The following is a 41,215-nucleotide window of genomic DNA, read 5'->3' on the forward strand; positions in this document are numbered from 1 at the left end:
TTGGCGATGAGCTTGTCGACGGCCGTCTCGACGGTCACGGGGTCGACGCCGCCGACGAGCTTCTCGCACGCGAGCCCGACGCAGTCCGAGGCTTGCTGGCGCAGCGTCGCCAGCTCGCTCTCGCGCGCCTTGGCGATCTCGGCCCGGCCCCGCTCGAGCATCTCCGAGACCTCCGCCATCGAGTCCTCGAGGATCGTCTTGCGCTCGCGTTCGGCTTGCTCCTTGCCCGCCCGGACGACCGAGTCGGCCTCGGTCTGCGCCTCCGCGACGATCTCGGCGGCCGAAGCCTCCGCCTCGCCCCACATCCGGTCGGCCTCGGAGTGCTGCGCGCGGGCCGCCTCGAACCGCGCTTCCCGCGCCTCCATCACCCGGATGTACGGCAGGAAGTAGACCTTCCGCGCGACCGCGTAGGTCGCCGAGAAGATCGCCATCACCGATACGATCACAGGCGGGTTGATCTGGTTGAGAGGATTGAGGTCCATCTCAGCCTCCCCCTCCCGTCGCTTCTCTCGATCAGCCGACCTTGCCGGACATGATCAGCGTCACGACCAGGGTGTAGATGCACAGCGCCTCGATGAGCGCCATGCCGATGAGCATCGCCGTGAAGAGCTGCGCCGCTATCTCCGGCTGCCTGGTCATGCCTTCGATGGCCGAGACGGAGATGCCGCGCATGGAGATGGCCGCCGCCAGAGCGCCCACGATGATGGGCACCGTCGCGATGAGAGCCACCAGCACCGTGTTCATTTCCACCGTTCTCTCCTCCCCTTCTCCGGGGCTCGGCGCCCCGGACGGTCTCCGACGTCCTTGCCGGACTCAGACCCCCGCGGGGGCCGTCTCGACCGATTCCTCAGCTTTGCGCTTCTTGAACCTGGACCGCCTCGACGCCTTGGCCTTCTTCTCCTCGTGATGGATCGCCCCCGCTATGAACGACGACGTCAGCAAGGTGAACACGAGAGCCTGGACGAACGCCGGTATCAGGCCGAGAGTGTGCAGGATGAGCGGGATGCCGACGGGCACCATCCCCATGACCAGCACGAGGGTCATGTGCTCTCCTCCGATGTTGCCGAAGAGTCGGAGCGAGAGCGAGAAGACGTCCGTCACCTTGGCGATCCACTCCATCGGGTTCGGCCAGAACAGGTGTTTCACCGCCCCACCGATGCCCTGGAAGATGCCGCTGAACACGAGCGTCCCGAGGACGGCGGACAGCGCCAGCGCGAGCGTGACGCTGAAGTACGACGTCGGAGGGTTGTTCAGCACCGGCAGCGGCAGCACGCCCATCAGGTTCGCGCCGAAGATGAACAGGAAACACGTCGCGAGAAAGGGCGCGACCTGCCTGACGATCCTCGCGCGCTCCTCCCCGTGCCCCATGTCTCGTGCCTTGCCCACGAAGAAGTCCAGGATGAACTCCCCCACGTTCTGGCGCCCCTCGGGCACGTCCTCCGACAGTTCGCGCGAGCCCAGCACCTTGGCCAGCGCGACGAGCCCTACACCGACCAACGCGGCGTTACCCACGACGATGTACGGCATGAAGTGCTCGATGGCGGTCTTCTCCGCCTCCATGGGCGATCCCCTCCTCCCATCAGTGCCAGACGTCCCTGCCCGCCTTGAGCATGCGTGCGGCGACGATGATGCTGCCCACGATGAAGATGGTCGCGTCGACGACGAGCACTCCGGCGACCATGCCCCAGAAGTCGAACACGAAGGGCAGCGTGACGGCGGCCAGGAGCAGCACGGCCTTGGCGCCGAAACGTATGCCCATGTAATGGACGACGTCGCCGAGGCCTACCGTCCCGTGCTCCCCGGAATCCTCGACGGCCCGCTCCCCCCCTTTCACGATCTCCCTGAGCGTCCAGATGTCCACGACGGCTCCGACCAGGACCGCGAACGAGAAGCGCCAGTCGCGGGTGATGATCCCGCCGGTGAGAGCGACACCGGCGGTGGCCCATCGCGCCCAGCCGATCAGCTCGCGTATGAAGCTCCAGGAGTACTCGAGCCGGGATGAGGCCGCCATCCGCCACCACCTCACATGAACTCGCGCAGGCGCAGCATGTCCCGCACGGCGACGAACAAGGCGAACAGCAGTCCGGCGCCGGTGAGGTAGGGGAACCAGCCGAGCCAGTTGTCGGCGAGGTAGCCGAAGAAGCCTCCGGCCACGAGGTAGCTCGGGATGAGCGACCAGACGGCGATCGAGCGCAGGAACTCGCGCGGGATGAGATCCCGGGACAGCAAGCGCGACCGGCCGTCGCCGCTTCGAGCGGTACCACCCATGGCGCACCTTCCTCGGTCGCGCCCGACGGCGCATCCGGCGCTTCGTCCCGTAGAGAACGGGCGATCGTCATGGGTGGTGCGGGCAGGGCAGTCTGAACGGCTTGCGGGTCTGACGGCTCAGGCCACTCGTCCGGTGTTCCATCCGGTCGCTCGACGCTGCGGGACTCGTCGCTTCGGGACCTTCGGACTTGTCCGGTCTTCCTGGTCTGCCATCTTGAATGTACCACTACTTGTGAGGGTTGTCACAATCGTTCTGGATAAAACGGCAGGTCAAGCGCACGCTAAGGTCCGTTCAGATGTTTTCAGGCTCGTTTTTGCTGGCTGAACGAAGATGCACCAGGCTTAGCGCCGAGATGACCAGCCGTTCTCACGGCGGCGAGTGTGGGCGACGGCGGCCGGCAAGGGCAGGCAGGAACGACTTCGTTCGTTCACCGACTGGATCTCGAAGAAGGATCAACGCCATCTGCAAGCAGGGGGCAGGCACGAAGACCCTGGAGCTGGCCGTCCTCAGCACGTCCGCGACTCCGCGCCCAGCCGTTCCGCGAACTCGTCCAGTGGCCGTGACCCGACCTCCCCCTCCGAGCGCTCGCGAACCGAGACGGCACCGGCCTCCGCCTCCTTGTCGCCCACCACGAGCATGTACGGCACCTTGCGCTGCTGCCCCTTGGCGATCTTGACCCGCATCGGCTCGTTCTCGGCGTAGACCTCCACGCGCCCTCCAGCGGCCTCCAGACGCTCCCGAACCTCTTCGGCGTAGGGCAGATGACGGTCGGCTATCGGGATGACCACCGCCTGCACAGGAGCCAGCCAGACCGGGAAGGCGCCGGCGTAGTGCTCGATGAGGATCCCGAGGAAGCGCTCCATGGAGCCGAGCAGCGTGCGGTGGAGCATGAACGGCCGCGCCTCGGTGTTCTCAGGCGTGCGGTAGGTCAGGTCGAACCTCTCGGGGTTGTTGAAGTCCACCTGGATCGTCGCGCACTGCCACTCGCGGCCGATGGCGTCACGCAGCTTGACGTCGATCTTGGGGCCGTAGAACGCGCCGTCGCCCTCGTTGATCGCGTATCGCTTCCCGCGCCTCTCGAGCGCGGCCATCAGCGAGCGCGTCGCGTGGTCCCACTGCTCGTCGGTGCCGATCGCCTTCTCCGGACGGGTCGACACCTCGTGCGCGTAGCCGAAGCCGAAGGTCGCCATCGCCCAGTCGACGAGGTCGAGCATCGCTTCGACCTCTTCGACCACCTGGTCGTTGGTGCAGAAGATGTGGGCGTCGTCCTGCGTGAAGCCGCGCGCCCTCATGAGGCCGTGCACCACTCCGGACATCTCGTGCCGGTACACCGTGCCGAACTCGAACCAGCGCAAGGGCAGGTCGCGGTAGCTGCGGATGTCGGCCCCGTACACGTAGATGTGACCCGGGCAGTTCATCGGCTTGACGGCGTACTCCGAAGTCCTGCCCTCCCCCTCTTCGGTGGTGAAGAAGTACATGTTGTCGCGGTAGTAGTCGTAGTGGCCGGAGATGCGCCACGTGTCGGCCTTGTAGATGTGCGGCGTGATGAGCTCCGCGTAGCCGCGTCGGTACAGCTCGGCGCGCTCCCAGTCCTGCAGCAGGCGCAGGACGCGGGCGCCCTTCGGGTGGTAGAGCGGCAGGCCGGCGCCGGCGGACTCGTTGAACGAGAAGAGGTCCAGCTCGCGTCCGAGCTTGCGGTGGTCGCGCTTCTCGGCCTCCTCGAGGCGGGTCAGGTACGCCTGCAGCTCCCTCGCGGTCGGCCAGACGGTGCCGTATATCCGCTGCAGCATCGGGCGGCTCGAGTCGCCGCGCCAGTAGGCGCCCGCCACCTTCATGAGCTTGAAGTGGGTCAGTCTGCCGGTGTCGGGGACGTGCGGACCCCGGCACAGGTCCGTGAAGCCGCCCTGCGTGTAGAGGCAGACCTGCTCGTCGTCGGGCAGTTCCCCGAGCAGCTCCTGCTTGTAGGGCTGGCCCTCCATCCTGTCTTGCGCCTCGGCGCGGTCGACCTCGGCACGCCGGAACGGCAGCTCCTCGGCGACGATCTCGCGCATCCGCGCCTCGATCCGTTCGAGGTCCTCCGGGGTGAACGGGCGTTCCACCTCGAAGTCGTAGTAGAAGCCGTCCTCGATCGCCGGGCCGATGCCGAGCCTGGCGCCCGGGAAGAGCGACCGGACCGCCTCGGCCATCACGTGAGCGGCCGAGTGGCGCAGGACCTCCAGCGACTCCGGGTCGCGGTCCGTGAGTATCCGCGCCTCGTCCCCCTCGCGAAGGCGCCTGCCGAGGTCGACCACCTCGCCGTCGATCCGCGCCGCTATCGCCGCGGCGGCCAGCCGAGGACCGATCGACGCGGCGAGGTCCCCAACGGTCGATCCCTCGGGGAGGCGCCTCGCGCTCCCGTCGGGGAGCCTGACGGTGATCTCGGGCACGGCTGCCACCACTCCTTCGCGCGATCCCGCGTCCGGGACGGGTCAGGGTACCGGAACGCCCCGTGGCGGCCTCGGCCGCCACGGGGCGCGTCGCGGACGCTACAGCCCCTTATTCTACTGCTTGGTCTTGCAGAAGGGGCACACGTTCCACGCGAGCTTGAGGGGCTTGCCGCACTCGACGCAGCTCTTGCGGAGCTTCTTCATGCAGTACGGGCAGATGAGGAAGTCCTTCTCGACGGGCTTGTGACACCCGGGACAGGTCTCCATGTCCCGGGCGAGCGATATCTCCTTGTGCCGTATCTCGAGGTCGCGCTCGCGCGTGTCGTCGGCATACTCGGGAGGCCGCACGATCATGTAGATGATCCAAGCCGGGATGCCGAGGAAGACGAGGCTGAACACCGCGACGGTCAGTGCCCAGAACCAGCCCATCGCGCCGCGCCGGGAAGCGTCGCGGTAGGTCCAGAAGACGAGCGCGACGCTGAACACGATGTAGAACAGCAGCAGGAGCTGCGAGATGAGCCGGAACGTGTCAGAGTTGGTGATAGGCGCGAACAGATCCGTCAGCTCGCCCATGGACTCCCTTTCCTCCCGCCCGGGCTCCGCCGGGAACGTCGTCCGCTCCTGCCGCAGGGCGACAGGTGATTCTACCATTCCGACGCCACCACCCGCCCCCTGAAGAAGGGCTTGGCGCTGCTGGGGTAGAATGACTCATCACCCCCGCCACCGGGCCTCGTCACGGCGACACGGCGAGTACCCGGGCCCGGTGTAGGTACCCAGGTGTTGGGAGCTTCCCACGCGATGAGACGCAAGATGATGTACGGAAAGATCCACCGTGCGACGGTCACGGGGGCCGACGTCTCCTACGAGGGGAGCGTCACGATCGACGCCGCCCTCATGGAGGCGGCCGACATACTCCCCAACGAGGCCGTATGGATCTGGGACGTGGACAACGGCGCTCGGCTCGAGACCTACGCGATCCCCGGCGCCCGCGGCTCGGGGGTGGTGTGCGTGAACGGCGCGGCGGCGCGCAGCGTGAGTGAGGGCGACAAGGTGATCATCGCCACGTTCGTCGAGATGGCCGACGCCGAGGCCCGCTCCCACCGCCCGACGGTGGTCTTCGTGGACGACCGCAACCGCATCAGCGCAGGGCGCTCCGAGCACGGCGGCCAGACCGGCGTCGCCCGGATCAGGTAGGGAGCACGCCGCTTCCCTGCCCGTCCTCCGGCTCGACCACCTCGACCCGCGCCTCGGCCAGCTCCTCGGGCGTCCGCAGGACGTGGACCGACGTGAACCCCTCCTCGGGCAGGCCCGGCAGCGAGTGGCGCAGGTGGCGCAGCTGCCCCCGTACTGCCGCCACCGGGACCTTGCGCCCGGCCCGGGCCTCGTTGCGCTCGAGGCACAGCTCCTCGGGGAGGTCCAGCACGATGGCGACGGCCGGCCGGCGGTGATGCCGCGATATGGCGAGCAGCTCCGCCCGCTTGTCGGCGGTCACGTTGGTCGCGTCCACCACCGTCAGCCGCCGGTGCTTCAGACGCATCCCCACGATCTGGTACATGAGCTTGAACGCGTCGGCGGAGGCCTTGGTGGGGTCGTCGGAGACGCGCTCCCGCAACTCGTCCGAGGACACCGTCGCCGACGGCCGGAAGTTGCGCGCCGCGAACGACGTCTTCCCGCAGCCCGCGGCGCCTACCAGGACCACCAGCGCCTCGCCGGGCAGCCGGATGACGCCTCGGGAGCGCGCTTGCGACATCGCTATCCCCGCGGTCCCCGCCTCGCCGCCGCCGGGCTCCCAGTCCGCGACCCCCTCCGAGAGCGCGCGGAGCCGGGCGCTCTCCCGGGCGAGAGCCGCCGTCGTAGCGAGGCGAGCCGCCAGCGGGGCGACCGCGACGACGAAGGCCGCGAGCGTGCCCGCGAGGACGTTCCCGGCGAGCATGCGGAACGAGAAGAACGCCGCGCCCACGGCGTTCGCCCCCCCGAGAGCGACGAGCGCCATGCGAACGGAGTCCCGCGCGGCGACGGGACGCGCGTCGGCGAAGGCGTGCAGTGCGGCGCTGGCTGCGAGGAACGACAGTGCCACGGCGTACCCCACGACGTCCGTCACCCTCACGGCTCCGCCTCCTTCCCGTCCTCACCTGCTCGCCCCGCCCCGTCGAAGTGTAGCCGAACGCGGACGACGGACGGCGGCCCGAGGAGGCCGGGGCGGACACGGAGACGCCGCCGGGCGTGCGGGCGGCGCTACGCGGTCGCTCTTCGCACCCTCACGGGCACGCGCTTGAGCGCGGGGATCTTGGACACGGGGTCCAGACGCACGCCGATGACCCGGTTCACCGGGGACCTCGCGTCGTGGATGGACAGGAACACGACACCTGCCGGGGAGCGGCCCGACACACGGACGGGTACCTCCAGCACGCCGCCTTCGCCGGCCACCTCGACGAGGTCGCCGTCGGTCACGCCGAGGCGCTCGGCATCGTCGGGGTGCATCTCCGCCGCCGCGCCGCCCAGCACGGGGCCGAGCGCCGAACGCCGCGTCATCGTGCCCCCGTGGTAGTCGAGCGAGGTGCGTCCGGTCGTGAGCGTCATCTCCATGCCGTCCTGTCCGTCGGGCGACGTGCGCGCCCGCTGGACGTACTCGACCGCGGCGAACTCGCCCTTGCCCCTGGTGAACGCTTCGACGTGCAGGATCGGGGTACCGGGATGGCCGGAGTCCGGACACGGCCACTGTATTCCGCCCTGGTCGAGACGGCGGTAGGAGATGCCGGCGTAGATGGGGGTGACGGCGGCGATCTCCCGCATGATCTCGCGTGGGGAGCGGTAGTGCTCCGGCGCGCCGAGGAGCGTGGAGAGCTCGCTCAGTATCCTCCGGTCCGGCCGCGCGTGACCCGGCGGCGACACCGCCCGACGCAGCCGCTGCACCCGTCGCTCGGTGTTGGTGAACGTGCCGTTCTTCTCCGCGAAGCACGCCGCCGGCAGGACGACGTCCGCCAGCTCCGCGGTCTCGGTCAAGAAGACGTCCTGCACCACCAGGAACTCCAGAGAGGACAGCGCCTCGATGACGTGCGACTGATCCGGGTCGGAGAGCACGGGGTTCTCCCCCATCACGTACATCGCCTTGAGGTCCCCTTCGCGGGCCGAGGCGAACATCTCGACGAGCGTGAGACCGGGCTCGCGGGGCAGGGAGCGGCCCCACATGCTCTCGAACCGCTGCACGGCGCGGGTGTCGGTGACGCGAGCGTAGCCGGGCAGCATGTCCGGCAGGCATCCCATGTCGCAGGCTCCCTGGACGTTGTTCTGGCCGCGCAGCGGGTTCACGCCCGTTCCCGGCCTGCCGACGTTGCCGGTGAGCATGGCGAGGTCGGCCAGAGCCCGCACCTGAGCGGTCCCCGACTCGTGCTGGGTGACCCCCATGCAGTACACGATCGATGCGGCCTCGGCGGACCCGTACGCCTCGGCGGCGCACCGGATGTCCCGTTCGGCCACGCCGGTGATCAGCGAGACGCGCTCTACAGGGTAGTCGGCGAGCCGCTCGCGAAGCCGCTCGAACCCCTCCGTGCGCGAGGCGATGAACGCCTCGTCCTGCATGCCGGCGTCGAGGATCGCCCGCATGATCCCGTTGACGAGCGCCGTGTCGGTACCGGGACGCGGAGCCAGCCACACCTCGGCGTGATCGACGAGGCGGACGCGGCGAGGATCGACCACGACGAGCCGCGCTCCCTCACGCGCGGCACGCTTCAGCTCCAGCGCCACCACCGGGTGGGTCTCGGTGGTGTTGGAGCCCACGACCAGGATCGTCCGCGCGTTGCGCAGGTCCGCTATCGGGTTGGTCATCGCCGCGCTGCCGAACGAGGCGGCCAGACCGGCCACCGTCGAGCTGTGTCAAAGGCGGGCGCAATGGTCGATGTTGTTCGTGCCGATCGCGGTGCGCATGAGCTTCTGGAACAGGAAGTTCTCCTCGTTCGTGCACTTGGCCGACGCCAATCCTCCGATCGCGTCGGGACCGCGGGCTTCGCGGAGGGCTCGCAGCCGGTCCGCCACCAGAGGCAGGGCCTCGTCCCAGCCGACGGGCACCAACTCACCGTCCCGCCGCACGAGAGGGTCGGTGAGCCGCTCGGGGTGTCCGATGAAGCCGAAGCCGAAGCGTCCCTTGCCGCAGAGGTTGCCGCCGCTCACGCCCCTGTCCAGCGGCGAGGAGACGCCGACGACCTCCTGCCCGCGCGTCTCGAGCAGCAGGGTGCACCCGACGCCGCAGTACCCGCAGACCGTCTCCGTGGTCTTCGTCTCCCACATCCTGCCGGCGAAGCGGCGCGAACGGGCGGTCAGCGCACCGACCGGGCACGTGGAGACGCACTGCCCGCAGGACTCGCAGCCCACGTCCGTGAGTTCGCGCTCGAACGCCGTTCCCACGCGCGTCTCGAAGCCGCGACCCACCCAGGCGAGCACCCCCACCGCCTGGACCTCCTCGCATATCCTGATGCACCTGCCGCAGCGCACGCACTTCGCCGGGTCCCGCAGTATCAGCGCGTCGCGCTCGTCCACGGGGGCCTCGTTGCGTTCCCCGACGTACGGCGTCTCCGTCACCTGCAGCTCATAGGCGGCGTCCTGCAACGCGCAGGCACCGTTCCTCTCGCAAGTCATGCACTCCATCGCGTGGTCGGACAGGAGCAGCTCGACTATAGTGCGGCGCAGCTCCAGCACCCTCTCGCTGTCCGTCCTGACGACCATGCCCTCGGCGGCCGGCGTCGAGCAGGAGGCCACGGGACCCCGCGCGCCCTCGACCTCCACCATGCACAGCCTGCACCCCCCCCACGCCTCCAGCCGGGGGTCGTGGCACAGCGTCGGGACCGGGATGCCCGCCTCGCGGCACACCTCGAGGAGCGAGCTGCCCGCGGCGGCGGTGAGGGTGCGTCCGTCGACCTCCAGGGTGACGGTCTCGACCGCCGCCGCCGTACCGGACGGTCCTCGGCCGCTCGCCTTCTGCTCGCCGTCGCTCACTCCTCGTCACCTCCTCGCATCAGGCTCTGACGATGGCCGCCAGCTTGCACTGCGACTCGCAGGCGCCGCAACGGGTGCAGCGCTCCGCGTCTATGACGTAGGGCTCCTTGCGCTCGCCGGAGATGGCGCCGACGGGACAGACCCGGACGCACGCGCCACAGCCGCGGCAGAGCTCGGCGTCCACCACGTACGTCGCCAGCGCCTTGCAGTAGCCTGCCCGGCAGCGCCCCTCCTCGATGTGCTCCCAGTACTCCTGGCGGAAGTACCTCAGTGACGTCAGCACGGGGTTGGGCGCGGTCTGACCGAGGCCGCACAGCGAACCCGCCTTCACCGCGCCCGCGAGACCCTCGAGCAGCTCCAGGTCGCCGTGTGCTCCGCGGCCTTCCACGATACGGGTCACGATCTCGAGCATGCGCTTCGTGCCGATCCGGCAGGGCACGCACTTGCCGCACGACTCCCGCTGCGTGAACTCGAGGAAGAAGCGGGCGAGGTCGACCATGCAGGTCCCCTGGTCCAGGACGACCACCCCGCCGGAACCGACGATCGCTCCGGCTTCGGTGAGCGTCTCGAACGCGATCGGGGTGTCGAGCAGCTCGGCTGGGATGCATCCGCCGGACGGCCCCCCGATCTGCACCGCCTTGCACTCGCCGTCAGGCACCCCGCCGCCGATCTCCTCGACGAGCTCCCGTAGGGTGGTGGTCCCCATGGGCACCTCGACCAGCCCGGCGGTCGTGACTGCCCCGGTCAGGGCGAACACCTTGGTCCCCCGGCTCTGCTCGGTGCCTATCCTGGCGTAGGACTCGGAGCCGTTCAGCACGATCCAGGGGACAGTGGCCAGCGTCTCGACGTTGTTCACGCAGGTCGGCTTGCCCCACAGCCCGCTCTGGGCCGGATACGGCGGCCGGATCCTGGGCATGCCGCGCCGTCCTTCGATCGAAGCGAGGAGCGCGGTCTCCTCGCCGCATACGAACGCTCCCGCCCCCTCCTTCACCCGGACCTGGAACGAGAACCCCGAGCCCATCACGTCCTCGCCGAGCAGCCCGCGCTCCTCGGCCTGCTCGATCGCGTGTCTCACCCTCGTCACGGCCAGCGGGTATTCCTCGCGGACGTAGACGTACCCCCGCGAGCAGCCCACGGCGTACGCCGCGAGCGCCATGCCCTCCAGGACGGCGTGAGGGTCGCTCTCGAGCACCGCGCGGTCCATGAACGCGCCCGGGTCACCCTCGTCGCCGTTGCAGATGAAGTACTTGGGCGAGCCGGCCGCGGCCCGTGCCAGGCGCCACTTCGTGCCCGTCGGGAAGCCCGCCCCGCCGCGGCCGCGCAAGCCCGCGTCGGACACCGTCTGGATCACCTGCTCGGGAGACATGTAGAAGAGACCCAGCCGGAGTGCCGCGTACCCCCCGTGGACGAGCGCGTCGTCGAGGTCCTCGGGATCGACCATGCCGCAGTTGCGCAGGACGATGCGCGTCTGCCTCCGATTGAACGGCAGTTCGTCGTAGGGCAGCGCCGGTGGGCCGGCGGGGGCATCGTCCAGGGGCGTCCCGTCGGGCGAGGACGCGAGCCGGCGGACGACGTCGGCGGCGTCGGTGGGCGCGACGCGCGGGAACAGGACGCGCGCGGGGTCGGCGCGCACGACGGGTCCCTGCTGGCATATCCCGTGACAGCCCGTGCGGACGACGCGGACGCGCCCCTCCCCGTGGACGAGCGCCGCCTCCTCCAGCGCGGAGGCGACCTCCAGCGAGCCGTTCATCGCGCAGCCGGAGCTCGTGCAGACGTACACGGTGACGACCCGCGTGCTCGGGACCCTCTCCACTGCGACGTGCGCGACCGCCCTCACCTCACTCACCCCTCGTCCCGCAGGTCGGTCACGAGTCCGCGGGCCACGCCGGGCGTGGCGGGACCGTACGTCTTCTCGCCGACGATCATCACCGGAGCCAGGCCGCAACAGCCCAGGCAGGCGACGGATTCGAGAGAGACGTCACCCTCCTCGGTGGTCTCGCCGAGTTCCACCCCGAGGACCTCCTGCACCGCCCTGGTGACCTCGGGAGCGCCACGCACGTGGCACGCGGTCCCGTGGCAGATCTTGACGACGACACCGCCGTGCGGCTCGAAGCGGAAGCGCGAGTAGAACGTGGCGACGCCATAGACGGCCGCCGGAGTGACTCCTCGGGCCTCCGCGATGCGGTCGAGGACCTCCTCGGGCAGGAAGCCGAAGATGTGCTGCGCCTCCTGGAGCACGGCGATGAGACCGCCCCGGTCTTCCCCATGCCGGAGCAGCACCTCCTCGAGGAGTCTCGTCCGCTCGTCCATCGCGTGCCTCCTACGCGTCGCCGGCTCGATCCGCCGGCTCATTGCAGATACGAGTGACAATACAGGGTCTCGTTGCTCAGGATGCGCATCGACTTCAGGGCCGCCGTCAGCCCCTCGTCGAGAGGATCCGCGATCATCGCGTCGAGGCCGGCCTGCGCGAGCATCACGGCGTACGCCGCGGCCAGAGGGGTGCGCACCTCCGGCGGGCAACCGTTGTAGATGTTGGAGAGGCCGACGACGGTCTTCATCTGCGGCTCGCTGAGCTGCTTGAACAGCCGGATGGCCTCCAGGGCCTCCGTGGCCTGCTGCTGTGCGACGCAGACGGGCAGCAGCAGCGGGTCCAGGTACACGCGATCCAGCGGCACGCCGAACTCCTGGGCCGCGGCCATGATCTCGGCCGCGGCAGCGACGCGCTCTCCGCAGTCGCGGCTGACGCCCGCCTCGGTCATGGCCAGCCCGATGATGTCCGCCTCGTACTGTGCGGCCAGGGGCATCAGGCGCTCCAGCCGCGCGCGCTCAGCGGAGGTCGAGTTGATCATCGGGCGCTTGCGGCACGCCCGCAGGCCCGCCTCTATCGCCTCGACGTTGGTGGTGTCCAGGCAGAGCCGCACGTCCACGGCGTCCTGGACCGTGTTCACCAGCCACTCCATCATCTCAGGTCCGCCCCTGGTCGCCGGCCCGAGGTTCAGGTCCAGCATCTCCGCGCCCGCTTCCGCCTGCTCGGTCGCGGCCTCCCGGATCGGGACGGGGTCACGTTCCTTGATCGCCGGGCCGATCGTCTTGCTCATCACGTTGATCTTCTCGCCGATGACCAGCATGTCCGCCTCCGCTCACGTCCGCTCGATGTGATCGATGATCCCGCCCGCCAGCGTCCTGACCTTCTCCGCGAACGTCGCGTCGGCGTCCAGCGGTGTCCGCCGTCCGCGGTCCGCCATGCGGATCGCGTCGCTGTCGGGTAGCCACGCGAAAGGCTCGTCGCCGAGCGCCGCGCGGAGATACTCCTCGTCCTCGGCCGAGCGCACCTTGTTGCACACGACCACGACCCGGGGCACGCCGAGGTCGCTCGCGAGCCTGCGGACCGCCCCGGCCGTCGCGACGCTGCGCGACCCAGGCTCGACGACTACGACGAACGCGTCCACGGCGTCCGCCGTCCCGCGCCCGAGGTGTTCCAGGCCCGCCTCCATGTCCATGACGACGACCGATTCCTCGTCGGCCAGCAGCCGGCTGACCACGGCGCGGAGGAAGACGCTCTCGGCGCACATGCAGCCGCTCCCGCCGCGCTCGACCGTGCCCATCCGCAGGATGCGGACGCCGTCGACCTCCACGGAGTAGGCGTCGGGGATGTCGTCCACCTCCGGGTCCAGCCGGAACATCCCGCCCGCGCCCGGCCGTGCCCCGGTACGCTCCTCGATGACGTCGGCCAGATGCGACAGGGGAAGGCAGCGTTCGGCCTCCTCGGGCGTCGCACCCAGGGCTTCGGCGAGGTTCGCGTCCGGGTCCGCGTCCACGGCGTAGACGCGGCGGCCGTCCCGCGCCCAGGTCAGAGCGAGCGCCGCGGCGAGCGTGGTCTTGCCCACGCCTCCCTTGCCTGAGACCGCGATCCTCACCGCTTACGCTCGCCTCCTCTCACAGGCCCGCCGCGTCGAGCACGTCCACGACCCGATGCTCCGCACCCACCGCCATCACGTGAACCCCGTCGCAGCAGGGCTGCAGCGCACGGATGATCTCCCCCGCGATGCGGATGCCGGTCTCGGCCGGCTTGTCCGACTCCTCCAGCCGACGGACGAACGCCTCCGGCACGCGGACGCCCGGGACCTTCTCGTTCAGGAAGACCGCCATCCTTGCGGAGCGGAGCAGCAGGATCCCGGCCAGGACGGGCACGCCGTGTCCCCGCGCGCGCTCCATGAACGCCTCGAACCGGTCCACGTCGTAGACGGCCTGCGTCTGGAAGAAGCGGGCACCCGCGCGGACCTTCTTCTCGAACTTGCGCATCTGGGGCTCCAGCGGCTCGGCCTCCGGGGTCACGACGGCCCCGGCGAACAGCTCCGGCGCCTGGGAGAGCTCGCCGCCTGCCATGTCCCGTCCCTCGTTGAGCGACGAGATCGCCGAGAGCAGCTGCACGGACTCCAGGTCGTAGACGGGGCACGCGCCTGCATGGTCGCCGGCGCGCGGGTGGTCGCCCGTGAGGGCGAGCACGTTGCGCACTCCCAGCGCCCATACGCCGAGGAGATCCGATTGCAGCGCCAGCCTGTTGCGGTCGCGGCACGTCACCTGGAAGACCGTCTCGTGCCCGCGCTCCTGGAGGAGCCCGCACGCGGCCAGCGTGCTCATCCGCATGACGGCTGACTGGTTGTCGGTCACGTTGATCGCCGTCACTCGGCCGCGGAGGCGCTCGGCGACCTCGAGCATCCTCTCGACGTCGACACCCTTGGGCGGACCGACCTCGGCCGTGACCGCGAACCGCCCGCTCTCCAGCGTCTCGCGCAGGCTCACGACGCCTCCTCCTCCTCCTCGCTCCACAGGTCGAGCGTCCCGCACGAGGAGCGCCGAGAGTGGTCCTTTGGCGGCAGGATGGTGTCGATCGAGGAGATGCGCCCGAGGGACTCCAGACGGGCGTGTATGTCCACCCAGGCGCACGGCCTGCGGGGGTCGACCTCGCACATGCCCGCCTCCATGCCGCCGCAGGGGCCGTTGAGGATCCCTTTCGCGCAGCGAGCCACGGGGCATATGCCGGCTGTCTCGCCGAGGACGCAGTCGCCGCAGGCGGCGCATTCCTCGCGCCAGCTCGCCACACCTCGTGCCGCTCCGATGAACAGCGTGTCGAGCACCGGATACACGGGACGGCCGAGCATCTCCGCCATGAGCGCCACGCCGGCTCCGCAGGCCAGCGATCCCACGGCGTCGAGATCCTCGACGTCGAGTTGGGACACGTACTCGGGCTCGCACTGGCGCTGCAGCACCTCGGTGCGGAACCGCCTCTCGCGGCCGTTACCCCCGTCCGCGATGTGCAGGGCGGTCGCCAGCGACTCCACCTCCTTGGCCCCGCCGGCGAGCGAGACGGCCGCGCACGTGTTGCACCCCACGAGCGCCACCCGCTCATGGCCCTCGATCATCCTGCGTATGTCCCCGAGCGGCTTCCTGCGGACGACGATCACGGCGCGTCACCTCCCGCGTGGGCCAGGGTGCCGGGGGCGGCGACGGGATAGCCGAAAGCGGCCGACTCCTCCGGCCGCACCACCAGGCGGCCCTCGAACCCGTACTCCCTCGCGGCGCGAGCGATGCGGCCGAGGTGCGCAACGACCAGGTCCGAAGCCTCGCCGTGAGCGCACTGCCGGCCCAGGCACGGGGCGAAGGTCACCCTGCCGGCGCCCATGTCGAGCGCGGCGAACGCCGCGTTCTCGCTGACCTGCAGCAGGCAGGGCACCACGACGGCGTCCCCGGTCAGCGTGAGCGCCGAGACGGAGCAGGCGAACACGACCTCCTCGCGACCCCGTCCGGCACCCTCCTCGGGAGCAGGCGCGGATCCGCCGGGGAGTCGGGACGGGAGCTCCAGTTGCAGGTACGGCGAGAGCGAGATGGCCTGCGACGGGCACGCCGAGGCGCACGCGCCACACGCCCGGCACTCCTCGGGAGGCATGTACGGGTAGCCGTCCGCACCGACCCGGGGCACCTGGTACGGGCAGACCCTCACACACGTGAGGCAGACCGCGCACTTGGCGGTACTCACGCGCGCGCCGCCGGCACAGGAGAGACAGCGGTGCGCCTCGAGACGCGTCTGGTTCTGGTCGAACCCGCCCTCCACTTCCTCGAAGCAGGCCACGCGCGCCTCGGGGCACAGACGAGAGACCTTCACGCGTCCAGCCAGACGAAGGTGCTCCGCCACCCGAGCCGGCACCTCGCCGAGCGCCGGCGGATCGGCGTCGAGCGCGCGCAGCGGCTCCGTGTCACCGGAGAGCGACGCGTGGACCGCCGCCGCGGCCCGGTGCCCCGAGCCGATCGCGTCCACGACGCGCGCCGGCCCCGACAGCGCGTCACCCGCGGCGTAGATGCCGGGGAGGGTCTCCTGCGTTCGCTCCTCGGTGGAGATGAGCCCGCGCGGGCCGACCTCCGCCTCCAGCCCCTCCAGCTCGGCGGCCTGCCCGACCGCCAGCACCACCGTGTCGGCCTGCAGGAACGCCGTGTCGCTCTCGTCGAACCGGGGGGCGAAGCGCCCGCTCTCGTCGAAGACCGCCACGCACCTCTTCACCTCGACGCCCTCGGCGCCCTGCGTCCCGCGCACGGCCACGGGACCGAAGCCGGCGTGGATCTCCACCCCCTCCTCCTCGGCCTCGCTCACCTCCTGGGCGGAGGCCGGCATCTCGTCGCGCTGCTCGAGGCAGACCATCCGCACGGAGCCGGCCCCGAGGCGCACCGCCGTCCTCGCCGCGTCGACGGCCACGTTGCCTCCGCCGATCACCACCACGGAGCCTTCCAGCTCCGGGGGGCGCCGGTCGTTGACCGAGCCGAGGAACTGCATGGCCCCGACGACGCCGGGCAGGTCCGCGCCGTCCACGGGCAGCAGGCGGCTGGCCTGCAGCCCCGGTGCGAGCACGACCGCCTGGAACGTCTCGACGAGCCACTCCATGTCGATGTCCCGTCCGATCCGGGCGTTCGTCACGGCCCTCACGCCGCTGTCCAGGACGTGCTGGATGTCCCGCATGAGCTGTTCCTTGGGCAGCCGGTACGGGGGGATGCCGTAGCGCAGCATGCCACCGAGCTCGGGACGCGCCTCGAACAGGAACACGCGGTAGCCCAGGCGCACCAGGTCGTACGCGGCGGTGAGCCCTGCGGGTCCGGAGCCCACGACGGCGACCTGCGTGGCCTGTTCCAGCTTCTGCTTCGGTCGAGGATACCGGCCGTGGTCGGCGACCGCGCGCTTCACGGCCGCGATCGCCAGGGACTCGTCCAGCGCGCGTCGCCGGCACGCGTCCTCGCACGGGTGCTCGCACACGCGGCCGCACACGGCCGGCAGCGGGTTGTTCTCCAGGACCACCGCCAGTGCCTCGTCGAAACGGCCTTCGGAGGCGAGCGCGAGGTACCGCGGCACGTCCACGCGGGCCGGACATGCCGCCCGGCACGGGGACCAGACCTCCGTAGGCGGTGACGGCACCATGATCCCATCGAGTCCGAGCATCCCAACCACCCCTAGGCCGTCGTCTGGAGCTGTCTCAGGAACGCGGGTATGTCAGCGGCTTCCGCGGGGCCCACGGTCACTTCCCAGCTGTCGCCGAGGCACTCCGCGAGCTCGCCGCTGATCTGTGCGACGAGCCCGGGGATGATCACCCGCCGGTGCGACAGCCGGTCCGTGACGTCGCTCCCCTTGAGGAAGGCGGCGATGGAATCGGGGACGAACTTGCCCGCCGCCCACGCGGTGAGCACGGAGAGCCCCTCGGCGTCCACCACGCCGAGGTGCGCGGGGATCCCGCTGGCCTCCACCTCGGAGGAGACGATGAAGTACGAGAGCGAGAAGTTCGTAGTGACGAGCAGGGGCGCATCGGCATCCGGCGAGCCGATGTCGTAGACGCGCTGCTCGACCTGCATCGGGCGCTGGGGATCCGTGTACAGGTTCTGCCTGAGCACCAGCAGCGGCAGCATCCGCCAGGGCTCGGCCCCGGAGAGCACGACGATCCCCGCGTACTTGGCGACGTGCGTCGCGGCGTACATCGCCTCGAGCATGGGGTCGCCGCCGGAGTGAAGCGCCGGGAAGGTGATGACGGGGTAGCCCAGCGCCCGGAACTTCCGCTCCAGGGCCGAGCGACGGATGAAGACGAGGTCGCGCAACCCGTCCGCGGCCGTCGCCGAGCCGGGGTCGAGCACGAGGTCCTTGCATCCGGCCTCCGCGGCCCGTTCCGCCGTCGCGGCAAGGGAGGCAAGGTCGCCGGTGCCGCGCAGCGCGAGAGGGCACTCGTGGCGCTTGGCGAGCTCCGCCATCGCGTCCAGGCTCTCCGCGGTGGCCCCGTGCAGCAGCGGCCGGGACGCGGCGGCCTCGGACAGCGCCGCCTCCATCTCCGCCGCGGCCTCCGCGGAGAGCACGAGCGGCAGGTCGGTGAGCGACGAGACGCGCGAGACGACCTCCCGGAAGCGCGCCGCCTCCCCCGAGGACCGCACGACGAGGCAGCTCACCGACAGGTGCTGCTGCACGCGCTCGAAGCCCAGCGAGTCCGCCTCGCGCACCCGGGCCTCGATCTCCTCGTCCGGCGACGCCGCGTCGACGAGCACGCCGAAGGCGGTCGGGTTGACGAAGGTGCGGTCGTGACGGTACAACACCGTCTCCTCGCCCACCTTGAAGGCGCGCTCCCCGACGCCGACGGTGACGCCTCGGATGGGCGGCGCGCTGGCGTCGGAGAGCTCCGCGGCAGCCTCCTCCGACACGTGGGGACAGGCCGTGAGCTCCGCCTGACTGGCGGCGAGCTTCATGGCGAACGCCAGGCAGGTCGGCACGCCGCAGTCCCCGCAGTTGGTCTTCGGGAGCTTCTTGAAGATGTCCAGTCCGCTCAGTGCCATCTCTTCCGTCCTCTCGTCGCGCCCGCCGCAGCCGCGCCGAACCGGTCCTCCCGCCGCTTCAGAACAGCGGGTCCATCGTCAGTGCAGGGTGGCCCACCTCGGTCATGAACTCGAGGACCGCCTCCTCGGTCTCGCCGACGCTCTCGTCGGCGATCATGTCGAGGAACTCCGGCGTGCCCAGCTCCTCGCAGCGACGCTGGAGCTGGGGCCGCAGGGCCTCCTTCAACTCGCTCGTCATCCATGCCACGCGGTGCAGACCGCCTTCGGCCTGGATGAACTTCTTCGAGCTGACGTAGCCTCGCCCGATGCCCATGAACCCCGGCATCTGCACGCCGCCGCCGACCGTGCCCGCCAGGGTGGAGAACTTCATGCCGCACGGCGTCATGCCGGAGTGCTCGCGGTTGACGATCATCACGCCGTTGCACGAGGGCAGGACGGCGACGATGCACATGAAGCAGCCGCAGGACGTCATCGGGTGCTCCATGAGCGAGTAGGCGTTGAAGCGCTCGACGGTGCGGTTGGAACGCTCGTGCACGAACTCGTTGATGCCGGCCCACTGTCCGGTCCGGAGGTCGATGGTCTCGCCCTTGGGCACCGGCTGGTTCGGACCGGAGGGGTTGAGCTCGTAGGAGGCCTTCCCGTCGAGCCAGTTGTACGCCCCGCACAGCCCCAGCCGCTCCGGAGTGATCATGCAGATGTGGTTGGGTGCGAAGCTCTGGCACAGGCTGCAGGAGTAGAAGTCCTCCACCGACTCGTCGGTGAGACCGGCCATCCGCGCGTCGCGGGCCTCGTAGGACTCGCGCGCCTCAGCCATCACGCGCTCGACGTCCTCGGCGCGCGTGAACACCGTCACCTCGACCTTGTCGATGATCGCCGAGAACTCCTCGAGCAGCTTCGCCCGCAGGATCTCGCCGAGGTGCGCCAGCCTGAAGCCCTTCTGGAACGCGGCGTTGGACACGCGCATCCACACCATGTCGCGCTGCCCGATGTGCAACACGCCCTCGGCGTAGTTGATCAGGTGGTGGAACTGGCGCTCGACGACCGGCTCGAAATCGGACTGCATCTTGCGCCCCGCGACCGTGACCAAGAGGCCCAGCGGCAACTTCGACCCGGCCTCGACGCCGTCGAGGTCGGGCCCCTCGACGTGGATGCGGCCGTCGGTCACCTCGCTGGAATCGCGCACGCTCAGCCACTCGAAGGCCGGGGAGCGACCGCCTCCCATCTCGGCGTACGTGTCCTCCTTGCGGATGCGCTCGCCCTCGAAGGCCGGGCTGTAGGCCACCGGGATCGGTATCTCGGTCACCTTGATCTTGAGCCCGCGCACCTCGATGGCCCGCTGCACGATCTCGTCGAGAGGGATGTTCGACACGACGTGCTCGTACGTGCACACGCCCGTCGGAAGGATCTCGGGTATGTCGCTGTCGGCGATCGTCGGGAATCCGTAGGAGATGGCGCCGGCGGCGGTGGCGTACCACTCGTCGGTCACCTCGCCCAGCGCCATGACGAACGCGAAGACGCGGTTCTTGTTGTAGCGCAGGATGCGCTCGTAGTCGCCCGGCGCGATACCGCCGAAGGCCATCGCCGCCCGCGTGGCGAAGCCCAGGGAGTAGATGTGGGCGGTGATCTCCTTGCCGAAGGGGACGAGCCGTGTGTCCCAGCCCAGCTGCACTCCTTCCTCGGCGAGCTGCTCCGCGAAGGACGTGCCGCGATGGTGGCCGGCCATGAACACGTACAGGCCCTTCTCCTGCATCTCGCGAGCGAGCTTCGCGGCGGTCGCCGCATCCGGCGCGGTGCCCGCGACGGCCGCGAAGCCGGGCGCGGAACCGTCCACGAACTCCACGCCCTTGGCGCGCATGATCACGTCGTCGGCGGCTCCCAGCCATATGCCGTCGACCGGAGACGGGCCCGTGACGTACTTGAGCGCCTCCAGCAGCTCTTCGGCGAAGAGCGCCGCGATGCCGGCGTCCAGCGTGCCGCCCAGGTAGGGCAGCCAAACGCGCTCCGCCGGCGCGTCGGGCAGGAGCTCGCGCGCCATGTCCACCACGAGGTCCATGTCCGAGAGGCGTTCCACCTTCTCCCCGCTGAGCCCGTGGATGACGGGCAGGTAGTAGGCGGTGTTGGGGAACTCGATCCGGGTGTCGGCGGACAGCGACTCCTTGGCGGCGGCGACGGCCGAGGCGGCGCGCTCCACGAGCTCGTGGGCGCCGCCGATGGCCGAGGCGGCGATGATCCTAGACATCGAGCTCCCTCCTCATCTGCATGTCGTAGAGGACGCGCTCGGCGGGGACGTCGATGCCCAGGGCCGCCCGCTTGGCGTCGATATGGTCCAGGGCGCTGGTCACGATGTCCGCCGGTTCCGAGATGAACGCGAGCTTGCCGCCGACCTGCCCTTCCCACCCGTCGAGCATGTGCCGCACGACCTCGTCGCTGCCGCCCACCGGGGAACCCACGCCGCCGAAGATGACGTACGCCCCCGATGCGACGCAGTACGTGGCGATCTCGAGGGCCTTCTCGCTGTACCACTCGGGGCAGATGCCCACGGCGGGGAGATCCGAGATGTCCTCGCCCAGGCCGCCCTCCTCGACGACCTCGGAGAGGATCGTCAGGATCCTCGAGTTGTCCACGCAGGAGCCGAGGTGCAGGACGGGCGGTATGCCGACCGTGTCGCACACCTCCCGCAGCCCCGGCCCCGCCGCCTCCATCGTCTCGGGGGCGAGCAGACCGTGCTTGCCGCCGGCGATCGCCGCGCAGCCGGTGGCGACGACGAGGACGTCGTTCGCGATGAGCTCCCGGACGACGCCGACTATGCCGGCATCATGGGGGACCCGCGGGTTGTTGCACCCGACGACGGCGGCGAGACCGCGGATGCGGCCGTTCGCCACGTTGTCGTTCAGCGGCCTGAACGACGCGCGCAGCTTCCCGCCGAGCATGTAGCGGATGTACTCGTGGGAGAAGCCGGCGACGAGCTCGCTCGAGTGTGCGGGGATACGCACCTCGCCTCGGTTCGCGTAGTTGGCGATCGCCGTGCGTACGATCTCGCGCGCCACCTCCAGGGGGCGCTCCTCGTCCAGCTCGACGTGGATGGCCCCTCCGCCCAGCTTCGCCTTCGGAGACGTGCTGATGAGCTTCGTGTGGAAGTGGCCGGCCACCTCGCCGAGGCCCTGGAACACGCACTGCACGTCGACGACCATCACCTCGACCGCGCCGGTCAGGATCGCGAGCTCCTGCTGGAGCGTGTTGCCCGCCGGCGGGACACCCTGCCGCATGAGCACCTCGTTGGACGTGCAGCAGATCCCCGCGAGGTTGATCCCGGCGGCGCCGGCACCCCTGGCGAGCTCGATCATCCCGGGCTCCCGCGCCGCCTGCACGACCATGGTCGACAGGAGCGGCTCGTGACCGTGGATGATGATGTTGACGTGGTCGTCCTTCAGCACGCCGAGGTTCGCCGAACTGCGGAGCGCGGTCGGCGTGCCGAACAGCACGTCCTGCAGGTCCGTCGCGAGCATCGACCCGCCCCAGCCACTGGAGAGCGCCGTCCGCATGGCCGCCGTCAGGATGTTCTCGTAGTCCTGGTCCGTTCCCGGCCCGGTGCGGTGCATCAGCTCCACCACCTCGCGGTCCACGCCGCGAGGCGCGATCCCCAGCTTGCGCCAGATCTCCTGGCGCTTCTTGGGCGCCCGCGCAAGGTAGGCGAGCTCGCCGGTCTGCTTGCCGAACTCGGCGAGGGCGCGTTCGGCGACCTCGCGGGCGAGCGCGGCGACGTCCTTGCCATCCGACTCCACGCCGAGGTAGCCGGCGACGCGGTACAGCTTGACCTCGTCGGCGACGGCCACGCCCTCGAGCCCGCCCTCCGCGGCCGCGCTCAGCGCGATCGCGACGTCCCGCCCGTGGTCGGAGTGGGCCGATGCCCCCGCCGCCACCTTGCGGGCGAAGTTGCGCGCCGCGACCGTGGCAAGGGTGGCACCGCACACGCCGCGCTTGGCCTCCTTGTCCTTGCCCCCGAAGCGGCATGGACCCATGCCGCAGTACTGGCAGCACGCTCCCTCGGCGCCGGTGGGGCAGGGCTTCATCTGCTCGGTGCGGGAGAACATCGTGGAGATGCCCTCACGCTCGGCGACCTCGAGCATCTCCAGGGTCGCGGGGTCGATGCTGCGCGGCCCCGCACCCTCGATCGTCGTCGGCTCGGTCATCTCGTGCCTCCCGTTCCTGTCACCGGACTCACGCCCCCAGCCCCGAGAACGCGGCGCGCACCAGCGCGACGGCGTCGGGGTGGCGCATCACGATCACGTCGCCGCCGGCGAGCGCGAGCGACAGCGCCGTGGTGGCCTCCCAGAGCACGCCGCGCTTGCCGGCGTCGCCCCAGGAGGGCTCCTCCTCCTCGCTCGCCCGCGCCTCTTTGACGCGCCATGCCTCGCGTCCCACCTGGCAGACGATCGGGCTCTGCGTCATCGCGTCGTTCTGCGCGAGAGCGGCGAGCCTGAGCCGCTCTATGACCGTGTAGGCGTACTCGAGGCCGTAACCCAGCGCGCCGACCGAGGGGTCGGTCAACAGCCGGTCGATCCCCAGGCCGAGCTGCGTGAGCAGGATGTTGAGCTGCTTGGCCATGTTCACGTCTATCGGGCTCTCGCCGGAGACGAGGTGGGAGTAGCCCAGCGCCGCCGCGCCGACCTGCTTGTAGTTGTCCTCCACGGCCGGTCCCAGCACGACGTCGTGGCCGGCGCAGGCCTCGGCCACGGCCTTGAGGACCTCGGCGTCCTTGATCGCGTTGCCCGAGCCGTACACGACGAGCGGGGCGTCGACCCCCTCGGCGACCTTGCGCGCGACCTCCGCGGCCGCCTCGGGAGGGGCGTCGGCGCCGTTGGGGTCGGTGGAGGCCAGCTGCAGGCACACCATGTCCGCGCCGTGCTCCTCCACGCAGCGCCGCCCCCAGGCCACCGGGTCGTCGAGCACGTCCGCGAAGGGCTCCTCGGCCGCCGCCGGCCAGCCGTGCGGGCGCGCGTCGTAGACCTCCATAGCGATGAGAGGCGGGGTGAACGGCGCCCCGTCGAAAGCGTAGAACGGCATGGTCCTGGCGCCGCCGGCGACCACCTGACGTCCCTCCGCCCCGAGCGCGACCTCGCGGATCGAGCCCGAGTAGCTCTGGACAGGGTCCTGGTACGTCATCTGTAGCCTCCTCACGCCGAGCCGGCCCGCTGGCGGGCGGCCTTCACGGTGTTCTCCATCAGCACGGCCACGGTCATCGGACCGACGCCCCCGGGCACGGGAGTGATCGCCGAGGCCTTGCGGGCCGCGCTCTCGAAGTCGACGTCGCCGACCAGCTTGCCGTCGACCCGGTTGATGCCGACGTCGACGACGACGGCGCCTTCCTTGATGTGCGTGCCGTCGACCACCGAGGGGCGGCCCGCGGCCACCACGACCACGTCGGCGCGGGCGAGGTGCGAGCCGACGTCGGCGGTCCTCGTGTGGCAGACGGTGACGGTTGCGTTCTCCTTCTGCAGCATGAGCGCCACGGGCTTGCCGACGATGTTGCTGCGGCCGACGACCACGGCCTCCTTGCCGCTGAGCTCCACGCCCGCCTCCTGCAGGAGCACCATCACGCCCCTCGGCGTGCACGGCTCGAACGTCGGCTTGCCCACCAGCAGGTTGCCGATGTTCTCGGGATGGAAGCCGTCGACGTCCTTGGCCGGCGATATCGCCCGGATCACGGCCTGCTCGTCGATGTGGTCCGGCAGCGGGAGCTGCACGAGGATGCCGTCGACGGCCGGGTCCTCGTTCAGGCGCCCGACGAGCCCTAGGAGCTCCTCCTGCGTGGTCCCCGCCGGCATCGCGTGCTTCTCGGAGCGGATGCCGACCTCCGCGCACGCCTTCTCCTTGCTGCGCACGTAGGCCCGCGAGGCCGGGTCGTCGCCGACGACCACCACCGCGAGGGCGGGCTCGACGCCTCCCGCCCGCATCCGCGACACCTCTTCGGCCAGCCGCTGCCGCATGGCGGCGGCGACGCCGGCCCCGTCGATGATCCTGGCGCTCACGTCTCTCTCCCGTCGCAGAGGGCCGGCGCTCCGGCCGAGGACAAGGTCGCGTCGCAGATGGCGTCGACAAGGCGCCGCACGGCGCCGACGGCCTCCGACGCTGCGGGAAGCTCGACGGTGGGACGCCCCCCGAGGTCGAGTTCCGCGATGAGCTCGTCGGGCGGCACCACCCCGGTGACGGCCAGACCGGCGGCCGAAGCCTCGGCGAGCAGTGCCGGCGCGAGGGGCTCGCGCGCGCGGTTGACGACGAGCAGCTTGCGCCCCGCGCAGACGCGCAACTCGTCGGCGAGCCCGGCCAGCCTCGCCGCGATACGGATGCCCCTCACGCTCGGATCGGAGACCAGCACGAGCGCGTCCACGTCCCGCGTCGTGCGGCGGCTCAGGTGCTCCATGCCGGCCTCGTTGTCGACCACGACCCACTCGTAGCTGTCGGCGAGCATGTCCAGATACCGCCGCACCAGCGTGTTCGCATAGCAGTAGCAGCCGGGCCCCTCGGGTCGTCCCATCGAGAGCACGTCGAAACGCGGGCCCTCGGCGAGGACCTGCTGGATGTGGTACTCCATCCACACATCCTTGGTCATCCCGGGCGGCAGGTCGTCCACGGAGCCCATCAGGTCCTCCGTGACCTCGCCCACGGAGCGTTCCACGTCCACGCCGAGCGCCTCGTGCAGGTTGGCGTTGGGGTCCGCGTCGACCGCCAGGATCGACCCCGGACGCGTGGTCAGCTCGCGCACCGCGAGCGCGGCCAGCGTCGTCTTCCCCGTACCGCCCTTGCCGGCGAACGCGATCGTGAAGCTCATCGGGCACCCCCGATCGACGCGCGGACCCCGGGCCGGGCGCATGACGGGAAGAGAGACGCGTCCGTGTGCGGCAGGAACAGACCCGAGACGTACTCGTCCATGAACGTCGCGCCGACGGAGAGCTCGACGTAGGTCATGGACCGCGCGATGCCCGACGCATCGGCGAGCGCGTCCATCGACATGGCGACCTCGCGCGCTCCGAGCAGCGAGCCGTTGCCGAGGTAGGAGAACCGCTCCTCGGGGAGGTCGGGCAGCAACCCGATGGCGACGGCCTGGTCGAGGTCGAGGTAGCGCCCGAACGACCCCGCGATGAACAGCCGCTGGATCGCGGAGACGTCGATGCCCACGCTCCCGAGCAGCACGCGCACGCCTGCGAAGACGGCCGCCTTCGCGCGCAGCAGGTTCTCGATGTCGACCTCGGTGAGCACGATGTCGCGCGCCTCCTCGGTCTCCTCGGCGAAGGCCAGCACATACTCCCAGCCGTGCTCGCCCGGACGGATGCGCGAAACGCCCAGCTCGCGGTCGAACGCCCCCTTGCCGTCCACCGCGCCGCACCTGGACAGCTCCGCGAGGGTGTCGATCAGCCCGCTGCCGCAGACGCCCACCGGCGACGCCCCACCGACGGTGGCCAGCCTCGGTTCGAGCGTGTCGGGGTCGATCACCACGGATTCGATCGCGCCGTCGGTGGCGCGCATCCCGTGCAGCACCCCGCCGCCCTCGAAGGCCGGCCCCGCCGAGCACGAGCACGCCATCCGCCAGTCGCTGTCGCCCAGCACGATCTCGCCGTTCGTGCCGATGTCGATCAGCAGGGAGAGCTCGTCGCCGCGCGCCAGGCCGGAGGCCAGCGTTCCCGCCGTGATGTCGCCGCCGACGTAGCTGGCAGGGCATGGCAGCACGTACAGGCGGGCGCCCGGGCTTCCCGAGAGGCCCCACTCCGCGGCGGCCATCCACGGGAACGAGGACGCCGCCGGCACGTAGGGCTCCGTGCGGATGGTCGCGGGGTCGAGTCCGAGGAACAGGTGCGTCATGACCGTGTTCCCCGCGAGGTAGTACGCCACGACGTCACCGCCGGCGACGCCGGCGGCCTCCAGGGCGCGGGCAGTGGCCTCCTCGACGGAGTCGGTCGCCAGGACGCGGAGGCGCTCCAAGCCCCCGTCGCGCTCGGTGGCGATGATGCGCGAGATGACGTCGGCACCCATCACCGCCTGCCGGTTGTACTCGGACCCCCGCGCGACCGGCAGGCCGCTCACGAGGTCGATCACCTCGCTCACCACCGTAGTCGTGCCGAGATCCACCGCGACCGCGTACTGGCGGCCGGCGAGCTCGCCCGCCTCCGCGCTCACGACCTCGCCTCCGCCGGCGCCGTCCTCCACGAGCAGCACGGTCGCGGACCAGTCCCCGTCCCGCAACGCCCGCGGTATCGACCGGACGGCCTCCAGAGACGATCCGATCCGCTCCAGCCCGCAGGCGCGCGCCACCTCGCGCAGCAGCCTCTCGCAGTCCGAAGCGGGGTCGTCGACGGTCGGGGGCGTCACGCGTACGGCCACGCGGCGGACGGGCGGCCTCAAGGGGAACGGGGTCTCGAAGGCGCGGTCGGCGATCGCGGCGGCCGGGTGCGGCTCCCGCGCGGTCATCCGCGACGCGGCCGGGACGCTGACGACGACGTCGCCGGTGACCTGTGCGGTGCACGCGAGGCGGAGGCCGGCGGCGGCCTCCTCGGGCGAGAGGCGCCCGTTCGTGCCTCCGTCCACCTCGCCCTGGAGGACGGCGACCTTGCACTTGCCGCACGTACCGGCACCTCCGCACGTGGAGATGACGTGCACGCCGGCGGTCAGGGCGGCCTCCAGGATGGTGGTCCCGCGGTCGACCTCCATGGCGCAGCCATCCTCTCGGAAGGTCACCTTCGGCACCAGTCGCCTCCTTCCCGAAGCCTCTCGTCGCTTCTCAGAACAGGCCGACGATGCGGCCGGCATCGTCGAGGTCGATGTGATTCCCCGCCGGCGTGCTCGGCAGCCCGGGCATGGTGCGCATGTCGCCGCAGAGCGGATAGAGGAAGCCCGCCCCAGCGCTGGCCCGGACGTCCCTGATCGGGAGCCGCCATCCTGTCGGCCGCCCCTTCACCGTGGGATCGTGGGAGAGCGACAGGTGGGTCTTGGCCATGCAGATGGGCAAGCGCGCCAGCCCCGCCTCGGTGTACTGCTCGAGCTTGCGCTTGGCGGCCGGTGCGTAGTCCACCCCGTCGGCGCCGTAGATGCGCGTCGCGATGGCCTCGATCTTCTCCGTCAGCGGCACGTCGTCGCGATAGGTGAACCGGAACTGCTTGGGCATCTCGCACGCCGCCACCACCGCCTCGGCGAGCTCCTCGCCTCCGGCTCCCCCCTTCGCGTGCATCCTGTGCGTCACGGCGAAGTCCGCTCCCGCCGCCATCGCCCGCTCGCGAACGAGCTCGTGCTCGCGCTCGGTGTCGGTCGGGAAGTGGTTCACGGCGACCACGACCGGCACGCCGAAGGACTTCATGTTCTCGACATGCTTCTCGAGGTTGCCGACGCCCTCGGCAAGGCTGTCGAGGTCCTCGGAGGTCAGCGCGGGGTCCAGCGGCTTGCCGGGGACGACGTTGAAGCGGCCCGAATGGGTCTTGAGCGCGCGCACCGTCGCGACCACGACGGCGCAGTCCGGCTTGAGCCCCGAGGCCCGGCACTTGATGTTGAAGAACTTCTCCGCCCCCATGTCCGCACCGAACCCGGACTCGGTCACCACGTACTCGCCGAGCTTCAGGGCGATCCTGTCGGCGATGATGGAGTTGTTGCCCTGCGCGATGTTGGCGAACGGCCCCGCATGCACGAACACCGGCCCGCCCTCGAGGTTCTGCAGCAGGTTGGGCTTGACCGCGTCGCGCAGCAGGACGGCCATCGACCCCGCGCACTTCAGCTGCTCGGCGGTGACCGGCTCACCGTCGTACGTCAGCCCGACGATCACCCTCCCGCACCTTGCGCGGATGTCCGCGAGGTCGCAGGCCATGGCGAGGATCGCCATGACCTCGCTGGCCACCGAGATGTCGAAGCCGGTCTCGCGCGGGACGCCGTCGGCCTTGCTGCCGAGGCCCACGACGATGTTGCGTAGTGCGCGGTCCGAGATGTCCACGACGCGCCGCCAAGTCACTGAGTGCGGGTCCATGCCGAGCGGGTTACGGAAATGGAGGCTGTTGTCGATGTAGGCGGCGAGCAAGTTGTTCGCCATACTCACCGCGTGCACGTCACCGGTGAGATGCAGATTGAAGTCCTCCATGGGCAGCACCTGGGAGTAGCCGCCCCCCGCCGCGCCGCCCTTGATCCCGAACACGGGACCGAGGGAGGGCTGCCTGATGCAGGTGACGGCCCTCTTGCCGACGTGGCGCAGGGCCTGCCCGAGTCCGATCGTGGTGACCGTCTTGCCCTCACCCAACGGCGTCGGGGTGACGGCCGTCACGTCGACGTACCGCCCGTTCGGACGGTCCGCGAGCCTGCCGAGCAGGCTCAGGTCCACCTTGGCCTTGTACCTGCCGTAGAGCTCGAGCTCTTCGTCCAGGATGCCGGCCTCGCCCGCCACCTCTTCGATGAGGCGCATGGTCGCTTCCTGGGCGATCTGCAGGTCTGACTTCATTCCGTCCTCCCCTTCGTCGTGGCGGGGCCAAGCGGTGGGAGGGACGTCGGCATCGGGAACGATCCGTCGCCGCGGCCCGTCCCTACCTGCGTACGTCGGAAGATAGGCCCCCGGATGGTCGTTGCGAACGGCTGGCTTGCGTGCGGCCCCACAGCCTCGGCAAGCGGTCGGATTAGGGGTTTGAGTGGAGGGGGCGCCCTCGGACGCGAGTCCCGGCCGGGCGTGGACCGCAGCGGCGGCGTCCTCAGCACAGCAGCTGCCGGGCCGCTCCGGCGAGGTACAGGCTGCCGGCCACGAGCACTCCCCGGCTGCCGGGCAGCGCGAGCGCCGCGTCCAGCGCGTCGGGGAGCGCGCCGCGGACCAGGGGCCGCCTGCCGGTGGCGTTCTCGACCGCCTCGGCGAGACGGCGCGGCTCCATCGCTCTCGCCGAGGGGGCGCGGGTGCACACGAAGCGGCGGACGGCCGGGGCGAGGGCAGCGGCGATCCCTTCGGCGTCCTTGTCGTCGCAGACGCCGAGGACCAGGTCGGGGGCGGCAGCTCCGAACGCCTCCTCGACCGCTCCGGCGAGCCGCGCTGCGGCCTGGGGGTTGTGCGCCCCGTCGAGCACCACGGGGACGGGGTCGCGGCAGGCGAGCTCGAAGCGGCCCGGGAACCGCACCCCCGCCAGCGCGCTGCGCACGGCTTCGGCCTCCAGGGCGCCGCCCGCGACGGCCTCGGCCGCAGCTACGGCGACGGCGGCGTTGGGCGCCTGGTACGAGGGCGCGTACACCTCGATCCCGCCGTAGTCCGCCCGCCCGGCGACGCGCAGCCGCGTGGGCTCACCCGGCGCGGCGGGCCTCTCGCGCACGTCGAAGCGCACCTCTCGGTATGCCTCCCCCGCGCCGCCGCCGCCGACCGGCAGCACGAGCGTCGCCGGGGCGCCCATCAGGCGCGCGCGTTCGAGGACCACGCCCAGCGCGTCACCGCAACCCGGGCCGACGACAGCGGCGGACGCGCGCTTTATCACGTGGGCCTTGTCCTCGGCGATGGCCGCAAGCGTGCCGCCGAGGCGTTCGGCGTGGTCGAGCCCCACGCCCGTCACCACACTCACAGCGGGAGCGACGACGCTGGTGGCGTCCCACCGCCCTCCCATCCCCACCTCCAGCACCGCCACGTGCACCCCCCGCTCGGCGAAGAGCAGCAGCGCCGCGGCCGTGAGCAGCTCGAACTCGGTCGTGCGGCGGCCGTCCTCGGCCGTCTCCCACACGCGCCGCATCGCGTCTGCGAACGCTCCGGGCTCCACGGGCCGGCCGTCGATCGCGATGCGCTCCGTGTAGGACCGCAGGTGCGGGCTCGTGTAGGCGCCGGCCCGCAGGCCCTGGGCGCCGAGGAGCGCCGAGAGCATCCACGTCACGGAGGTCTTACCGTTCGTGCCTGTGACCTGGACGGACCGGAAGGCGTCCTGCGGGTCCCCCAGCCCCGCGGCCAGCGCGCGGATGCCGTCCAGGGAGGGGCGGATGCCGAACTTGAGCGCCGAGGACAGCGCCGCCAGGGCGTCGGCGTAGGACCATGCGGGCATGAAGGGCTCCGCCGCGCCTACTCGAGGGCCTCGAGCTGCTCGCGCAGGAGGCGCTCCTCGGCGGCGAGCCTCGCCTCCTCGGCGCGCACCTTCTCGACGACCTCGGCGGGGGCGCCGGAGGCGAACCGCTCGTTGTCGAGCTTGGCCTTCCGCGCGGCTCGTTCCGTGCCGACGCGGGCGAGCTCGCGCGAGACGCGCGCCCTCTCGCGGTCGAAGTCGACGAGACCCTCCAGCGGCACGAAGACCTCCATGCCCCCCGCCACGCCGGCGGCGGCATGGCGCGGGCGCTCGGCGTCCGGGTCGACCGTCGACTCGCTGACTCCCGCGAGCTCGCCGAGGTACCGCGCCTCGGTGCGCACGAGCATCGCGTGCGCACCGCCGCCCTTCACGACCAGCCGCACCCCGGTCCTGGCCGGTACCCCGTAGCGCGCGCGCACGGCACGCACCTCGGTGATGAGCTCCTGGAGCACCCGCATCGACGCCTCGGCGCTCTCGTCGCGGAGGCGCTCGAGCCCCGCCGGCCACGCCGCGACCATCAGTGAGGGCTCGCCGGCGTGCGCCTGGACCGGCGCCCGGTCCGCGTCGGTCAGCGGCAGGCGCCGCCAGATCTCCTCGGTGACGTATGGCATGAACGGGTGCAGGAGCCGCAGCGCCCGGTCGAGCACGAACACCAGGTTGCGCTGGGCGGAGCGGCGTGCCTCCCGCTGCTCCTCGGTGGCCTCGGGCGCCGCCCCCGCGGCGAGCCTGCCCTTGGCGAGCTCGATGTACCAGTCGCAGTACTCGCTCCAGAAGAAGCCGTACAGCTCTCGCGCGGCCTCCCCGAAGTCGTACGCCTCGACGCCGGCCTCTCGCGCGGCGTCGACGTCCAGCGCCCGATCGACGACGCCGGCGACCTCCGCGAGGCGCGAGAGGATCCAGCGGTCCGCCACCGTGGCGGTCTCGGGCTCCCCGGGCTCGTGGCCGTCCAGGTTCATCAGCACGAAGCGGCTGGCGTTCCATATCTTGTTCGCGAAGTTACGCGAGGACGCCAGCTTCTCCTCGGAGAAGCGCACATCCTGCGAGCCCGTGACCTGGAGCATCAGACCGAAGCGCATGCCGTCGGCGCCGTAGTGCTCCATCAGGTCCAGGGGGTCGATGCCGGTCCCCAGCGACTTGGACATCCGCTTGCCCTCGGCGTTGAAGACGGTGGGGTGGATGATGACGTCGCGGTAGGGCACGTCGCCGGCGAAGTGCATGCCGCTCATGATCATCCTCGCCACCCACAGGAACAGGATGTCGCGCGCGGTTGAGAGCACGGAGGTCGGGTAGAAGCAAGTCAGCTCGGGCGTCGCGGCGGGCCAGCCGAAGACGGCGAACGGCCAGAGTTGCGAGGAGAACCACGTGTCGAGCACGTCCTCGTCCTGGCGGACGGGCCCGCCGCAGTCCGGGCAGGCCTCCAGGTCCGTCATCGAGGCGACCGCCTTTCCCCCGCACGCCGCGCAGTAGAACACCGGGATCTGGTGACCCCACCACAGCTGGCGGCTGACGCACCAGTCACGGATGTTCTCCATCCAGTCGAAGTAGACCTTCTCCCAGCGCTTCGGGTGGAACACCACGCGCCCGTCGCGCACCGCCTCGATCGCGGGAGCGGCCAGCGGCTTCATGTCCACGAACCACTGGTCCGACAGCCACGGCTCCACGATGGTATGGCAGCGGTAGCAGTGGCCCACCGCGTGAGGCCTGTCCTCGACCTCGGCCAGGAGGCCTTGCGCTTCCAGGTCGGCGACCACCCGGCCGCGCGCCTCGAAGCGGTCCAGCCCCGCGTAGGGGCCGCCGTTCTCGTTGACGGTGGCGTCGGGTGCGAGGACGTTGACCTTCTCGCAGCCGTGCCGCTCGGCGATCTCGAAGTCGTTGGGGTCGTGGGCGGGTGTGACCTTGACCGCCCCGGTGCCGAAGCAAGGGTCGACGTAGTCGTCGGCGACCACGGGGATGTCGCGGCCCAGCAGCGGCAGGACGACCGTGGCTCCGACCACGTCCCGGTAGCGTTCGTCCTCGGGGTGCACCGCCACGCACGTGTCGCCCAGCATGGTCTCGGGCCGTGTCGTCGCGACGACCAGGTGCGTGTACCCCCCGCGCGGCTCGGCGAGCGGGTAGCGGATGTGCCACAGCGCACTGTCGACCTCGGCGTGCTCGACCTCGATGTCCGACAGCGCAGTGGCGCAGCGGGGACACCAGTTGATGATGCGCTCGCCGCGGTAGACCAGGCCTTCCTCGAACCAGTCGACGAACACCTTACGGACGGCGCGCCGGTAGCCGGGGTCCATCGTGAAGTGCTCGTCGTCGTAGTCGCAGGAACAGCCCATCGCCTTGAGCTGGCCGATGATCGTGGACCCATGCTCGCGGCGCCATTCCCAGCACATCTCGACGAACCGCTCGCGGCCCACGTCGTGGCGAGAGAGCCCCTGCAGCGCGAGCTTCTGCTCCACCTTGTTCTGGGTGGCGATCCCGGCGTGGTCGGTGCCGACCACCCAGCGGGTGGGGCGCCCCGTCATCCGCATGCGGCGGACGACGACGTCCTGGATGGTGTTGTTGAGCGCATGCCCCATGTGCAGGGAGCCGGTCACGTTCGGCGGCGGGATGACGACGGTGAAGGGCTCGGCCCCCTCGGTCACCGGCTGGCGGAAGTACCCGCCGGACAGCCAGGACTCCAGCACCGGCCCCTCCACGGACTTCGGGTCGTACGCCTTGGGCATCTCACTCATCGGTGTGCGCCGTCCCCTTCCCACGCGGTCATGAGGATTCTATGTCAAAGCGTCCCGTACATGACTGTGGGCTCTCGGCAGGTGCGCCCGGCGGGCGCGGCCCGCCCCGTTCGCCGAGGAGGACGCGAAGCACAGGAGAGGGCGGCACGAGCGAAGGGGGACGCGGACCGGCGCCTCCGGCTGCGACCGTCGCCGGGAGGCGCTCCCGCCGTCCGGCCGGACGCGGGTCAGGCGCTGGCCTCGCGACGACGGCGGCCGGATTGCATCCTCGGCGCCTCGTCGCCCCTCACCACGGCGTCGGTCACCGTGACGACCTCGATGTCGTCGCGGCCGGGCAGCTCGTACATCGTGTCGAGCAGCTGGGCCTCCATGATGGAGCGCAGCCCGCGAGCCCCGGTCGCGCGCTTGATCGCCTCGTGCGCCACCTCGCGCAGCGCCGAGGCCGTGAAGTCCAACCGCACGCCCTCCATGCCGAACAGGCGCTGGTACTGCTTCACGAGCGCGTTCTTCGGCTCCGTGAGGATGCATACCAGGTCGTCCTCGGAGAGCTCCTGGACGGCGGCCATGACGGGCAGCCTGCCGACGAACTCGGGGATGAGCCCGAAGCGGTGCAGGTCCTCGGGTAACGCCTGGGCGAGCAGCGTCCCGACGTCTCCCGTGGCCCCCTCCCGCAGGTCGGCCCCGAAGCCCACGCCGCGCCTCCCGATGCGCTCGCCGACGATCTTCTCCAGCCCGACGAACGCCCCGCCGAGGATGAACAGGATGTTCGTGGTGTCGATCTTGATGAGCTCCTGCTGCGGGTGCTTGCGGCCGCCCTGCGGCGGCACGGCGGCCTCGGTCCCCTCCAGGATCTTCAGCAGGGCCTGCTGCACGCCCTCGCCCGAGACGTCCCGGGTGATCGAGAGGTTCTCGGCCTTGCGGGCGGTCTTGTCGATCTCGTCGATGTAGACGATGCCGACCTCGGCGCGCTTCACGTCGAAGTCCGCCGCGGTGATGAGCTTCAGCAGGATGTTCTCGACGTCCTCGCCGACGTAGCCGGCCTCGGTGAGCGAGGTGGCGTCGGCGATCGCGAACGGGACCTTGAGGATGCGCGCGAGCGTCTGGGCGAGCAGGGTCTTCCCGCACCCCGTGGGGCCGAGCAGCAGGATGTTGCTCTTCGCGAGCTCCACGTCCTCGGGTCCCTCGCCGGGCAGCGAGCGCACGCGCTTGTAGTGGTTGTACACGGCGACCGACAGGACCTTCTTCGCGAGCTCCTGGCCGACGACGTACTCGTTGAGCGTCTTGTAGATCTCCTGGGGGGTGGGCAGCTCGTCCACCATGACGTGGACGTGCTCGTCCGCGACCTCCTCGTCGACGATGTCGTTGCACAGGTCGATGCACTCGTCGCAGATGTACACGCCCGGCCCCGCGATGAGCTTGCGGACCTGGCGCTGTCCCTTACCGCAGAACGAGCACTTGAGGTGCTCGCCGCCCTCGTGCCGGTCAGGCATGTCCGACTACCCCGTTCCGCTCTCCTTGGCGCGCTTCGTCACGACCTCGTCGACGAGGTTGTAGGACTGGGCCTCCTCGGCGGTCATGATGTAGTCGCGGTCCGTGTCCGTGTGGATCTTCTCGATCGGCTGCCCCGTGTGGTGCGCGAGGATCTCGTCCAGCCGGTGCCGCATCCGGATCATCTCCTTGGCACCGATCTCGATGTCGGCCACCTGCCCCTGCACCCCGCCGAGGGGCTGGTGGATGAGGATCCGGCTGTTGGGCAGAGCGTAACGCTTACCTTCGGCGCCCGCGGCGAGCAGCACCGCCGACATGGATGCGCACTGGCCGATGCAGATGGTCGAGACGTGGCAGCGCACGTACTGCATCGTGTCGTAGATCGCCAGTCCCGCCGTCACCAGACCGCCCGGCGAGTTGATGTACAGGTTGACATCCTTGTCCGGGTCCTGGCTCTCGAGGTGGAGGAGTTGCGCGATCACGAGGTTGGCGATCTCGTCGCCGATCTCGTGCCCGAGGAAGATGACGCGCTCGTTCAGCAGGCGAGAGTAGATGTCGAAGCTGCGCTCGCCCCGGCTCGTCTGCTCGACGACGATCGGCACCAGGTTCCTGGCGTCGTGACCCATCAGGCTACTCCTCGCTGTCCTGCCCGGTCGCGGGCTCCGGGGCCTTCTCGGCGCGTTCGGCCGTGTCAGCCTTCTTCTTCCTCCTCGGAGTCTTCTTCCCCGAAGACGCCTTCGGAGCGTCCTCTCCACCGGCCGCCGGCGTCTCATTATCCCCATCCGGCCCCGGCTCTCTCTCGACCACGGTCACATTGTCGATGAGCCATTCGACGGCCTTGCGGTGCATCACCTGCTCCCGCACGACCGGAAGGACGCCGGCCGCCCGCCAGCGCTCTCTGAGCTCCTCCACGGGCCGGTCGCCGCCGCCCATCTCCGCGAGCGAAGCGTCGACGTCCTCGTCGGCGACCTCCATGCCCTTGGCGCGGAAGAGCGCTTCCAAGGCCAGCTCCTCGCGCACCGAGCGCTCCGCCTGCTCGGCGATGTCGCGCTCGATCTGCTCGGGATCGACGTCGGTGGCGTTCACGTAATCCTTCAGAGTTATCCCGCGCGCCTCGAGGCTGTTGAAGAAGTCCCGCGTCATCGCGTCCTTGGCCGAGTCGACCATCGCCTGGGGCACCTCGCCTTCGACCCGTTCGGCCAGCGCCCGCCGGGCTTCGCGCTCGATGGTCTGCATGTGCGCGAGCTCGCGGGACTCGCTGAGGCGCCGGCGCATGTCGTCGCGAAGCTCCTGGATCGTGTCGAAGCCGCCGACGTTGCCTGCGAACTCGTCGTCGGCCTCCGGCATGATCTTGGCCTTCACCTCGTGCACGGTGATGTCGAAGGCGGCCTTCCTGCCGACGAACTCCGGGTTCGAGGAGCTCTCGGGGATCACGAACTCGGCCTTCGAGGAATCGCCCGGACCGGCGCCGAGGACGGCGTCGTCGAACTCCTCGGGCATCAGGCCCCGGCCCATCTCGTAGAGGTACTTGTCGACGCTGTTGCCCTCGTAGCTCTCGCCGTCGACCAGACCCGTGAAGCTCAGGAGCACGAAGTCGTCCGGTCCCGCACCCCTGTCGGTGACCGGCTCGAGCGTGGCGAACCGCTCGCGCATGATCTCGATCTGCCGCTCGACCTCGGCGTCGGTGACGGCCCTGGACGGGATCTCGACGGAGACGGGCTCGTCCGAGCTGAGCGCGAGCTGCGGCCGGACCCGGACCTCCGCCACGTAGGTGTACGCCTCGCCCTCGCGCGGCAGCTCCAGCTCGCCGAGGTCGGGTTGCCCGACCGTGCGCAGGTCCTCGGCGTCGAGAGCAGCCGGGTAGGTCTCGTTCACGATCGCTTCCTGGGCCTCGGCCAGCACGTTGTCCCGGCCGACGTGCCCCTCGACGATCGGGCGTGGGGCCTTCCCGGCCCGGAAGCCCGAGATCCGCAGCTTGGAGGCCACCCGCTTGTACGTCGCGGCCACGGCGCGGTCGACTTCCTCGGGCGCGACCGTCACCGTGAGCCGGACGAGGCCGTCTTCGACGTTCTCGACCTTCGTCTCCACGCTGTCCCTCCTGGTCCGTCGGCTCATCGACACGGCGGCCCGGCACCGGGGGCCGGGCTGCTCGCGTCATGGGATCCCTGGTGCGGGCGAGAGGACTCGAACCTCCACGGGTCTCCCCACCAGATCCTAAGTCTGGCGCGTCTGCCGATTCCGCCACGCCCGCTAGAAGACCGGCTCCACAGTATAACGAAAAGGCCGGCGACCGGCGCCGGCCTCGCAGTGATCGCTGTGGTGGGCCGTATAGGGATCGAACCTATGACCTTGGGATTAAGAGTCCCCTGCTCTGCCAGCTGAGCTAACGGCCCACAGGTGCTCGCATATTCTACCCCGCGTCGCCGAAAGTGCAAATCGCGCTCCGTGCGCCGGCTCCGCGCCGCCCGACGGGCGGGTGGCAAAGCCTGCCATGGAAAGGTATACATATCCGAATGGGTGCGCCGGCGAGGCGCCGGACACCGACCGCGAGGGACGAGGACCGCATGACGACCCGCGGCATCCGCCACCCCATCGATACCACACTGCGAGTGCTGCGCCGGTCCCTGGGGCTCGGCGTGCTCTGGTGGGTGGTCGCCGAGGGAGACGCTTCGTCGCTGCAGTTCGGGATCCCGACCGTGCTGCTCGCCTCGGCCGCGTCGGTGGGGCTGACGCCCGCGCGATCCTGGCGGCTGCGGCTCTCCCGCGTCCCGCGCTTCGTCGCGTACTTCGCGGCGCAGTCCGCGGTCGGCGGCGTCGACGTCGCCCTGCGCGCCTTGCGCCCGAGCATGCCCCTGGCGCCGGGCACGGTCGTCTACCCGCTGCGGCTCCCGTCGGTGCCGCCGAGGGTGCTCATGGCCGACGTCTTGAGCCTGCTGCCGGGCACGCTCTCCGTCGGGCTCACCGAGGAGGTCCTGATAGTGCATGTGTTGGACGTCGGCACGGACCTCGTCGGGCCGACGCGCAGGCTCGAGGACGAGATCGCGGCGCTCTTCGGGCTTCAGGACGAGCTGCTCGAGGGGGTGTCGTGACGGGCGCGGTGTTCGTCGGGCTGGCGGCGTTCCTGCTCCTGACCGTGCTCCTCGGCCTGATCCGCGTGGAGCGCGGACCTTCGGGCGCGGACCGCATGCTCGCCGCCCAGCTGTTCGCCACGTCCGGCGTGGCGATGCTGCTGCTGCTCTCCGAGGGCCTGGGCGCGCCGTCGCTGCGCGACGTCGCCCTCGTCGTGGCGTTGCTGGCGGCGGTCGCGGCGGTCGCGTTCGTCAAGCGCGCGTGGGACTGGCGGCGCGTGACCGAGGAGCGCTCGTGAGCCTGCTCGACGCTGTCTCGGTCGCGCTGTGCGTCGCCGGCGCCGTGTTCTTCTTCGCGGGCTCGGTCGGCCTGCTGCGGTTCCCCGACGTCTACACGAGGCTTCACGCGCTCACCAAGGCCGACAACCTCGGACTGGGACTCACCGCGGCCGGCCTCGCGCTCCGGGCGGACTCCCCGCTCGTGGCGCTGAAGCTGCTGCTGACGTGGTTGCTGGTGCTGCTGGCCGGCGCGACGGCGTCGCACCTGGTGGCCGGCGCGGCTGAGGCCGCGGGCGTCGAGCCCTGGAGCCGGCCGTGACGGTGGCGAGCTGGGTCTTCGACGCGCTCCTCGTGGCGGCGATGCTGTTCACCGCCGTACGGTCCCTGGCCGAGCTGCGGCTCTTCAAGTCGGTCGTGCTCTTCATCGCCTTCGGCCTGCTGGCGGCGTTCGCCTGGGTCAGGCTCGGGGCGCCGGACATCGCGCTGGCCGAAGCCGCCATCGGCACGGGCATCACCGGAGTGCTGATGCTCGACGCGGTGGGTCACATGAAGCGGCGTACCGAGCCCTACCCGACCTACCACGCGGGCGAGGCGAGGCCCTCCCCTCCTCCCGGACCGGCCTCCGGGTCCCGCAGCACCGCGCTGGCCGCCGCGGCGCTCGCCCTGGGGCTGGCTGCCGCGCTGACCCTCGCCGAGCTCGCCATCCCGGAGGACCTGCCCGGGCTGGCGCCGGCAGTCGCGGCGCACCTCGGGGCGGCCGGCGTGGAGAACCCCGTCACCGCGGTCCTGCTCAACTTCCGCGGATACGACACGCTGCTCGAGATCGGCGTGCTGGTGCTGGCCGCCCTCGGCGTGCTCTCGCTCAGGGGGGGACGGCCCAGCGCGCCCGGAGCGGTCGCCGGCAAGGCCGGCCCCGTCCTGTCCGCGATGACTCGCCTGCTCGCACCCGTGATGATCGTCGTGGCCGGCTACCTCCTGTGGGCCGGCGCACACGCGCCGGGGGGCGCGTTCCAGGCAGGGTCCGTCCTGGGCGCCGCGGGCGTGCTGCTCTCGCTGTCGGGCTACGTCCGGCCGGTCTGGATCGGGCGCGGCCTCGCCCGGTGGATGCTGTCGGCGGGCTTCCTCGTGTTCCTCGCGATAGCGGCCGCCTCGATCCTCGCGGGAGGCCGGTTCCTGGAATATCCGGCCCCCTACGCCAAGAGTCTCATGCTGGCGGTCGAGACCGTGCTCACCCTGTCCATCGCGGCGATCCTCGTCAGCCTGTTCATCGCCTCGGCCGCCCCCGTGTCCCCGTCAGAGACCGAGGAGGCGTGATGAGCAGGACCGACCTCTTCGCGCTCGCGGGCATGGCGCTGTTCGTCATCGGCGCGCAGGCGCTCGTGACGCGAGACCACCTGCTCCACAAGGTGCTGGCCTTCAACATCATGGGCGGCGGCGTGTTCCTCGTGCTCGTCGGCATCGCGCGGCGGGTGCCCGGCCCCGTCCCCGACCCGGTGCCGCACGCGATGGTGCTCACCGGCATCGTGGTGACAGTCAGCGCCACGGCCTTCGCCTTGGCCATCGTGAAGCGGCTCTCCTCCGAGACCGGCAGCGGCGTGCTCGAGCCTCCCGACACCGGGAACGGGACGCGGGAAGGGGGTGCGGCGTGAGCGAGGCGCTGGGCTGGGCCGCCCGGCACCTGCCGGCCCTCCTGGTGCTCGCGCCTCTGGCCGGCGCCGTCCTGTCCTTCCTGGCGGGCCCGCACAAGGCGCCGGCAGCGGCGACCGCCACCGCTCTGGTCGTGCCCGTGCCGGCGTTCGCGCTGGCCGCCCGCGTGCTGCAGCGCGGCCCGCTGCGGTACGAGGTCGGCGGCTGGGGGGCCCCGCTCGGCATCGACCTGGCCGTGGACGGACTGTCCGCGCTGCTGATCTGCGTGACCGCGGTGGTCGGGCTGGCCGTGACCGTCTACGCGACCGGCTACTTCTCGTGCACTCACGAGAGGGGGACGCACACGGAGCTGTTCTGGCCGGTGTGGCTGCTGTTGTGGGCGGCGCTGCTGGCGCTGTTCGTGTCCGCTGACGCGTTCAACCTGTACGTCTGCCTCGAGCTGGTGAGCATCTCGGCCGTGATCCTCGTCGGCCTCGGCGGCGGGGTGGCCGCCCTGAGAGCGTCGCTGCGGTACATGTTCGCGAGCATGTTCGCCTCGCTCCTGTACCTGCTCGGCGTCGCCCTGCTCTACGGAGCGTTCGGCTCGCTCGACCTGGCGACCCTGCGGGAAGCGGCGCGGCCCGGCGTGACCGGGGCGGTCGCCGTCGCGGCCATGACGGCCGCACTGGCGCTCAAGACGGCCCTGTTCCCGATGCACTTCTGGCTGCCGGCCGCGCACGCCTCGGCACCGTCTCCCGTGAGCGCGGCGCTGTCGGCACTCGTCGTCAAGGCGTCGTTCTACATCGCATTGCGGCTCGTGCTCGAGGTGGCACCGCCGGGCTACGTGCCGGCCATGCCCTACGTGCTCGGCCTCATGGGCGCCGCGGCGATCGTCTGGGGCTCGGCGCAAGCGCTCGTCCAGTCCCGTCTCAAGATGATGGTCGCCTACTCGACCGTCGCCCAGATCGGCTACCTCTTCCTGGTGTTCCCGCTGGCCGCCGCTCCCGCGGCCGTCGGCTCGGGCGCCGCGCTCGTGGCCTGGTCCGCCGTCGTCCTGCACGCCGTCGCGCATGCGCTGGCCAAGGGCGCGATGTTCCTGTCGGCCGGAACGCTGCTGAAGCGCTACGGGCACGACCGCATCCCCGACCTCGCCGGCGCCGCCCGCTCCGCGCCCGCCTCCGCGGCCGCCTTCGCCTTGGCCGGGGTCACGATGATGGGGCTGCCGCCCTCCGGCGGGTTCGTCGCGAAGTGGATGCTGTTCGAGGCGTCGCTGCGGACGGGCCAGTGGTGGTGGGCGGCGCTGCTCGTCCTCGGCGGGCTGCTGGCCGCGGCCTACGTCTTCCGAGTGGTCGCCGCGCTCATGGCGCAGCCGGACCGGGACCTGCCCGCTCCCTCGCCCGTCGCCGCGGCGCTGGATTGGGTGCCGCTCACGCTCGCGGTGGCGTCTCTG

35 protein-coding genes and 2 tRNA genes are annotated in these 41,215 nt (G+C 70.7%); 6 read left to right on the plus strand and 31 right to left on the minus strand.

The window, feature by feature from the left end:
• The 7 genes from IBX62_04310 to IBX62_04340 form a co-directional block, all read right to left on the minus strand.
• A partial coding sequence (locus IBX62_04310) for an ATP synthase F0 subunit B (GenBank protein ID MBE0476307.1) occupies positions 1-482 on the minus strand: 482 nt, incomplete at its 3' end.
• A 31-nt stretch (positions 483-513) separates the two neighbouring features.
• Positions 514-750 carry an ATP synthase F0 subunit C gene (gene atpE / locus IBX62_04315; GenBank protein MBE0476308.1) on the minus strand — a complete coding sequence of 79 codons (237 nt, stop codon included), beginning with the start codon at positions 748-750 and terminating at the stop codon, positions 514-516.
• 63 nt (positions 751-813) lie between these two features.
• Complete coding sequence (locus tag IBX62_04320; protein ID MBE0476309.1) at positions 814-1,560, minus strand: F0F1 ATP synthase subunit A; 747 nt, start codon at positions 1,558-1,560, stop codon at positions 814-816.
• Between the two features lie 19 nt (positions 1,561-1,579).
• A complete protein-coding gene (locus tag IBX62_04325) occupies positions 1,580-2,011 on the minus strand; it encodes a hypothetical protein (protein MBE0476310.1) in 432 nt (143 codons plus the stop codon).
• Positions 2,012-2,022: 11 nt separating this feature from the next.
• Positions 2,023-2,268, minus strand: a complete 246-nt coding sequence (locus IBX62_04330; GenBank protein ID MBE0476311.1) for a hypothetical protein — start codon at positions 2,266-2,268, stop codon at positions 2,023-2,025.
• A 507-nt stretch (positions 2,269-2,775) separates the two neighbouring features.
• A complete protein-coding gene (thrS, locus tag IBX62_04335; protein MBE0476312.1) occupies positions 2,776-4,686 on the minus strand; it encodes a threonine--tRNA ligase in 1,911 nt (636 codons plus the stop codon).
• Between the two features lie 123 nt (positions 4,687-4,809).
• Positions 4,810-5,268 carry a zinc ribbon domain-containing protein gene (locus tag IBX62_04340; GenBank protein MBE0476313.1) on the minus strand — a complete coding sequence of 153 codons (459 nt, stop codon included), beginning with the start codon at positions 5,266-5,268 and terminating at the stop codon, positions 4,810-4,812.
• Between the two features lie 225 nt (positions 5,269-5,493).
• On the opposite strand from IBX62_04340, the gene IBX62_04345 reads away from it, so the two are divergent.
• A complete protein-coding gene (locus tag IBX62_04345) occupies positions 5,494-5,889 on the plus strand; it encodes an aspartate 1-decarboxylase (GenBank protein ID MBE0476314.1) in 396 nt (131 codons plus the stop codon).
• Here IBX62_04345 and IBX62_04350 read toward each other — a convergent pair.
• The 24 genes from IBX62_04350 to IBX62_04465 all read right to left on the minus strand — a co-directional run bounded on the left by IBX62_04350 (position 5,882) and on the right by IBX62_04465 (position 37,185).
• Positions 5,882-6,802 carry an AAA family ATPase gene (locus IBX62_04350; protein MBE0476315.1) on the minus strand — a complete coding sequence of 307 codons (921 nt, stop codon included), beginning with the start codon at positions 6,800-6,802 and terminating at the stop codon, positions 5,882-5,884. The genes IBX62_04345 and IBX62_04350 overlap by 8 nt on opposite strands.
• Positions 6,803-6,930: 128 nt before the next feature.
• A complete protein-coding gene (gene fdhF, locus IBX62_04355) occupies positions 6,931-9,612 on the minus strand; it encodes a formate dehydrogenase subunit alpha (GenBank protein ID MBE0476316.1) in 2,682 nt (893 codons plus the stop codon).
• A 91-nt stretch (positions 9,613-9,703) separates the two neighbouring features.
• On the minus strand, positions 9,704-11,434 hold the full coding sequence (locus tag IBX62_04360; protein ID MBE0476317.1) for an NADH-quinone oxidoreductase subunit NuoF: 1,731 nt from the start codon (positions 11,432-11,434) through the stop codon (positions 9,704-9,706).
• A gap of 92 nt (positions 11,435-11,526) precedes the next feature.
• Positions 11,527-11,994: an NAD(P)H-dependent oxidoreductase subunit E gene (locus IBX62_04365; protein MBE0476318.1), complete on the minus strand. Its 468-nt coding sequence runs from the start codon at positions 11,992-11,994 to the stop codon at positions 11,527-11,529.
• 38 nt (positions 11,995-12,032) lie between these two features.
• A complete protein-coding gene (locus IBX62_04370) occupies positions 12,033-12,812 on the minus strand; it encodes a dihydropteroate synthase (protein MBE0476319.1) in 780 nt (259 codons plus the stop codon).
• 12 nt (positions 12,813-12,824) lie between these two features.
• Positions 12,825-13,601: an AAA family ATPase gene (locus IBX62_04375; GenBank protein MBE0476320.1), complete on the minus strand. Its 777-nt coding sequence runs from the start codon at positions 13,599-13,601 to the stop codon at positions 12,825-12,827.
• A 19-nt stretch (positions 13,602-13,620) separates the two neighbouring features.
• Positions 13,621-14,487 (minus strand): methylenetetrahydrofolate reductase, encoded by an 867-nt coding sequence (locus IBX62_04380; GenBank protein ID MBE0476321.1) that lies wholly within the window; start codon positions 14,485-14,487, stop codon positions 13,621-13,623.
• Positions 14,484-15,149, minus strand: coding sequence for a methylenetetrahydrofolate reductase C-terminal domain-containing protein (locus IBX62_04385; GenBank protein MBE0476322.1), 666 nt, complete (start codon positions 15,147-15,149; stop codon positions 14,484-14,486). Before IBX62_04385 ends, IBX62_04380 begins: the two co-directional genes overlap by 4 nt.
• Complete coding sequence (locus IBX62_04390) at positions 15,146-17,167, minus strand: FAD-dependent oxidoreductase (GenBank protein ID MBE0476323.1); 2,022 nt, start codon at positions 17,165-17,167, stop codon at positions 15,146-15,148. Before IBX62_04390 ends, IBX62_04385 begins: the two co-directional genes overlap by 4 nt.
• Positions 17,168-17,178: 11 nt before the next feature.
• Positions 17,179-18,537, minus strand: coding sequence for an acetyl-CoA decarbonylase/synthase complex subunit gamma (locus tag IBX62_04395; protein ID MBE0476324.1), 1,359 nt, complete (start codon positions 18,535-18,537; stop codon positions 17,179-17,181).
• A 58-nt stretch (positions 18,538-18,595) separates the two neighbouring features.
• Entirely contained in the window at positions 18,596-20,776 is a 2,181-nt protein-coding gene (gene cdhC / locus IBX62_04400; GenBank protein ID MBE0476325.1) for a CO dehydrogenase/CO-methylating acetyl-CoA synthase complex subunit beta, read from the minus strand.
• The gene (gene cooS, locus IBX62_04405) at positions 20,769-22,727 is read right to left on the minus strand and encodes an anaerobic carbon-monoxide dehydrogenase catalytic subunit (protein ID MBE0476326.1); all 1,959 of its coding nucleotides are present in this window, start codon (positions 22,725-22,727) and stop codon (positions 20,769-20,771) included. The genes cdhC and cooS overlap by 8 nt, the downstream gene beginning before the upstream one ends.
• A 28-nt stretch (positions 22,728-22,755) precedes the next feature.
• Entirely contained in the window at positions 22,756-23,700 is a 945-nt protein-coding gene (locus tag IBX62_04410; GenBank protein ID MBE0476327.1) for an acetyl-CoA decarbonylase/synthase complex subunit delta, read from the minus strand.
• Positions 23,701-23,711: 11 nt separating this feature from the next.
• Positions 23,712-24,566, minus strand: a complete 855-nt coding sequence (folD, locus tag IBX62_04415) for a bifunctional methylenetetrahydrofolate dehydrogenase/methenyltetrahydrofolate cyclohydrolase FolD (GenBank protein MBE0476328.1) — start codon at positions 24,564-24,566, stop codon at positions 23,712-23,714.
• Entirely contained in the window at positions 24,563-25,366 is an 804-nt protein-coding gene (locus IBX62_04420) for a carbon monoxide dehydrogenase (protein ID MBE0476329.1), read from the minus strand. Before IBX62_04420 ends, folD begins: the two co-directional genes overlap by 4 nt.
• A complete protein-coding gene (locus IBX62_04425) occupies positions 25,363-27,276 on the minus strand; it encodes a DUF4445 domain-containing protein (GenBank protein ID MBE0476330.1) in 1,914 nt (637 codons plus the stop codon). Before IBX62_04425 ends, IBX62_04420 begins: the two co-directional genes overlap by 4 nt.
• A gap of 34 nt (positions 27,277-27,310) precedes the next feature.
• Positions 27,311-29,005, minus strand: a complete 1,695-nt coding sequence (locus tag IBX62_04430; protein ID MBE0476331.1) for a formate--tetrahydrofolate ligase — start codon at positions 29,003-29,005, stop codon at positions 27,311-27,313.
• Positions 29,006-29,249: 244 nt separating this feature from the next.
• Complete coding sequence (locus IBX62_04435) at positions 29,250-30,563, minus strand: dihydrofolate synthase (GenBank protein MBE0476332.1); 1,314 nt, start codon at positions 30,561-30,563, stop codon at positions 29,250-29,252.
• A gap of 17 nt (positions 30,564-30,580) precedes the next feature.
• Positions 30,581-33,304: a valine--tRNA ligase gene (locus IBX62_04440; GenBank protein MBE0476333.1), complete on the minus strand. Its 2,724-nt coding sequence runs from the start codon at positions 33,302-33,304 to the stop codon at positions 30,581-30,583.
• Positions 33,305-33,531: 227 nt separating this feature from the next.
• A complete protein-coding gene (clpX, locus tag IBX62_04445; protein ID MBE0476334.1) occupies positions 33,532-34,794 on the minus strand; it encodes an ATP-dependent Clp protease ATP-binding subunit ClpX in 1,263 nt (420 codons plus the stop codon).
• Positions 34,795-34,800: 6 nt separating this feature from the next.
• Complete coding sequence (gene clpP / locus IBX62_04450; GenBank protein ID MBE0476335.1) at positions 34,801-35,418, minus strand: ATP-dependent Clp endopeptidase proteolytic subunit ClpP; 618 nt, start codon at positions 35,416-35,418, stop codon at positions 34,801-34,803.
• 4 nt (positions 35,419-35,422) lie between these two features.
• On the minus strand, positions 35,423-36,880 hold the full coding sequence (gene tig, locus IBX62_04455) for a trigger factor (GenBank protein ID MBE0476336.1): 1,458 nt from the start codon (positions 36,878-36,880) through the stop codon (positions 35,423-35,425).
• A 78-nt stretch (positions 36,881-36,958) separates the two neighbouring features.
• A tRNA-Leu gene (locus IBX62_04460) sits at positions 36,959-37,043 on the minus strand.
• A 66-nt stretch (positions 37,044-37,109) separates the two neighbouring features.
• A tRNA-Lys gene (locus IBX62_04465) sits at positions 37,110-37,185 on the minus strand.
• Between the two features lie 171 nt (positions 37,186-37,356).
• Here IBX62_04465 and IBX62_04470 point away from each other — a divergent pair.
• The 5 genes from IBX62_04470 to IBX62_04490 all read left to right on the plus strand — a co-directional run.
• Positions 37,357-37,881, plus strand: coding sequence for a Na+/H+ antiporter subunit E (locus tag IBX62_04470; protein ID MBE0476337.1), 525 nt, complete (start codon positions 37,357-37,359; stop codon positions 37,879-37,881).
• The gene (locus IBX62_04475) at positions 37,775-38,458 is read left to right on the plus strand and encodes a monovalent cation/H(+) antiporter subunit G (protein ID MBE0476338.1); all 684 of its coding nucleotides are present in this window, start codon (positions 37,775-37,777) and stop codon (positions 38,456-38,458) included. Before IBX62_04470 ends, IBX62_04475 begins: the two co-directional genes overlap by 107 nt.
• Positions 38,459-38,499: 41 nt before the next feature.
• Complete coding sequence (locus IBX62_04480) at positions 38,500-39,453, plus strand: DUF4040 domain-containing protein (GenBank protein MBE0476339.1); 954 nt, start codon at positions 38,500-38,502, stop codon at positions 39,451-39,453.
• Complete coding sequence (locus IBX62_04485; protein MBE0476340.1) at positions 39,453-39,788, plus strand: NADH-quinone oxidoreductase subunit K; 336 nt, start codon at positions 39,453-39,455, stop codon at positions 39,786-39,788. The genes IBX62_04480 and IBX62_04485 overlap by 1 nt, the downstream gene beginning before the upstream one ends.
• The coding region (locus IBX62_04490; GenBank protein ID MBE0476341.1) for an oxidoreductase at positions 39,785-41,215 on the plus strand (1,431 nt) is incomplete at its 3' end. The genes IBX62_04485 and IBX62_04490, both read left to right, overlap by 4 nt.

The sequence above is a fragment of the Coriobacteriia bacterium genome (genome assembly GCA_014859305.1).
GTDB lineage: Bacteria > Actinomycetota > Coriobacteriia > Anaerosomatales > Kmv31 > Kmv31.

Coding starts and splice junctions, on each gene's coding strand:
- IBX62_04485 (MBE0476340.1), top strand. CDS start 39,453: ATGAGCAGGACCGACCTCTTCGCGCTCGCGGGCATGGCGCTGTTCGTC.
- IBX62_04325 (MBE0476310.1), bottom strand. CDS start 2,011: ATGGCGGCCTCATCCCGGCTCGAGTACTCCTGGAGCTTCATACGCGAG.
- IBX62_04410 (MBE0476327.1), bottom strand. CDS start 23,700: ATGACGTACCAGGACCCTGTCCAGAGCTACTCGGGCTCGATCCGCGAG.
- cdhC (MBE0476325.1), bottom strand. CDS start 20,776: ATGTCTAGGATCATCGCCGCCTCGGCCATCGGCGGCGCCCACGAGCTC.
- IBX62_04370 (MBE0476319.1), bottom strand. CDS start 12,812: ATGCTGGTCATCGGCGAGAAGATCAACGTGATGAGCAAGACGATCGGC.
- IBX62_04470 (MBE0476337.1), top strand. CDS start 37,357: ATGACGACCCGCGGCATCCGCCACCCCATCGATACCACACTGCGAGTG.
- IBX62_04420 (MBE0476329.1), bottom strand. CDS start 25,366: ATGAGCTTCACGATCGCGTTCGCCGGCAAGGGCGGTACGGGGAAGACG.
- IBX62_04345 (MBE0476314.1), top strand. CDS start 5,494: ATGAGACGCAAGATGATGTACGGAAAGATCCACCGTGCGACGGTCACG.
- clpP (MBE0476335.1), bottom strand. CDS start 35,418: ATGGGTCACGACGCCAGGAACCTGGTGCCGATCGTCGTCGAGCAGACG.
- IBX62_04435 (MBE0476332.1), bottom strand. CDS start 30,563: ATGCCCGCATGGTCCTACGCCGACGCCCTGGCGGCGCTGTCCTCGGCG.
- IBX62_04360 (MBE0476317.1), bottom strand. CDS start 11,434: ATGAACGGCTCGCTGGAGGTCGCCTCCGCGCTGGAGGAGGCGGCGCTC.
- IBX62_04475 (MBE0476338.1), top strand. CDS start 37,775: ATGTGTTGGACGTCGGCACGGACCTCGTCGGGCCGACGCGCAGGCTCG.
- IBX62_04340 (MBE0476313.1), bottom strand. CDS start 5,268: ATGGGCGAGCTGACGGATCTGTTCGCGCCTATCACCAACTCTGACACG.
- IBX62_04440 (MBE0476333.1), bottom strand. CDS start 33,304: ATGAGTGAGATGCCCAAGGCGTACGACCCGAAGTCCGTGGAGGGGCCG.
- IBX62_04395 (MBE0476324.1), bottom strand. CDS start 18,537: ATGGCACTGAGCGGACTGGACATCTTCAAGAAGCTCCCGAAGACCAAC.
- IBX62_04365 (MBE0476318.1), bottom strand. CDS start 11,994: ATGGACGAGCGGACGAGACTCCTCGAGGAGGTGCTGCTCCGGCATGGG.
- IBX62_04390 (MBE0476323.1), bottom strand. CDS start 17,167: ATGCTCGGACTCGATGGGATCATGGTGCCGTCACCGCCTACGGAGGTC.
- IBX62_04320 (MBE0476309.1), bottom strand. CDS start 1,560: ATGGAGGCGGAGAAGACCGCCATCGAGCACTTCATGCCGTACATCGTC.
- clpX (MBE0476334.1), bottom strand. CDS start 34,794: ATGCCTGACCGGCACGAGGGCGGCGAGCACCTCAAGTGCTCGTTCTGC.
- IBX62_04330 (MBE0476311.1), bottom strand. CDS start 2,268: ATGGGTGGTACCGCTCGAAGCGGCGACGGCCGGTCGCGCTTGCTGTCC.
- IBX62_04480 (MBE0476339.1), top strand. CDS start 38,500: ATGCTGTTCACCGCCGTACGGTCCCTGGCCGAGCTGCGGCTCTTCAAG.
- IBX62_04430 (MBE0476331.1), bottom strand. CDS start 29,005: ATGAAGTCAGACCTGCAGATCGCCCAGGAAGCGACCATGCGCCTCATC.
- cooS (MBE0476326.1), bottom strand. CDS start 22,727: ATGACCGAGCCGACGACGATCGAGGGTGCGGGGCCGCGCAGCATCGAC.